The 55,731-nt window shown below is 73.2% G+C and carries 51 protein-coding genes (1 of these 51 cut by a window edge); 26 read left to right on the top strand and 25 right to left on the bottom strand.

Annotated elements, in window-relative coordinates; translation table 11 throughout:
- From ACZ514_RS18385 to ACZ514_RS18365, 5 genes are all read right to left on the bottom strand, one after another.
- Positions 1-176 carry the 5' portion of a PhzF family phenazine biosynthesis protein gene (locus ACZ514_RS18385; protein WP_468171168.1) on the bottom strand. 664 nt of this gene lie to the left of the window's left edge, so only the first 176 of its 840 coding nucleotides appear in the window; the start codon lies at positions 174-176; the stop codon falls past the left edge of the window.
- A 73-nt stretch (positions 177-249) separates the two neighbouring features.
- Positions 250-1,014, bottom strand: coding sequence for a 2OG-Fe(II)-dependent halogenase WelO5 family protein (locus ACZ514_RS18380; protein WP_469125150.1), 765 nt, complete (start codon positions 1,012-1,014; stop codon positions 250-252).
- 111 nt (positions 1,015-1,125) lie between these two features.
- Positions 1,126-1,317, bottom strand: a complete 192-nt coding sequence (locus tag ACZ514_RS18375; protein WP_388943047.1) for a hypothetical protein — start codon at positions 1,315-1,317, stop codon at positions 1,126-1,128.
- Positions 1,318-1,438: 121 nt separating this feature from the next.
- Positions 1,439-4,378: an alpha/beta hydrolase gene (locus tag ACZ514_RS18370; protein ID WP_468171174.1), complete on the bottom strand. Its 2,940-nt coding sequence runs from the start codon at positions 4,376-4,378 to the stop codon at positions 1,439-1,441.
- Positions 4,379-5,964: 1,586 nt separating this feature from the next.
- Positions 5,965-7,164: a thiolase C-terminal domain-containing protein gene (locus ACZ514_RS18365; RefSeq protein WP_468171177.1), complete on the bottom strand. Its 1,200-nt coding sequence runs from the start codon at positions 7,162-7,164 to the stop codon at positions 5,965-5,967.
- Between the two features lie 227 nt (positions 7,165-7,391).
- Here ACZ514_RS18365 and ACZ514_RS18360 point away from each other — a divergent pair, with 227 nt between their 5' ends.
- Both ACZ514_RS18360 and ACZ514_RS18355 read left to right on the top strand, forming a co-directional pair.
- The gene (locus ACZ514_RS18360; RefSeq protein ID WP_468699835.1) at positions 7,392-8,582 is read left to right on the top strand and encodes an acyl-CoA dehydrogenase family protein; all 1,191 of its coding nucleotides are present in this window, start codon (positions 7,392-7,394) and stop codon (positions 8,580-8,582) included.
- Positions 8,582-9,055: a nitroreductase family deazaflavin-dependent oxidoreductase gene (locus tag ACZ514_RS18355; RefSeq protein ID WP_469125149.1), complete on the top strand. Its 474-nt coding sequence runs from the start codon at positions 8,582-8,584 to the stop codon at positions 9,053-9,055. Before ACZ514_RS18360 ends, ACZ514_RS18355 begins: the two co-directional genes overlap by 1 nt.
- Before the next feature lie 84 nt (positions 9,056-9,139).
- On the opposite strand, the gene ACZ514_RS18350 is transcribed toward ACZ514_RS18355, so the two are convergent.
- On the bottom strand, positions 9,140-9,787 hold the full coding sequence (locus tag ACZ514_RS18350) for a TetR family transcriptional regulator (protein WP_468171185.1): 648 nt from the start codon (positions 9,785-9,787) through the stop codon (positions 9,140-9,142).
- Between the two features lie 428 nt (positions 9,788-10,215).
- On the opposite strand from ACZ514_RS18350, the gene ACZ514_RS18345 reads away from it, so the two are divergent.
- The 3 genes from ACZ514_RS18345 to ACZ514_RS18335 all read left to right on the top strand — a co-directional run bounded on the left by ACZ514_RS18345 (position 10,216) and on the right by ACZ514_RS18335 (position 14,221).
- Positions 10,216-11,049 carry a VOC family protein gene (locus ACZ514_RS18345; RefSeq protein WP_468171188.1) on the top strand — a complete coding sequence of 278 codons (834 nt, stop codon included), beginning with the start codon at positions 10,216-10,218 and terminating at the stop codon, positions 11,047-11,049.
- Positions 11,050-11,144: 95 nt separating this feature from the next.
- Complete coding sequence (afsK, locus tag ACZ514_RS18340) at positions 11,145-13,589, top strand: protein serine/threonine kinase AfsK (RefSeq protein WP_468171191.1); 2,445 nt, start codon at positions 11,145-11,147, stop codon at positions 13,587-13,589.
- 134 nt (positions 13,590-13,723) lie between these two features.
- Positions 13,724-14,221: a peptidylprolyl isomerase gene (locus ACZ514_RS18335; RefSeq protein ID WP_469125148.1), complete on the top strand. Its 498-nt coding sequence runs from the start codon at positions 13,724-13,726 to the stop codon at positions 14,219-14,221.
- A 58-nt stretch (positions 14,222-14,279) separates the two neighbouring features.
- On the opposite strand, the gene ACZ514_RS18330 is transcribed toward ACZ514_RS18335, so the two are convergent.
- From ACZ514_RS18330 to ACZ514_RS18310, 5 genes are all read right to left on the bottom strand, one after another.
- Entirely contained in the window at positions 14,280-14,756 is a 477-nt protein-coding gene (locus ACZ514_RS18330; RefSeq protein WP_469125147.1) for a hypothetical protein, read from the bottom strand.
- A 72-nt stretch (positions 14,757-14,828) separates the two neighbouring features.
- A complete protein-coding gene (locus ACZ514_RS18325; RefSeq protein WP_468171200.1) occupies positions 14,829-15,272 on the bottom strand; it encodes an SRPBCC family protein in 444 nt (147 codons plus the stop codon).
- Positions 15,273-15,528: 256 nt separating this feature from the next.
- Positions 15,529-16,305: an enoyl-CoA hydratase/isomerase family protein gene (locus tag ACZ514_RS18320; protein WP_469125146.1), complete on the bottom strand. Its 777-nt coding sequence runs from the start codon at positions 16,303-16,305 to the stop codon at positions 15,529-15,531.
- Entirely contained in the window at positions 16,302-16,778 is a 477-nt protein-coding gene (locus ACZ514_RS18315; RefSeq protein WP_468171205.1) for a Zn-ribbon domain-containing OB-fold protein, read from the bottom strand. The genes ACZ514_RS18320 and ACZ514_RS18315 overlap by 4 nt, the downstream gene beginning before the upstream one ends.
- A 10-nt stretch (positions 16,779-16,788) precedes the next feature.
- Positions 16,789-17,940 (bottom strand): lipid-transfer protein, encoded by a 1,152-nt coding sequence (locus ACZ514_RS18310; protein WP_468699839.1) that lies wholly within the window; start codon positions 17,938-17,940, stop codon positions 16,789-16,791.
- Between the two features lie 92 nt (positions 17,941-18,032).
- On the opposite strand from ACZ514_RS18310, the gene ACZ514_RS18305 reads away from it, so the two are divergent.
- Both ACZ514_RS18305 and ACZ514_RS18300 read left to right on the top strand, forming a co-directional pair.
- The gene (locus tag ACZ514_RS18305) at positions 18,033-19,745 is read left to right on the top strand and encodes a FadD3 family acyl-CoA ligase (protein WP_469125145.1); all 1,713 of its coding nucleotides are present in this window, start codon (positions 18,033-18,035) and stop codon (positions 19,743-19,745) included.
- A 44-nt stretch (positions 19,746-19,789) separates the two neighbouring features.
- Positions 19,790-21,727: a LamG-like jellyroll fold domain-containing protein gene (locus ACZ514_RS18300; protein WP_468171214.1), complete on the top strand. Its 1,938-nt coding sequence runs from the start codon at positions 19,790-19,792 to the stop codon at positions 21,725-21,727.
- Here ACZ514_RS18300 and ACZ514_RS18295 read toward each other — a convergent pair.
- The 4 genes from ACZ514_RS18295 to afsR form a co-directional block, all read right to left on the bottom strand.
- On the bottom strand, positions 21,681-22,181 hold the full coding sequence (locus ACZ514_RS18295; RefSeq protein ID WP_468171217.1) for a MarR family winged helix-turn-helix transcriptional regulator: 501 nt from the start codon (positions 22,179-22,181) through the stop codon (positions 21,681-21,683). The two genes, ACZ514_RS18300 and ACZ514_RS18295, sit on opposite strands and share 47 nt — an antisense overlap.
- Positions 22,182-22,277: 96 nt before the next feature.
- The gene (locus ACZ514_RS18290; RefSeq protein WP_469125144.1) at positions 22,278-23,009 is read right to left on the bottom strand and encodes a class I SAM-dependent DNA methyltransferase; all 732 of its coding nucleotides are present in this window, start codon (positions 23,007-23,009) and stop codon (positions 22,278-22,280) included.
- A gap of 286 nt (positions 23,010-23,295) precedes the next feature.
- Positions 23,296-23,496: a hypothetical protein gene (locus tag ACZ514_RS18285; protein WP_468172457.1), complete on the bottom strand. Its 201-nt coding sequence runs from the start codon at positions 23,494-23,496 to the stop codon at positions 23,296-23,298.
- 181 nt (positions 23,497-23,677) lie between these two features.
- Positions 23,678-26,710, bottom strand: coding sequence for an SARP-family global regulator AfsR (afsR, locus tag ACZ514_RS18280; RefSeq protein ID WP_468699844.1), 3,033 nt, complete (start codon positions 26,708-26,710; stop codon positions 23,678-23,680).
- Between the two features lie 154 nt (positions 26,711-26,864).
- Here afsR and ACZ514_RS18275 point away from each other — a divergent pair, with 154 nt between their 5' ends.
- Entirely contained in the window at positions 26,865-28,094 is a 1,230-nt protein-coding gene (locus ACZ514_RS18275) for an amidohydrolase family protein (protein WP_469125143.1), read from the top strand.
- Positions 28,095-28,155: 61 nt separating this feature from the next.
- On the opposite strand, the gene ACZ514_RS18270 is transcribed toward ACZ514_RS18275, so the two are convergent.
- A complete protein-coding gene (locus ACZ514_RS18270; protein WP_469125142.1) occupies positions 28,156-29,235 on the bottom strand; it encodes an alpha/beta fold hydrolase in 1,080 nt (359 codons plus the stop codon).
- Positions 29,236-29,444: 209 nt separating this feature from the next.
- Here ACZ514_RS18270 and ACZ514_RS18265 point away from each other — a divergent pair, with 209 nt between their 5' ends.
- From ACZ514_RS18265 to ACZ514_RS18255, 3 genes are all read left to right on the top strand, one after another.
- Complete coding sequence (locus tag ACZ514_RS18265) at positions 29,445-30,293, top strand: helix-turn-helix domain-containing protein (protein ID WP_468172469.1); 849 nt, start codon at positions 29,445-29,447, stop codon at positions 30,291-30,293.
- Positions 30,290-30,532 carry a DUF397 domain-containing protein gene (locus ACZ514_RS18260; RefSeq protein ID WP_469125141.1) on the top strand — a complete coding sequence of 81 codons (243 nt, stop codon included), beginning with the start codon at positions 30,290-30,292 and terminating at the stop codon, positions 30,530-30,532. The genes ACZ514_RS18265 and ACZ514_RS18260 overlap by 4 nt, the downstream gene beginning before the upstream one ends.
- A gap of 1,385 nt (positions 30,533-31,917) precedes the next feature.
- Positions 31,918-32,802, top strand: a complete 885-nt coding sequence (locus tag ACZ514_RS18255) for a trypsin-like serine peptidase (RefSeq protein WP_469125140.1) — start codon at positions 31,918-31,920, stop codon at positions 32,800-32,802.
- Between the two features lie 52 nt (positions 32,803-32,854).
- Here ACZ514_RS18255 and ACZ514_RS18250 read toward each other — a convergent pair whose 3' ends face one another.
- Positions 32,855-33,295 (bottom strand): NUDIX hydrolase, encoded by a 441-nt coding sequence (locus ACZ514_RS18250; protein WP_468699849.1) that lies wholly within the window; start codon positions 33,293-33,295, stop codon positions 32,855-32,857.
- Positions 33,296-33,666: 371 nt separating this feature from the next.
- Between ACZ514_RS18250 and ACZ514_RS18245 the strand changes: the two genes are divergently transcribed.
- From ACZ514_RS18245 to ACZ514_RS18220, 6 genes are all read left to right on the top strand, one after another.
- On the top strand, positions 33,667-34,551 hold the full coding sequence (locus ACZ514_RS18245) for a L,D-transpeptidase family protein (protein WP_469125139.1): 885 nt from the start codon (positions 33,667-33,669) through the stop codon (positions 34,549-34,551).
- Positions 34,552-34,663: 112 nt separating this feature from the next.
- Positions 34,664-35,611: an LLM class F420-dependent oxidoreductase gene (locus ACZ514_RS18240; protein ID WP_468172498.1), complete on the top strand. Its 948-nt coding sequence runs from the start codon at positions 34,664-34,666 to the stop codon at positions 35,609-35,611.
- A 15-nt stretch (positions 35,612-35,626) separates the two neighbouring features.
- Positions 35,627-36,424, top strand: a complete 798-nt coding sequence (locus tag ACZ514_RS18235) for an SDR family NAD(P)-dependent oxidoreductase (protein WP_468172496.1) — start codon at positions 35,627-35,629, stop codon at positions 36,422-36,424.
- Between the two features lie 118 nt (positions 36,425-36,542).
- Positions 36,543-37,676 (top strand): LLM class flavin-dependent oxidoreductase, encoded by a 1,134-nt coding sequence (locus ACZ514_RS18230; RefSeq protein WP_468172785.1) that lies wholly within the window; start codon positions 36,543-36,545, stop codon positions 37,674-37,676.
- A 98-nt stretch (positions 37,677-37,774) separates the two neighbouring features.
- Positions 37,775-39,511, top strand: coding sequence for an N-acyl-D-amino-acid deacylase family protein (locus tag ACZ514_RS18225; RefSeq protein WP_469125138.1), 1,737 nt, complete (start codon positions 37,775-37,777; stop codon positions 39,509-39,511).
- Positions 39,508-40,965: an aldehyde dehydrogenase family protein gene (locus ACZ514_RS18220; RefSeq protein ID WP_469125137.1), complete on the top strand. Its 1,458-nt coding sequence runs from the start codon at positions 39,508-39,510 to the stop codon at positions 40,963-40,965. The genes ACZ514_RS18225 and ACZ514_RS18220 overlap by 4 nt, the downstream gene beginning before the upstream one ends.
- 61 nt (positions 40,966-41,026) lie before the next feature.
- Here the strand turns inward: ACZ514_RS18220 and ACZ514_RS18215 are convergent, their stop codons facing one another.
- On the bottom strand, positions 41,027-42,886 hold the full coding sequence (locus tag ACZ514_RS18215; protein WP_469125136.1) for a hypothetical protein: 1,860 nt from the start codon (positions 42,884-42,886) through the stop codon (positions 41,027-41,029).
- 354 nt (positions 42,887-43,240) lie between these two features.
- Between ACZ514_RS18215 and ACZ514_RS18210 the strand changes: the two genes are divergently transcribed.
- Positions 43,241-44,806, top strand: a complete 1,566-nt coding sequence (locus ACZ514_RS18210; RefSeq protein ID WP_468172486.1) for an APC family permease — start codon at positions 43,241-43,243, stop codon at positions 44,804-44,806.
- Between the two features lie 162 nt (positions 44,807-44,968).
- Complete coding sequence (locus ACZ514_RS18205) at positions 44,969-45,265, top strand: hypothetical protein (protein WP_468172484.1); 297 nt, start codon at positions 44,969-44,971, stop codon at positions 45,263-45,265.
- 13 nt (positions 45,266-45,278) lie between these two features.
- On the opposite strand, the gene ACZ514_RS18200 is transcribed toward ACZ514_RS18205, so the two are convergent.
- Both ACZ514_RS18200 and ACZ514_RS18195 read right to left on the bottom strand, forming a co-directional pair.
- The gene (locus ACZ514_RS18200; protein WP_468172481.1) at positions 45,279-45,857 is read right to left on the bottom strand and encodes a nitroreductase/quinone reductase family protein; all 579 of its coding nucleotides are present in this window, start codon (positions 45,855-45,857) and stop codon (positions 45,279-45,281) included.
- Complete coding sequence (locus tag ACZ514_RS18195) at positions 45,854-46,546, bottom strand: NAD(P)-dependent oxidoreductase (protein ID WP_469125135.1); 693 nt, start codon at positions 46,544-46,546, stop codon at positions 45,854-45,856. The genes ACZ514_RS18200 and ACZ514_RS18195 overlap by 4 nt, the downstream gene beginning before the upstream one ends.
- A gap of 59 nt (positions 46,547-46,605) precedes the next feature.
- Between ACZ514_RS18195 and ACZ514_RS18190 the strand changes: the two genes are divergently transcribed.
- Together ACZ514_RS18190 and ACZ514_RS18185 are read left to right on the top strand one after the other, a co-directional pair.
- On the top strand, positions 46,606-46,971 hold the full coding sequence (locus ACZ514_RS18190; RefSeq protein WP_469125134.1) for a winged helix-turn-helix transcriptional regulator: 366 nt from the start codon (positions 46,606-46,608) through the stop codon (positions 46,969-46,971).
- Positions 46,972-47,550: 579 nt separating this feature from the next.
- Positions 47,551-48,045, top strand: a complete 495-nt coding sequence (locus ACZ514_RS18185) for a DUF5959 family protein (protein WP_469125133.1) — start codon at positions 47,551-47,553, stop codon at positions 48,043-48,045.
- A gap of 79 nt (positions 48,046-48,124) precedes the next feature.
- Here ACZ514_RS18185 and ACZ514_RS18180 read toward each other — a convergent pair whose 3' ends face one another.
- Positions 48,125-48,850, bottom strand: coding sequence for a DUF2625 family protein (locus ACZ514_RS18180; protein WP_468172508.1), 726 nt, complete (start codon positions 48,848-48,850; stop codon positions 48,125-48,127).
- A gap of 654 nt (positions 48,851-49,504) precedes the next feature.
- Between ACZ514_RS18180 and ACZ514_RS18175 the strand changes: the two genes are divergently transcribed.
- On the top strand, positions 49,505-50,014 hold the full coding sequence (locus ACZ514_RS18175) for a GNAT family N-acetyltransferase (protein WP_469125132.1): 510 nt from the start codon (positions 49,505-49,507) through the stop codon (positions 50,012-50,014).
- 26 nt (positions 50,015-50,040) lie between these two features.
- On the opposite strand, the gene ACZ514_RS18170 is transcribed toward ACZ514_RS18175, so the two are convergent.
- The 4 genes from ACZ514_RS18170 to ACZ514_RS18155 form a co-directional block, all read right to left on the bottom strand.
- The gene (locus ACZ514_RS18170; protein ID WP_468172514.1) at positions 50,041-50,694 is read right to left on the bottom strand and encodes a hypothetical protein; all 654 of its coding nucleotides are present in this window, start codon (positions 50,692-50,694) and stop codon (positions 50,041-50,043) included.
- Positions 50,695-50,886: 192 nt separating this feature from the next.
- A complete protein-coding gene (locus ACZ514_RS18165) occupies positions 50,887-51,258 on the bottom strand; it encodes a VOC family protein (RefSeq protein ID WP_469125131.1) in 372 nt (123 codons plus the stop codon).
- A 54-nt stretch (positions 51,259-51,312) separates the two neighbouring features.
- Positions 51,313-51,957, bottom strand: a complete 645-nt coding sequence (locus ACZ514_RS18160) for a dihydrofolate reductase family protein (protein WP_468172520.1) — start codon at positions 51,955-51,957, stop codon at positions 51,313-51,315.
- Positions 51,958-52,085: 128 nt separating this feature from the next.
- Positions 52,086-52,811 carry a GbsR/MarR family transcriptional regulator gene (locus tag ACZ514_RS18155; RefSeq protein ID WP_468172523.1) on the bottom strand — a complete coding sequence of 242 codons (726 nt, stop codon included), beginning with the start codon at positions 52,809-52,811 and terminating at the stop codon, positions 52,086-52,088.
- 230 nt (positions 52,812-53,041) lie between these two features.
- Between ACZ514_RS18155 and ACZ514_RS18150 the strand changes: the two genes are divergently transcribed.
- The 4 genes from ACZ514_RS18150 to ACZ514_RS18135 all read left to right on the top strand — a co-directional run.
- Positions 53,042-53,713: a DUF4097 family beta strand repeat-containing protein gene (locus tag ACZ514_RS18150; RefSeq protein WP_469125130.1), complete on the top strand. Its 672-nt coding sequence runs from the start codon at positions 53,042-53,044 to the stop codon at positions 53,711-53,713.
- Positions 53,714-53,767: 54 nt separating this feature from the next.
- The gene (locus ACZ514_RS18145; protein WP_468699861.1) at positions 53,768-54,103 is read left to right on the top strand and encodes a hypothetical protein; all 336 of its coding nucleotides are present in this window, start codon (positions 53,768-53,770) and stop codon (positions 54,101-54,103) included.
- 71 nt (positions 54,104-54,174) lie between these two features.
- On the top strand, positions 54,175-54,681 hold the full coding sequence (locus tag ACZ514_RS18140) for a DinB family protein (RefSeq protein ID WP_468172533.1): 507 nt from the start codon (positions 54,175-54,177) through the stop codon (positions 54,679-54,681).
- Between the two features lie 164 nt (positions 54,682-54,845).
- Positions 54,846-55,731: PLL family lectin (locus tag ACZ514_RS18135; RefSeq protein WP_469125129.1), on the top strand; the 886-nt coding region annotated here is incomplete at its 3' end.

The raw sequence follows: 55,731 nt of genomic DNA, 5'->3' as shown, positions 1-55,731 counted from the left end.
CGGATGTCCAGTGCCCCGTCCTGGCGGGGCACGGCGAAGGCGGTCTCCGAGTAGCCGACGTCCGCCGCGACGGCGGCCATCGTCTCCTCGTCCATGCCGGTGGCGTCCAGCACCACACCCGCCGGGTTCCCGCCCAGCGGGTCGGTGCTGAAGGCCACGTAACGCAAGAGGTCCATCGCCCGAACCTAGCGGGGCCCGCCGTCGGCCGTCAAAAGCCTTGACGTGTACCGGAGTTGACGCCCGCCGGGGTCAGGCCCAGGTCAGCAGCTGCCCGGACGTGCCGATCCCCACCGCGAACCCCAGTGCGATCCTGCGGTCCCCGCGGCTGGGCCGGACCGCGTGGAAGAACCGCGGATCGATCAGCAGCGCCTCACCGACCTCCGGAGCCAGCTCGAGGGACTCGGCACCCGCCACCACCGCCTCGTCGAACCCGTACCGGGCCGACAGCCGGTGCGCCTCGTCCTCGGGCTGCCAGCGGTGCCTCCACAGCACCGTCTCACCGCCCTCGGGCGGCACGCTGAGGTACAGGTTGAACGCGAACTGCCCGATCAGCGGCACGTCGAGCAGGTCGCCGTCGTACTCGCGCAGCGCGTCGTCGAAGTGGACCTGGAAGCCCTGGTTCGGTTCCCGGGCCACCCCGTCGCCCATCTCCACGCCGCCCCGGCGGCCCACCGCCACCCCGCCCGGCCAGGCCGCGGCGAGCGCCTCCCGGCAGGTGCGGAACGGATCGAACGACAGGCCCAGGCCCTGCCAGGCCTCGTGGTGCTCCTGAAGCGCCTTCCAGTACGAGTCGGCGACGCCTCCGTCCGCCATGTGATCGCTGACGCCCACCCCGAACCGCATCACCGGCGGATCGACGCGGGCCTTCCCGTACGAGTCGAAGACCTGCTGCCGCAGCGCGCCGAGCACCTCGTCGCACCGCTCGCGCGGCAGGAAGGCGGGAACCCGGACCGCCGCGTACCGCCCGGCGGCCAGCCCGGCGAGCAGCTCGTGGGTGAACGCCGGCGCGGTCACGGCGCGGAAGAACGGATCGTGCGTGGGATTCGGTAACGCGCTCTGAGTGGATTGCCCTGACGTCATTCGATCGCCCCCCGGCGTCGGAAAGACAACAGAAAACAACGGCACCTATCCGGGATGCGCCCCGCTGGTCGCGCGGAACGCGGTCTTCGCGTCGAGCTCCAGTGCCTGCCGTCCGGCCTCCAGCGCTTCCATCGCGATCCGCCGGCCGACCTCCGCCTGCATCTGCTCCAGGTCACTCCCCGGAGCACCCCATCTGAGGGACTGGTCGTCGTTCGTATCGGTGGGGACAGCAGTCATCGGCGGACCTCCGCGCTTTTCGGTGTGGGACGCGTCACACAGGGTGAGGCAACGTCAGGTTACGCGCAAGCCCGCACCGGCCGATGGAGTTCCGCCCAACTGGGGGGAACAGCAGGAGGTTTCAGCCGGGCATCTCCCGCAGCAGCTTCTCCAGCAGAGCCCTGGCCTGCACCAACAACGGGTGCTCCGGACCCACCACCCGGGTGAGGTCGCGCACCAGGGCCTTCAACTCGTTCACCGCTTCGGGCGTACGCCCCACCACCCCCAGGAGCACCAGCACGAAGGTGAACCGGAACCGCATCACCAGGTTCGAATCCGGCGGCTGGGCCGCGTCCCGCAGCGCCTCCCGGATCACCTGCTCCGCCTCCGGCGCCCGGCCCTGGCGCAGCAGCGCGTGCGTCAGCGTCTCCCGCACCCGCAGGATCTCCGGCGTCGACGGCGGCCAGTGGTTGCGCCGGCTGATGTCCAGGATCTGCCAGGCCTCCGCCTCCGCCTCGGCGTGCCGGTCCAGCGCCAGCATCGTCCGCGCCAGCGTGTGGCGCACCACGAGCGTGTCGTAGTGCTCCCGGCCGCGCACCTCGTTCTCCGCCTCCACGATCGAACGGAGCATCTCCTCGGCCTCCGCCTCCCGTCCCTCCTGCTCGTTGATCGCACGGGCCAGCTTGTGCCGGCTGGCCAGGGTGTCGGCGTGGTCCCTGCCCAGGATCCGGGTGCGCGCCCGCACCACCAGCGACAGCACCTCCTCGGCCTCCCGCAGCTGCTCCCGGTCCAGGTGGATGCGGCCCTGCTCGTGCCGCAGCCCCAGGATCTCCCGGTCGTCGATGTCGAAGCCGAAGGAGGAACAGCGCTCCACCATCGGCAGCACCAGGTCGTACGCGGGCCCCAGCAGCCCCGTCGCGATCAGGTAGCGGGCGGTCAGCCGGGCCAGCTCCAGCGCCTCCGTGCGCACCGTGCGGTCCGACAGCTTCAGGTCCCCCAGCAGGCAGGCCCGGGACACCTCCAACGCGTGCGGCGCGAGCGCCGCCCACAGCGGCCAGTTCGCCGGATGGTCGGGATTGCGCAGGTGGGCGGCCTGGAGCACCGTCCGCACCGCCAGCCCGTAGAAGTCCGCCGGCCGGTCCCGCACCTCCCGGTCCTCGCGCAGCACCCCGTGCACGACGGGGTGCAGGGTCAGTACGTGCGCCAGGTCGCGCTCGGCGACGCCCTCCCGCTCGTAGAAGTCCACCAGCCCGAACTCCTCCAGGCCCGCGAGGGCCGCGTAGGTGCGCGCCGGGGTGATCCCGGGGAACAGCGGGGACTGGGAGAGCACCGGATCGACGAGCAGGCAGCGGTACGGGATCGGGGCGATGCTCAGGCAGGCGAACACCTTCAGCAGGGTCGCCGCCTGCGCCCGCTCCTGCCGGCTCAGCAGGTCCATGGCGATCCCGCAGACCTTCTCCACGATCTCCCGGCCCAGCAGCTCGCTCAGGTCCGGACCCGCCTGGCCCGGGGCGGTCTCCACCCGAGCGGCGACCGTCCGGCCGAAGGTCTCGAAGTCCCGGACGTCACTGTCCAGGGAGATCTGGCTCTCGCTGACCGCCCTGATCACGTCGGCGGCGTGCCGCAGCGCCAGCGGCAGCCCGCCCAGCTGCCGCGACAGCTGCCGCGCCTGCTCGTTCGTCCCGCCCAGACCACCGGTGCGTTCCAGCAGCATCGACGCCCCGTCGTCCTCACCGAGCGGCACCACCTGGTGGATGACACTGTTCTCCCCCCAGGTCTGCTGGCGGCGCACCCGGCTGGTGACCAGCACCGTGCCGTTCGCGTTCTGCGGGCGGCGCAGCCAGCCGCCGCCGTCCGCGACCTGGCCGTCGCGCGGGCCGAGCCGCTCGGGGTCGTCGGCGTTGTCGAAGATCAGCAGCCAGGGGTCCGGGCACGCGTTGAGCAGCGTCCACACCAGGTCCATGGCGGTCCCCAGCAGCCAGGCCCGCTCCACCGTGATCGACGGCGCCCCCAGGTCGCGGGCGATCATCCGCATCCGCAGGCTCAGCTCCGGCATCGACACCCACCAGACCCGGTGCCCGGCGCGCTGCGCCCGGTCGGCGACCTCCAGCGCCAGCCGGCTCTTGCCCGACCCGCCCAGGCCCGACAGCACGTGCACCTGCTGGCGGGCCTCCTCCTTCAGCAGCGAGCCGACCAGGCTCAGCCGCTCCTGCCCCTTCAGCTTGCCCTCCTCCAACGGCCCGTACGGCGGCGGCGGGAAGGGCGCCAGGTCCAGCTCCCCGGCGGCGGGCGGCGGCAGCGAGGGCCGCCCGGCCGCCTCGGCGGGGGAGCGGGGCACGACCGGCCCGGCCGCCTCCGCCGGCCCCGGATCGTGGGCCGCCTCCAGCAGGGCGGCACGGACCGCCATGTACGGGGCGGCGGTGCGGTCGGCGGGCTGCACGATCGAGAAGTGGTCGGCGGTGACCACCCCGCCCTTGGGGAACACCCCGCGCGCGACGACGGGCGGCACGATCTCGTCCGCCGAACCCCCGTAGGCGCGCACCGGTATGGGGCACTCCTGGTCCGTGTGCGTCCGGCCGTGGACGACGGCACTGAGGACGGTGCGCTGCGCCTCCGTCACCGCCCGGTCGAAGGGGCGCAGCTGCTGCTCCTGCGGGTTGTTCCAGAGCTTGAGCCACTTGCGGACGGTGAGGAAGAAGCCGGACCCGGTGTTGGGGCAGGCGAACATCGTGAAGTGCTTGATGCGGGACAGCTCCCTGCCCTCGCCGTTCCACAGCTTCCGCGCGAGGAACCGCTGGACGATCAGCCCGCCCTGGCTGTGGGTGACGAGCACGATCCGCTCGGCCTCGGCGAGTTCGGTCTCGAGGAAGGTGCCGAGCTGGTCGGCGACGTCGTCGGTCTCCGCCACCCGGCGGTCGGGCCGCAGACGGACCAGCGGGGAGTCGTACGCGAAGCGGTGGACGCTGACCCAGTCGGCCAGCTCGGGATCGGTGACGAGGAGTGCGTGGAAGGCCGTCCACACCTTGGCGGAGGAGAACAGGCCGTGCACCAGCACGAGGTGGACGCGCGTCCGTACCGCCATCGCGAACCTCCGCAGCCAGAATGTGGGTTGAAGCAGAAGGGTTTCGGTCGCAGATGAAAACGTGGGGAAGAGCTACCCGCGTCAATGATGCACGAGGGGCGACCGCAGGAGCCATAACAAGACACCCTCCGACCCGGCGCGCAAAAGGCGCGCAGGCCGCGCGCGGGGGCGCACCGAGGACGCCCCGGGGGGCACGAGCGCCCGGGGGGCGGGGGGCGGGGTGAGGTGGGGCGGGGTCGGGCGGTGGCGGCGGGGTTGCGGGGGCGGGGTCCCAGCGGGGCGGTATCAGGGCTGGTTTGGGGGTTTCCCGTCAGTCCCATCGTCCTTCCGTGTCGGGCCGGCCTGTCAAGGGCGCTCCTTCGTCGCGTCACTGCGTGATCGCCTCCGGCGACCCTTGACAGGCCGTCCCGCCCCGGAAAGACAAGGACTGCCGGGAAGCCCCCAAAGGAACGGGACGGTCCATGGGGAGGGGAGCCCCGTATCACTGATGAGGCGAGGGGTCGGGCGTCGGCCTGCCGGGCATCCGGGCCCCCAGAGACCCCCGACGGGCCACCCTCACGCGTCAGATCGCTACGCGCTCCCCATGGCTTAGCGTCCGCCGACCGTCCTGGGCCGGTACCTGCACGCGATGTCGATCAGGGCCCCTTTCGGGGGCGGTGGGCGCGTCAGATCGCTACGCGCTCCCCATGGCATGGCGTCCGGCCCGCGTCCTGGGCTGATACCTGCACGCGATGTTGATCCCAGTCCCATCGGGCAGCGGGGGGCGCGTGAGATCGCTACGTGCTCCTCATTTCTCGGCGGCTGGTGGTCGTCTGGGGCTGAGGGGTGCCGGGACGGCAGCCGGGGGGTGCTTTGAGGGGGAAATGCGGCTGTCCGGGGGCCTTTCGCGGGTCTTTCGACCGTCTGTCGGAGTGTGGCGTTGTCTTCTTCAACGGCAGACTCCGGCAGAGACCCTTCAGGTCTCATCCATGGTCGCCAAATGAGGGCAAAAGGGGTGATTCCCCTCCCTGGTGGGCCGCATGAAGACAGGCGGCGCCGCAGACGCCTCCCAGACGGAAGCGTGTAGCGATCTGACGCGCCCCCGCTCCCCGATGGGGCTGGGATCAACATTCCGTGCGGGTATCAGCCCAGGACGGCGGCCGGACGCTAAGCCAGGAGGAGCGCGTAGCGATCAGACGCGCCCACCGCCCCCGAAAGGGGCTCTGATCGACATGTGGTGCAGGTATCAGCCCCGGACGGTCGTCGGACGCTATGCCATGGGGAGCGCGTAGCGATCTGACGCGTCCGGGTGGATGGCCGGGGGTCTTTGGGGGCCCGCATGCAGGTCACGGTCAGGGCCCGGCCTACCCCGTCTCATCGCTGATACGGGAGTCCTTCTCCTCTGGACCGTCCCGTTTCTTTGGGGGGTTCTCGGCAGTCCTTGTCTTTCCGGGGCGGGACGGTCGGTCAAGGGTGGCCGAAGGCCATCGCGTAGCGACGCGACGAAGGAGCGCCCTTGAGGGACCGGCCCGACACGGAAGGACGATGGGACTGACGGGAAACCCCCAAACCAGCTGTGACGCCGGTCCAGGGGGTGCGGGCGGCCGCTACCCCCGGCCCAGGAGCACCGTTCCCGATGAGCAGAACCAGCCTCCCGTGCCCGACGCCAGGGCCACCTCCGGCAGGCGGCCCCCGCGCTTGGTGACCTGGCCCGGGCCCGCTTCGCCCCGGAGCTGGCGGACGGCTTCGACCAGGAGGAAGAGGCCGCGCATGCCGGGGTGGCAGGCGGAGAGGCCGCCACCGTCGGTGTTGACCGGGAGTTCTCCGTCGCGGAGGAGGCGGCCCTTGTCGACGAAGGCTCCGCCTTCGCCCTTGGCGCAGAAGCCGAGGTCCTCCAGCGTCACCAGGGTCATGTACGTGAAGGCGTCGTAGACCTCGGCGAGGTCCACGTCCGCCGGGGTGAGGCCCGCGTCGGCGAAGGCCCGGCGGCCCGAGACGGCCGCCGGGGAGACGGTGAAGTCCTCCCACTGCGACATGGTGGTGTGGGAGACGGACGTGCCCGTGCCCAGGATCCAGACGGGGGCCTTGGCGGTGTCGGGGACGTGGTCCTCCGCCGCCAGCAGCACCGCGCAGCCGCCGTCGGAGCGGATGCAGCAGTGGAGCTTCGTGAAGGGGTCCGCGATCGGTTCGGACGTCAGGACGTCCTCCACCGTGATGGGGTCCCGGTACATCGCGTCGGGGTTCGTCGCCGCGTTCGCGCGGGCCTGGACGGCCACCGACGCCAGCTGCTCCAGCGTCGTCCCGTACTCGTGCATGTGCCGCCGCGCGGCCATGGCGTACTTGGCGACGAGCGTGTGTCCGTACGGCACCTCGAACTGCAGCGGCCCCCGCGCCCCGAACGACAGGTTCGAGGTGCGGCGGCGGGCCTTGATGTCGGCGCGGGCCGTGGAGCCGTAGACCAGCAGGACGGCGTTGGCGTGGCCGGCGGCGATGGCGTCGGCGGCGTGGGCCGCCATGACCTCCCACGTGGAGCCGCCGACGGAGGTCGAGTCGACCCAGGCGGGCCGCAGCCCGAGGTACTCGGCCACCTCGACCGGGGCGAGGACGCCGAGCCCCGCCGAGGCGAAGCCGTCGATGACGGAACGGTCGAGGCCGGAGTCGGCGAGGGCGCGGCGGGCGGCCTGCGCGTGCAGGGCGTAGGGGGTCGGGCCGTCCACCCGGCCGCAGTCGGAGAGGGCGACGCCGACCACGGCGACCCGGCGGCGGGAGGGAGAGGGGGGTACGGGTGCAGACAGGGGTCCAGGCATGGGGGGACGGTACATCTGACGGGCCGTCAGCTGCTAGACCGGGAGCTCCCGGGTCGAGGTGCCCGAGGTGCCCGAGGTGCGGACCGCCCCCACGCCCCATTCCCCACCCCCCGGCCGCCCCACCCGCCCCCGCCCCGCCACCCCCCAAACGCCCCCCTCCGTCCCCTGGGCTTCTCGCCCCCGCCGTCCTAACATGACGCCCCGTCAGATACGGGAGGAGCCCGACGATGGATGCCGCCTTCACCGCGGAGCAGGACGAGATGCGCCGCACCCTGCGCGAGGTCCTGGGCAAGCGCTGCGGGCCGGACGAGGTCAAAGCCGCCGTCCGGACCGCCGCGGGGCACGACCGCGAGCTGTGGCAGGAGCTCTCCCGCCGGATCGGACTGCCCGGCCTCGCCGTCGCCGAGGAGTACGGCGGCGTCGGGTGTCCCCCGGGCGACCTCGTGCTGGCCTGCGAGGAGACCGGGCGGGCGCTGCTGCCCTCGCCGCTGCTGGCCACCGCCGTCCTCGCCGCCCCGCTGGTCGCCGTACTCGGCACCCCCGCGCAGCGTTCCGCCCTGCTGCCGCCGCTGGCCGGCGGGGAGCTGACGGCCGCCCTCGCCGTGCCCGGCCCCGCCCTGGCCGCGGCCCTCGCCCTGACCGGTGACAACACCCCGGGCGACTGGGCGGGCGGGGGCCGCGCCGGCGGGGTGCAGGCGCGCCGCGCCGAGGACGGCTGGCGGCTGTACGGGGAGGTGCCGCAGGTGCTCGACGGGCACAGCGCCGGCCTGCTGCTCGTCGCCGCGCACACCGGCGGCTTCGCCCGGAGCCGGATCCTGCTGTTCCTCGTACGGGAGGACGCGCCCGGCCTCGTACGGGACCGGCAGACCGCCCTCGACGAGACCCGTCCGCAGGGCCGCGTCCAACTGCGGGACGTACCGGCCGAGCCGCTGGGTGCCGAGACCGGGGCCGGCGTGCTGCCCGCCCTCGCCGCCGCCGGCCGGGGGGCGGCCGCCGTCCTCGCCGCCGAGGCGGTCGGGGCGGCCGACCGGGCGCTGTCGCGCACCGTGGAGTACGTCTGCCGGCGCGAGCAGTTCGGCCGGGCCGTCGGCTCCTTCCAGGCGGTCAAGCACCGCCTCGCCGACCTCTACGTACAGCTCCAGGCGGCACGCTCGGCCGCCTACTACGCCGCCTGGGACCCGGACCAGGGCGGCCTCGCCCTCGCGCAGGCGCTGGAGGCGCTGCGCACCACCGCAGGCGAGGCGATCCAGCTGCACGGGGGCATCGGCTTCACCTGGGAGCACGACGCCCACCTCTACTTCAAGCGGGCGGCCGCCGACGAGCTGCTCTTCGGTCCCGTCCACCGCCTCCGCGCGCACGCCGCGCACCACGCGGGCCTCTTCGAACCGTCCGTGACCCCGGAGAGGGCGGCCGTCTGATGGCTCTCGGCGTCAAGCTGATGCAGAAGGTCTCCTCGACCCTCCTCTTCGCCAGGATCGCGCCCCGCTTCATCCCCGCCCTGGACAAGGCCGTGCACCGGCTGACCCGGGGAAAGGTGCTGCTCAGCGCCCGGATGCTGCCGGGGCTGGTGCTCACCGCCAAGGGTGCGAGGACGGGTGAGCCGCGCACCACGCCGCTCGCGTGCATGCCGGAGGACGGAGGCGCGAGCTGGCTGCTGATCGGCTCCAACTTCGGCCGCCCCGGCCACCCGGCCTGGACCGGGAACCTGCTCAGGCACCCGGACGCGGAGGTGAGCTGGCAGGGGCAGGACATCGCCGTACGGGCCCGGCTGCTGGAGGGGGCCGAGCGGGCGGCGGCGTGGCGGGCGGTGCTGACGTTCTGGCCGCCGTACGCGACGTACCAGGCGCGCATCGAGCGCGAGATCAGGCTGTTCCGCCTGGAGCGGCGCTGATCGAGGGCCGCCCGGCGGGGCGCTCCGACGTGGCCGCGCGGTGGCGGGGGGATGCGGGCGGCGGACCCTCCAGGGGGTCCGCCGTCACCTGGTCGGCTTCTTGCCGGTGATGCCCAGGTGGACGAGCAGGGCGAGGTTCGGCTTGAGTTCGGCCTGCTTGACGCCCCAGGTCTGGAAGCCCTTCTGGTGCGAGGCGACCGCGGCCAGCATCGCGACGAGCGAGCCCGCCATCGCCGCCGGGCTGAGGTCCTTGTCGACCTTGCCCTTGGCCTGGAGTTCCTTCATCGACTCCGTGAGGGAGTTGGTGACGGAGTTCAGGATCTTCATGCGGATCTTGTAGAACCGCTTGTCGCCCTCGGCGGCGCCGAGGTCGACGACCCGCAGGATCGCGTCGTTGCGCCGCCAGAACTCGAGGAACCCGTCGACGAGTTCCTCGGCGGCGGCCCAGCCGGCCTTGCCGACCCAGTTGCGGCCCTCGACGAGCGCCGTCAACTGGGCGCCCTCCGTGGCCATGTGCTCGGCGATCTCCAGGACGGCACCCTCGACGTCCGGGAAGTACTGGTAGAAGGTCGCGGGGGAGGTGCCGGCCTTGCGCGCGACGTCGATCACCTTGACGTCGCGGTACGGCGAGGAGCTGAGCATCTCGCTGAGGCAGTCGAGCAGCTTCTGCCGCGTCGCCTGGCCGCGCCGGCCGGCGACACGCCCGTCGACGGTGCGTACTTGTCCTGTCATGCCGTCAGCTTACCGAGGGGGGATCGGCGCGCTATTCGGCCGCCTGCAAATGGGGTGAGGAGGCCGCCGACCAGGCCGGGAGCGTCCGTGCGCGGCATCGGGGGGCGGATTCCGGCCGCTCCGCCGGCGGCGCCCCGCGGGACCGCGGCACCCGGGGGAGCCCCCTCCGTGCCCGGGAGGTATCCCCCGAATAGTCTTATCAACAGGCTGTGGACAAGTTTTCGGGACGACCATGGCTCACAGGGAGGAAACGTACGGTCCCTGGGCAATCCTTCTCCAAGTGGTACGACCCGCCCGAACCGCACGCCGCCCGAACCGCACGCCGCCCGAACCGCACGCCGACCGACCGTCCGCCCGCGCCCCGACCCGACCCCGCCCCACCGGCCCGCCCGACCCGCACGCCCCGTACGACGGAAGGAACCCGCCCCATGGCCGCAGCCGCATTCGCGGAAGGCTCGCCCTGCTGGGTCGACGCCTCGCTCCCGGACGTCGAGGCGGGCAAGCGCTTCTACGGCGAGCTCTTCGGGTGGACCTTCGCCGGCAGCGCCGGCGCCGAGTACGGCCACTACACCCAGGCCTACAGCCGCGGCCGCAACGTCGCCGCCCTCGCCCCCAAGCCGGACGGCCGCATGCCCACCGTCTGGGGCGTCTACCTCTACACCTCCGACGCCTATGCCTGCGCGGCCCGCATCCGCGCCGCGGGCGGCCAGATGGTGATGGACCCGCAGCCCGTCGGCCCCTACGGCACCGCCGCGATGGCCGCCGACCCCGGCGGGGCCGTCTTCGGCCTCTGGCAGCCCGGCACCCACCACGGCTTCGACGCCCAGGACGAGCCGAACACGTACTGCTGGGCGGAGGTCTACACGCGCGCCCGCGACGCCGTCGACGTCTTCTACGCCACCGTCTTCGGCTACGTCCCGCAGGACCAGGACGACTCCGGGACCGGCGTCGAGTACCGCCTCTGGTCCCCGCCCGGCAGCGCGCCCGGCCCCGACACCGCCGTCCTCGGGCGCAGCCTGATCACCGACGCCTTCCCGGAGATCATGCCGGCGCACTTCCTCGTCTACTTCGCCGTCCCCGACTGCGACCGCGCCGTCGCCACCGTGCAGCGGCTCGGCGGGCGCGTCACCGCCGATCCGTTCGACACGCCGTACGGGCGCATCGCGGTCGTCGCGGACAATCAGGGGGCCGTCTTCGCGCTCCTGTCGGAGCCGCGCGCGAACGCGCACCCGGAGCCGGGGCCGGACCAGGCGCGGGCCTGACAGAATCGGGTCGTACCCGTGCGCGGGCCGCTGGCAGGCGCGCACGGGTGGAAGCGGGTCCGGCAGGGGCCCGTACGGGGAGGTAGTGGAGGCGAGTGGTGGAGCAGCTGACGCAGCACGACCCGAGACGGATCGGCCCCTTCGAGGTGCTGGGACGGCTCGGCGCCGGCGGCATGGGGCTGGTCTATCTCGCACGGTCGGCGTCCGGACGCCGGGTGGCGATCAAGACGGTGCGGACGGAGCTCGCCGAGGACCAGCTGTTCCGGGTGCGGTTCACCAGGGAGGTGGAGGCGGCGCGCGCCGTCTCCGGCTTCTACACGGCGGCCGTCGTCGACGCCGACCCGCGGGCGGCCGTGCCGTGGCTGGCGACCGCGTACGTCCCGGCGCCCTCGCTGGAGGAGATCGTCAACGAGTGCGGGCCCATGCCCGCCCGGGCCGTGCGCTGGCTCGCGGCCGGCATCGCCGAGGCCCTGCAGTCCATCCACGGCGCGGGGCTCGTCCACCGCGACCTGAAGCCGTCCAACGTGCTCGTCGTCGAGGACGGCCCCCGCGTGATCGACTTCGGCATCGCGAGCGGGGTGTCCAACACCCGGCTGACGATGACGAACGTCGCCGTCGGCACCCCGGCCTACATGTCGCCCGAGCAGGCGAAGGACTCGCGCGGCGTCAAGGGCGCCAGCGACGTCTTCTCGCTCGGTTCGACCCTCGTCTTCGCCGCGACCGGACACCCGCCATACCACGGGGCGAACCCGGTCGAGACGGTGTTCATGCTGCTGCGCGAGGGCCCCAACCTGGAGGGGCTGCCGGACGAACTGCGGCCGCTGATCGACTCGTGCATGCAGATGGACGCCACCCAGCGCCCGACCCCCGCCGACCTCCAGGCGCAGCTCGCCCCGCACCTGTTCGACGGCGGCGACGACAGCGGCACGGCCTCCGCGTGGCTGCCCGAGCGGGCCGTCGCGATGATCGAGGCCCGCCGCGCGGGCAACCGTACGGGAACCACCCCGCCCCCCGTGCCCTCCCCGGCGCCGCCCGCCGGCCCCACGCACCGCAGGCCCCCGCGCGGCGCCGCCGAACCGTGGGCGGACCCGCGTACCGGGCAGGCCGCGCCGCCGCGTCCGGACCGGCCGCCGCTGACGCCGCCCCCGGACCGGCCGCCGCTGACCGCGCCCCCGGTGCCCGGGCCCGCCCCGGTGCCGGTGTCCTCGATGCCCGGCATGCCGGTGCTGCTCGGCGGTTCGCCGGTGCCGATCGGGCCCGGGCCGCGCGCGACGGCCTCCGCCCCGGCGGGGCACGCCGCCGCGGACTCGGCGACGGCCTGGGTGCGCCCGCCGGCCGGTGTCTCCGCGTCCGCCGCGGCCCCGCCGGCCACGCCGTCCGTGCCGGCTCCCGGGCCGTCCCCGGACAGCGGCCGCTGGCGGCCGTGGCGCTTCCGCATGTCCAACGAGGTCTGGGGCACCCCGACCGTCGCGGGCGACCTGCTGTACGTGACCTCCTTCGAGGTGCACGCCCTGGACGTCGGCAGCGGCCGGCGCCAGTTCAAGACCCGGGACGTCGCCTGGTCCATGGCCGTCGCCGACGGCCGCATCCACGCCTCCGACGGCCCCTCCCTGTTCGCCCTCGACGCCGGGGACGGCTCCGAGCGGTGGCGGCTGAACGCCGACGCCTGGGTGTACGCGCTGCGCGCCGAGCGGGGCACCGTCATCACCGCCACGCGCGGCGGCGGCGTCCAGGGCTGGGAGGCGTCCAACGGCCACAAGCTGTGGGAGCTGAGCGGCGCCCAGTCCGACTTCGAGACCCCGGAGGCCGCCCCCGTCCTCCACGAGGGCACCGTCTACGTGTGGCAGGACGCCCGGCTGCGCGCGCTGGACGCCCGCTCCGGCCAGGAGGCCTGGTCGTACCCGGTCGGCGACGCGGCCTCCTGCGGCAACGTCCCGGTCCGCGTCACCCCCGCCCCCGACGGCAACGTCTACGTCGCGGCCGGCACCCGCGTGCTGTCCGTCGACCGCGCCTCGGGCCGGGTCCGCTGGCACTTCGAGGCCCCCGCCGTCTTCCTGGCCCCGCCCGCGTTCGCGCCGGGGCCGGCGGTCACCGGCGGCGGCGTCTACCTCGCCGACTACCTGGGCACCGTGTACGCCCTGGACGCGGCCACCGGCAAGGACCGCTGGCGCATCGCCACCGAGCCGCGCCCGGCCGCGGACCCGGTCCTGGTGGCGAACGGCAGCGTCCACCTGGGCGCGGGCAGCGCCCTGTACACGCTGGACGCGGTCACCGGCACCCCGAAGTGGCGGTTCGCGGCGGGCGGCGAGATCACCGGCCCCCCGGTGGTCGCCGACGGCCGGGTCCACTTCGGCTCCGCCGACCACTGCCTCTACACCCTGGACGCGGCGGGCGGCCAGCTCCGCTGGAAGCTGGCCACCGGCGGCGAGATCACCGGCGCCCCGGTGGCGGAGGCGGGCGTGGTCTACGCCTGCAGCAAGGACCGCTGCGTCTACGCCCTGGACGCCGCCAAGGGCACGGGCACCCGTACGGGCGCCTGACGCGGCCCCGGGTCCCGCCGTCACCGTCCCGCCCGCCCGCCCGCCCGGCCGGCGAGCGGGACGGCGACGCGCCACGAGGTCCGTCGGCGGACCCTCGGGTCGCGTTCCGCACCGGGAGTGACAGGATGGGACCCATGAGCAACGTTTACTTCGACATCAACATCGACGGCGCCCCCGCCGGCCGCATCGTCTTCAGCCTCTTCGACAAGGTCGTCCCGAAGACCGCCCAGAACTTCCGCGAGCTCGCCACCGGCCAGCACGGCTTCGGCTACGCGGGCTCGCCGTTCCACCGCGTCATCCCGCAGTTCATGCTCCAGGGCGGTGACTTCACCAACCAGAACGGCACCGGTGGCAAGAGCATCTACGGCGCGAAGTTCGAGGACGAGAACTTCGACCTGAAGCACGACCGCCCGTACCTGCTGTCGATGGCGAACGCCGGCCGCAACACCAACGGCTCGCAGTTCTTCATCACCACCGTCGTCACCCCGTGGCTCGACGGCAAGCACGTCGTCTTCGGCGAGGTCGTCGAGGGCAAGGACGTGGTCGACGCCATCGAGAAGCTGGGCACCCCCTCGGGCGCCACCCGCGGCAAGATCGAGATCGCCGCCTCCGGCGTCGTCGACGCCGCCTGATCGACCCCCGTGCCGGTCGGCCCCGCTCCCCCCTCGGGGGTGCGGGGCCGCCGCCGTCTCAGAACTCCCTCGGCTCCCGGACCGTCGTGTCGCGCGGCAGTTCGCGGCGGACGCGGCGGGGACGGCCGCGCATCACCGCCGCCGCGAGCAGGAGCAGGGCGCCCGCGCCGAAGGCGTTGGCCACCCCGTCGCCCAGGCCCGTCCCCTCGACGCCGACCGACAGGCCCCCGGACGCCTGGCCCTGCCGGACCATCCAGAGCACCGCGAAACCGAGGACGACGACCCCGGCGAGCGCCATCAGCAGCCGCGAGCGCCGAACGACCGCCGGCAGCGCGAGCACCGCCGCGCACAGGAAGGGCAGCAGCAGCGAGCCGTACAGCGCGGCCCCGTCGTCGGTGATGCCGGAGCCGGAGAAGAGCTCCTCGACGCGGTAGTCCCGTCCTCGGCGGCCGTCGTACCAGGCGCGGAAAGGGCTCCAGACGGCGGCGACCGCCCCGATCACGCCCATGAGCGCGCCGGCTGCGTTGCGGATCATGCCCGTCCCTCCGGGGTAGCGGTCATGATCCCGACGCTACGTCCGAGGTTCCCGGGCCGCACGCCGGGCGGGTCAGGACGGGGTGCGGGCCGATTCCACGCGGGCGCGCAGGGCGTCGTTCATCGCGGCGAGGTCGCGGGCCGCGCCCTCCAGCAGCGTCCCGAGCAGGGGGACCAGCAGCCCCCGGTAGCGCTCCCCGTGCTCCAGCCGGGTGGTGCGGCCCGGGCCCTCGGCCAGGCGCAGGAAGTGCTCGCCGTCGCAGAGGCCGCGCAGGAGGACGTGCCCGCCCCAGCGCAGCTCCCGGCCGGGGACGGCCACCAGCACGGTCGGCCGGGAGGCCGTCGGCCTCCGCGACCCGGGGCACGTCCTCAGGGTCAGCCGTTCCCCGGGCACCGCCTCCCCGGCGGCCTCCCGGATGAACGGGTTCCAGGCGCGGTAGCGGGGGAAGTCGGCGAGGACCGCCCAGACCTCCCGGGGGGTCGCGCCGATGGTGATCTCGGTGGAGATGGTGCGCACTGGTGCCGTGCTCCTCGAAGGTGGTTCGCTGGCACCGAAGGGACGCGGAGGGGGTGCGGTCGGCCGCCGGGTTCGGTGCTCGGGATGCAACCACGGATTCCGTGGCCGCAGCGCGGGCAGGGGGGCGGCTTCGCTGGCGGCGCAGAGAATGGAGGAGGGCGTTCCGGGTGTCGGGCGGTGAATGCCGACACGTCGGACGGCCCCGGACCCGCCCGTCGGCGCGGCCGGCCCCGCCCCCCGGCCCCGCGCCCGCCCGTCAGCGCAGCCGGAACCCCGCCCCCCGGCCCCGCCGCGCGAACAGCTCCGCCTGCCGCTCCGGCGGCAGGTTCCCGAGCGCGATCAGCGCCGGCGCCTGGTCCAGGGCCTGCTGGAGCGCGGCCCGCTTCGCCGACCACAGGGCCCGCACGGTGCCCTGTACGCCCTCCGCCGGGAACCCGGCGAGGGTCCGCGCCGAGCGCAGCGCCGCCTCCAGCAGCTCCCCGGGCTCCGCCAGCTCCGAGACCAGCCCGATCTCGTGCGCCCGCCGCGCGGAGAGGCGTTCCGCCGTGCCCATCAGGGACATCCGGGCCGCCTCGCCGAAGGGCATCCGCTGCGCCATGTACACGGCCTCGTAGGCGCTGACCATCCCGTACGAGGTGTGCGGGTCGAAGTAGGTGGCGCTCGTGGAGGAGACGATGAACTCCGCCTCGCCCAGCAGGTAGAACGCCCCGCCGCAGGCCATGCCGTTGACGGCGGCGATCACCGGCTTCCACAGGTCGTTGGCCTTGGGCCCGATCGCGATCAGCGGGTCGTCGGAGGAGTACGGGGACCGCGGCTGCGGTACCTCCACGGACCGGTCGATCCCGGTGCAGAAGGCGGCGGTGCCCGCGCCGGTCAGCACCACCGCCCGCACGTTCCCGTCGAAGCGCAGCTCCCGCCACACCCGGGCCAGTGCGGCGGCCGTCTCCAGGTCGATCGCGTTGTGCCGGTGCTCGCGGTCCAGGGTGACGACCGCGACGCCGGCGGCCCGGTCCCGCTCCACGCGCGGGGTCACGCCTTCTCCAGGATCCAGCGCGGCACGCTCATGCCGCCGGTCTCGGTGAAGACCACCTGCACCCGGGCGCCGATGCGCAGCCGGGCCGGGTCCACGGAGTTCAGCGGGGCGCCGGCCGAGGCGACCAGGTTCCCGGCCAGCCGGATCCCCGGCGCGTCCGCCAGCTCCACGAGGATGACGTTGTACGGGGCCTGCGCGGCGTACGCGGGCAGCAGCGGCGGGTGGGGCCGTACGTAGGACCAGATCCGGCCGCGGCCGCTCATCGGACGCCACGCGCCGTCGAAGGACTGGCAGTGCGGGCAGCAGGGCCGGGGCGGGAAACGCAGCCGGCCGCAGGCGGCGCAGGCCTGGACGCGGAGTTCGCCGCGGGCGGCGTACTCCCAGAAGGGGGCGCCGTCCTCGTCGGGGACGGGCAGCAGCAGGGACTCTCCGGCGGTGGACTCTCCGGCGGGGGACTCTTCGGCAGTGGTCATCGTCGGTTCCTCACGCGCGCAGCAGGATGGCGGACGTCGGGACGCCCTCGCCCGCCGTCACCAGGCAGGTGGCGGCGTCCGGCACCTGCGCGGTGGAGGTGCCGCGCAGCTGCTTGACGCCCTCGGTGATCAGGTTGAAGCCGTGGACGTAGGCCTCGCTCAGCCCGCCGCCACCGGTGTTGACCGGCAGCCGGCCGCCGGTCTCCAGGGCCCCGCCCTCGGTGAAGGCGGCGCCCTCGCCGCGCCCGCAGAAGCCGTAGCCCTCGAGGGAGAGCGGGATCAGGGGGGTGAAGGCGTCGTAGATCTGGGCGACGTCCACGTCCGCCGGGCCGAAGTCGGCCTGCTTCCACAGGTGGCGTGCGGCGGTCCAGGCGGGTCCGGACAGCGGGTCGTCGTTCCAGTAGTTGACCATCCCGTGGTGCTGGGCGGGCAGGCCCTGGGCGGCGGAGTGCACGTAGACGGGCTTCCGCCGGCAGTCCCGGGCGCGCTCGGCGGAGACGATCACGCAGGCGAGCGCCCCGTCCGTCTCCAGGCAGTTGTCGAAGAGGCAGAGCGGCTCGCTGATCATGCGGGAGGTCATGTACATCTCGCGGGTCAGCGGGCGCTCGTACATCATCGCGGCGGGGTTCTCGTTGGCCCGGTTGCGGCAGGCCATGGCGACGTTGAAGAAGTGGTCGCGGGTGGCCCCGTACTCGTGCATGTAGCGGCGCGCCAGCATGCCGATCTCGTCGGCGGGGCGCAGCAGGCCGAAGGGGCGGGTCCACTGGCCGGGCGTGGGCAGCTGGACGGCGGTGTTCTTCCAGGGCCGGGGGCCGCTGCCGCGTTTGCGGGAACGCCAGGCGACACCGACGGTGGCCTGGCCGGTGGCTATGGCGGCGGCGAGGTGGCCGACGGTGGCGCAGGAGCCGCCGCCGCCGTAGCCGACCTTGGAGAAGAAGGTGACGTCGCCGGCGCCGATGGCCTTGGCGACCTCGACCTCGTCGGTCTCCTCCATCGTGTAGGAGGCGAAGGCGTCGACCTCGGCGGGCGCGATGCCCGCGTCGGCGAGGGCCGCGAGGACGGCCCGGCAGGCCAGTTCCTTCTCGGACTGCGGCAGCCGTCTGGCGAAGGCGGTCTGGCCGATTCCGACGATTGCCGTAGCGTCCTTGAGCGTTGCCGCCATCGCCACCTCCGGGTGCGCCAGTACTGACAGCCGCGAAGGCTACAGCTAATCTGACGGATAGTCAGCTGCTGGGATCCAGGGAGGGCGGGCGGATGTACGAGGGCGCGGGCGCGAACGGCATCGAACACGGCTCCGGACCGGCCACCGGCCCCACGGCCCCGGGCCACGGCCCCACCGCCCCGGCCGCCGGGACCGCAGACCCCGACCCCCGGGGGGACCTGCGCTGGGGAACCGTCGCCGCCCTCGTGCGGGACGCCGCCGAGCGGTACGCGGCCCGCGAGGCCGTCGTCGACGGACGGACCCGCATCACCTACGCCGAGCTCGGCGCCCGCGTCGAACGGGCCGCCGCCGCCTGCCTCGCCGCCGGCACCGAGCCGGGGGACCGGGTCGCCGTCTGGGCGCCCAACACCCTCGAGTGGATCGTCTCCGCCCTCGGCGCCGTCTCCGCGGGCGCGGTCCTCGTCCCCCTCAACACCCGCTTCAAGGGCGCCGAGGCCGCCTACGTCCTGCGCCGCAGCCGCGCCCGCCTGCTGTTCGTCACCGGCACCTTCCTCGGCACCTCCTACGTCGCCTCCCTGCGGCGCGCCACCGCCGAAGGCCCCGGCACCGGCCCCCTCCCCGGCCTGCCCCACCTCGAGCACGCGGTGGTCCTCGCCGACGACGCCCCCGAGTCCTTCCGCACCTGGAAGGACTTCCTCGCCGGCGGCGACGCGGTACCCGCCCGCGCCGTCCGCGAACGCGCCGACGCCATACGCCCCGACGCCCCCTCCGACATCATCTTCACCTCCGGCACCACCGGCAGCCCCAAGGGCGCCGTCATCACCCACGCCCAGACCCTGCGCTGCTACGCCGTGTGGAGCGAGCTCGCCGGACTGCGCGAGGGCGATCGCTACCTGATCGTGAACCCCTTCTTCCACACCTTCGGCTACAAGGCCGGGATCATCGCCTGCCTGATGCGCGGCGCCACGATGGTCCCCCAGCCCGTCTTCGGCGTCGACACCGTCCTCGCCAACATCGCCGCCGAACGGATCTCCGTCCTCCCCGGCCCGCCCACCCTCCACCAGTCCCTCCTCGACCACCCCCAGCGCGGCCACCACGACCTGTCCGCCCTGCGCCTGGTCGTCACCGGCGCCGCCGTGGTCCCCCTCCGGCTCGTCGAACGGCTCCGCGCCGAACTGCGCATCGCCACCGTCCTCACCGCGTACGGGCTCTCCGAGGCCGGCGGCATCGTCACCATGTGCCGCCGCGACGACCCGGCCGAGACCGTCGCCGCCACCTCCGGACGCCCCATCCCCGGCACCGAGGTACGCGTCACCGGACCCGACGGCACCGCCCTCCCCGCCGGCACGCCCGGCGAGGTCCTGGTCCGCGGCCACCACGTCATGCGCGGCTACTTCGAGGACCCCGAGGGCACGGCCGCCGCCCTCACCCCCGACGGCTGGCTGCGCACCGGCGACGTCGGCGTCCTCGACACGGCGGGCAACCTGCGCATCACCGACCGGATCAAGGACATGTTCATCGTCGGCGGCTTCAACGCCTACCCCGCCGAGATCGAGCAACTCCTCGGCCTGCACCCCGACATCGCCGACGTCGCGGTCGTCGGCATCCCCGACCCGCGGCTCGGCGAGGTCGGCAAGGCCTACGCGGTCCGCCGCCCCGGCTCCACCCTCACCGCCGACGACCTGATCGCCTGGTCCCGCCGGGAGATGGCCAACTACAAGGTCCCCCGGGAGGTGGAGTTCCTCGCCGCGCTCCCGCGCAACGCGAGCGGCAAGGTCCTCAAGACCGAGCTCAGGAAACGCTGACCGCCTTCCACGGCCCTCCCCGCCACCCGCGTTAGCCTGCACGGGTGAGCTCGCAACAAGCAGGTGTTCGATTCCGGTGGGACGTCCGGATATGGGCCGGGGCCGCCGTCGTCGTCGCGCTGGTCCTCGCCGCCGTCGTCCTGCTGCCCGGCGCGCCCGCCGGAGGCGGCAGGCCGGCCGGCGGGTCCGGCGGGAAGAAGGCACCGGGACTGACCGCCGCCGTCTCCGCCCCCTTCAGCGCCTTCACCGAGGGCTACGACTGCTACCGCATCCCCACCCTCGTCACCACCAAGGACGGCACCCTGCTGGCCATCGCCGAGGCCCGCACCGCGAGCTGCAACGACATCGGCGACATCGACATCGTCCTCAAGCGCTCCACCGACGAGGGCCGCACCTGGGGCCCCATGCAGGTCGTCCGCGGCGCCGGCGACCCCGGCGCCTACGGCAACCCCGTCCCCGTCGTCGACTCCGCCTCCGGACGCATCACCCTGCTCCACGCCTACAGCACCTGGACCCCCGACGCCGACGGCAACCGTGTCCGCGGCCCCCGCGAACTGCGCCTGGCCCACAGCACCGACGACGGCGCCGGCTGGAGCACCGACCCCGCCCCGCAGCCCCAGCTCAAGGGCGCCGACTGGGCCTGGGTCTCCGTCGGCCCCGGCCACGGCATCCAGCTCACCCCCACCCGGCCCGACCGTCCCGGCCGGCTCGTCGTCAGCGCCGACTACCGCACCGAGTCCCACGAATCCGGCGCCCAGCTCCTTTACAGCGACGACGGCGGCCTCACCTGGCTGCCCGGAGCCCGCTGGGGCGCCCCCGAAGGCACCCCCGCCCCCAACGAGCCCGCCCTGACCCAGCTGCCCGACGGCCGGATCTACGTCAACGCCCGCTCCACCGCCACCTGCGGCACCGACGACCACCGCGTCTCCGCGATCATCGAGGACGCCGCCGCCCCCGCCGTCCCCGGCCCCGGCTTCCTCCCCGTCACCGGCCTCACGGCACCGCCCGCCGCCGGCTCCGTGCTCCAGCTCCCCGGCGGACCCCTGCTGCTGTCCGCGCCCAGCCGCCCCGGCGCCGAGTTCTCCGACCGCTGGACCCTGGCCGTGCGCACCTCGCAGGACGAGGGCCGCACCTGGTCCAAGGACGGCGCCGTCGTCCTGCGCGAACGCGCCGGCTACTCCGACATGACGGTCCTGCCCGGCGGCCGCGTCGGCATGCTCTACGAGACCGCCAACGGCACCCCGCACGGCTACATCAAGTTCACCGCGTTCGCCCCCCACGAACTCCGGACCGCCGCCGAGGACCTCACCCCCCGCCACACCACCGACGCCACCCCCTTCCGCCACCACGCCGTCGTGCACGGCGCCCCCAGGCTCGGCAACCGCCCCGACGGCGGGAAGACCATGCGCTTCGACGGCAAGGACGACTTCCTCCGCCTGATCAACTGCCCCGACGAACTGCGCCTCGGTGACGCCGACTTCGCCGTCACCACCTGGGTCAAGTACAAGACCCGGGGCCAGGACGAGGAGAGCGGCCTGCGCCGGCCCCTCCTCTGGGCCTACGGCCAGGGCCCGGCCGCCCGGCAGTTCCGCATCGAGGCCGACCCCGCCACCGGCCGCCTCGAAGCCACCGTGAACGCCGGCACCGGCCCCGCCTCGGTCGCCACCCGCACCCGCGTGGACGACGACACCTGGCACCACGTCGTCTTCCAGCGCCAGGGCACCCGCCTCGAACTCTCCGTGGACGGCGCCCCGCCCGCGACCACCGCCCTGGCCCCCGACCAGATGGACCTGCGCCCCACCGGGGCCTTCACCATCCACCTCGGCACGCAGCCCGACCACAAGTCCTTCTACGCGGGCGCCCTGGACGACGTACGCGTCTACGGCCGCGCCCTTTCCGCGAACGACACGGCCCGCCTCCGCGCCGGCCATGACGTCACCGACCAGGAGCGGGTCCGTCTTCCCTTCGACCGCGTCTGGTGACGCCGCCGGTCAGGTTGTCGGTGACGCGCTGGAGCACGGAGACCGCGGTCGCGTACTCCTCCTCCGTGATGTCGCCGACGAGCTCGGCGCGCACCCGGTCCATGTGTTCCTTCGCCGTCGCCAGGCCCTCGCGGCCCCGCTCCGTGAGGGTCAGCCGGCCGTCCGTGCCGGTGCCGAGCCAGCCCCGGTGGACGAGGGCGTCGCAGGCGTCGGCCATCACCAGGGCGCCCATGCCGTAGGGCACGGGCACGGCGCGGACCTCCTCCCTGGTGAGGCCCTGCCCGGCCCGAGCGATGTTGTTGAGGGCCCACCACTGGGGCTGGGTCACGTCGATGCGCGCCAGGGCGGCCTGCGAGTGGCGCAGGATCGCCTCGGTGGCGCCCCAGGCGACCAGGGCGATGGGCGGCCGGCCGAGCGCGGCGGTGCCGTTCTTCGGGGTGCTCGAGGTCGTCATGACCGCCACGCTAGGACCTCGAGCGCGGTCGAGGTCAAGGCCGGTTCGGAGCCCCACGGCCGCGACGGTGCGGCGCCCGCACGGTCGCGAGGGCTTTCAGGCGTCGGCCGTCCTGCGGGCCAGGAGGAGGCGCCAGCGCGGGGTGCCGTCCTCGCGGCGGCCGAAGTGTTCCAGCGGGACCGTCTCCACCGTGAAGCCGGCCGCCGTCAGGTCCGCGCGGACCGGGCCGAAGGGGAAGGTGCGGTAGTACATGACGAACGGCGGGCGCCACACCGCGTTGCGCACCCGCATCACCGCGTCGAAGCCCGCCACCGCCCACCACAGCGGCGAGGTGAGCGGCACCGGGGCGGAGACGGGGAAGGCGAAGACGCCGCCCGGCCGCAGCGCGCGGTGCACCCCCGCGAAGAGGGCGGGCCGCTCGGCCGGCAGGAAGTGCCCGAAGGCCCCGAAGCTCACCGCGAGGTCGTACCCGCCTCCGAGGGAGTCCGGCAGTGCCAGCGCGTCGGCCCGTACGAGGTCCACGCCCTCGGGGTGCGCCCGCGCGGCCTGCGCCAGCATGCCCGCGCTGAGGTCGACCCCGGTGACCCGGTCCCGGCACAGCCGGCGCAGCATCCCCAGGCCGGCGCCGGTGCCGCAGCAGACGTCCAGGCCCGAGCCGAAGGAGCCCTCCCGCGCGGCGAGGGTCTCCTCGACGGCGTCGAGCATCCGGTCGGGCGTGCGGAACGGGGTCAGGTCGAACTTGGGCGCGAGCAGGTCGTAACCGTGCTCGACGGACGACAGGGCCTGGACGGCCAGTTCGCGCAGGCTGGGTCCCTGGGAAGTGAACACGGTCACATCCTACGGCCGTGCCCTGCCGGCCCCTGGCGTGCACCGGGCCCGCCCGGGCGCGGACACACGGATGCGCGGCGGCCGCGGTGGTCCCCCTCCGGCCACCGCGGCCGCCGCGCGTCGTTCCCCCGTGCGGACGGCCCGGATCCCCCCGAATCCCCCGTGGACCGTCCGTCCCGGCGTTCTCCCCCCGTACGCCCCCCGAGCGGTTCCCCCGTACGTCCCCCGTACGACCGCTCAAGGGCCCCCCGTACGTTCCCCCGTACGTCTCGCCGTGCTCCCGGTGTTACGGGAGCGGGCCGGACGCGTGGTTGTCCAGCGAGACGATCTCCTCGCCGGAGGTCTGGACCCCGTCCGGTGTCCCTCCGGGCTGCGCCACCGGCGGCTCCGCGGGAAGCTCCCGCGGATCGGCCTCGGCGCCCGAGGCGTGGTTGTCGAACGGTCTGATGTCTCCGTCGAGCGGCAGGCTGTTCTCGTTCGTCGTCATCGGATCTCCAGATCGTGTGTCGGGCCCGTTCGGCGGTTCCCCCGTGGACCGCCGAACGGGTAGTCCTCCAACCGGCCCGGATGCCCCCCGAAGCGCCGGGTCGATGTATCCATGGTGGCGTGCGGCGATAAACGAACGATGAACGTCCACGTCCATCGCGGAGCCGCCCCGGCCGGGCGGGTCAGGCGGCCAGTTCCGACGCCAGCAGGGCCCGTACCTCGGCCAGTTCGGCGGACCCCAGCTGGGCGAACACGGTCTCCGCGTCCCGCCAGCAGGCCCGCGCCCGGTCCGGCTGGCCCAGGCGCCGCAGCGCCTTCCCGAGGACGGTCAGCACCGTCGCCCGGCGCCACTCCCCGCCGATGCCGCGCAGCGCGATGGCCTGCTCGGCGTGCTTGGCCGCCAGGGTGGGCCGCAGCGCCGCCAGGTGCGCCTCGGCGAGCCGGAAGTGCGTGACGCCCTCCCACAGCGGCTGGCGGTTGTCGTGGAACAGCGACAGCGCCTCGCCGAGCTGGGCGAGGGCCTCGCCGAGCCGGCCGGCCTGGGTGAGGGCGATGCCCAGCGCGTAGCGGCCGTTGGCCAGGCGCAGCGTCAGCCCCATCCGGTCGTAGACGGCGATGCCCTGCTCGGCGAGGTCGATGGCGCTGCCGAGGCGGCCCAGGCCGACGTGGATGCGGGAGAGGTTGCACAGGGCGCTGGCCTCGCCGATGCGGTTGTCGTCGGCGCGGAAGTTCTCTATGGCCTCCAGCAGGTAGCGCTCGCCGTCCTCGTAGCGGTTCTGGTAGAGGGCGATGATCCCCCGGTCGTTGGGGGCCCAGCAGCTGGGCAGCGGGTCGCCGGCCTCGCGCGCCAGGTCCATGGCCTGGCGGGCCTCGTCGTCGGCCTCGCAGAAGCGCCCGGCGAAGAGGTGGACCATGGTCAGGGTGGTGCGCGCCCGGCCCTCCGCGCGCGGGTCCCGTGCGGCGCGGGCGGCCTCGCACAGGGTCAGCGCGGCGGACTCGTACTGCTTGGAGTTGGCACCGGACTCGGCGAGGTCCTTGGCCGCCCACAGCAGGTCCACGGCCCGTCGCAGCGCTCCGGGGCGGCCGGCGGACTGCCGTACGCAGGCCAGCAGCGGGTCGGCCTCGGCGAAGAGCCAGTCGAGGGCGGCGCGCGGGTCGGTGAGGACCAGGCCGGGGTGGCGGGTGGCGCTGAGGTGGGCGGGGAGCCGGTCCCCGGGGCGCTCGACGGCGTACACGCGGGCGGCGGTGGCGAGATAGAAGTCGAGGAGCCGGTCCAGGGCGTCCTCGCGGCCCGGGGGGCGCTCGTCGCGTTCGGCGCACGCACGCGCGTAGAGGCGTACGAGGTCGTGGAAGCGGTAGCGGCCGGGCGCGGCGGATTCCAGCAGGGAGCAGTCGACTAAAGCCTCCAGGAGGTCCTCGGTGTCGTGCTCGGGCAGGTCGAGGACGGCGGCCGCGGCGGCCAGCGAGACGTCGGGGCCGTCGGCGAGCCCGAGCAGGCGGAAGGCGCGCTGCTGGGCGGGCTCGAGCTGGCCGTAGCCCAGCTCGAAGGTGGCCTTGACGGCGAGGTCGCCGGCCTGGAGCTCGTCGAGGCGGCGGCGCTCGTCGGCGAGTTTGGCGGCGAGGACGGAGACGGTCCAGGTGCGGCGGGCGGCGAGCCGGGACGCGGCGATGCGGATGGCGAGCGGCAGGAACCCGCAGGCGCCGACGACGTCGAGGGCGGCCTGTCGTTCGGCACCGACCCGTTCGGCGCCCACTATGCGGGTGAACAGCTGCAGGGCCTCCTCGGGGCTCATCACGTCGAGGTCGACGAGATGGGCCCCGGCGAGGCCCGACATCCGGACCCGGCTGGTGACGAGGGCGGCGCAGCCGGCGGTGCCGGGCAGCAGCGGCCGGACCTGGGCGGCGTCCCGGGCGTTGTCGAGCAGGACCAGGACGCGGCGGCCGTCGAGGGCCGAGCGGTAGAGCGCGGCCCGGTCGGCGGGGGAGTCGGGGATGGAGCTGTCGGGGGTGCCGAGGGCGCGCAGGAAGGAGCCGAGGACGGCTTCGGGGAGGGCGGGGCGGGGGTCGGTGCCCTGGAGGTCGACGTAGAGCTGGCCGTCGGGGAAGTGCGGCCGGGCGGCGTGCGCGACGTGCACGGCGAGGGTGGTCTTGCCGACGCCGCCGATGCCGGCCAGCGCGGAGACGGCCATGACCTGCCCGTCGGCACCGGCGAGGATCTCCCCGAGCTCGGTGACGAAGGCGGTGCGGCCGGTGAAGTCAGGCACGGTGGCGGGCAACTGGGCGGGCCTCACGGGGACGGGTGCGGCGGCGGGAGCGGGGTCCTCGGCGCGGGCGAGTTCGGCGTCGGCGTTCAGGATCCGCTGCTGGAGCGCGGACAGCTCGGGGCGCGGGTCGACGCCGAGTTCCTCGGCGAGGAGCCGGCGGGTGTCCGCGTACACGGCGAGGGCCTCGGCCTGCCGGCCGCTGCGGTAGAGGGCGAGCATCAGCAGCTCGCGCAGCCGCTCCTGGAGGGGGTGGGCGGCGGTGAGGGCGGTGAGTTCGGAGACGGCCTCGGCGTGGTGGCCGACCTCCAGGTCGAGGTCGAGGCGGGTCTCGAGCAGCTGGAGGCGCCATTCGGACAGACGGGTGCGCTCGGTCTCGGCGTGCGGGCCGGGGACCCCGGCGAGGGGTTCGCCGTCCCACATCTCCAGGGCGCGGGCCAGCAGCGTACGGGCGAGGGTGCGGTCCCCGGCGGCGCGCGCCTTCTCGGCGTCGGCGGCCAGGCCGCGGGCGATGCCGAGGTCCAGGGCCTCCTGGTGGCGCAGCCGGATGGCGTAGCCGCCGGCGTCGCTGACGAGCAGCCCGGGTTCGAGGACCTTGCGCAGCCGGGAGGCGTAGGTGCGGATGGTGGCGAGGGCCTGCTGCGGGGGGTCGTCGCCCCAGATGGCGTCGATCAGTTCGGGCGCGGTGGCGGTGCGGCCGTCGCGCAGGAGCAGTACGGCGAGCAGCGCGCGCTGCTGGGGGCTGCCGGAGGGCAGGGCCTCGCCGCCGCGCCAGGCGCGGACGGGGCCGAGGACGGCGAAGCGGTTGTCGGCGGGGGCCGGGGCGGGGGCCGCGTGCGCGCCGGGGGACGCGGGGGTGTCCGGGGGCGCGCTGGTGCGGGTGCTGCTGCTGGTGCGGGACCGGGCCGCTTCGGGGTGGTTCCGCTGGTGCGGGATGGCCGGTACGCCGTCCATCTGTCGTCCCCCCTGCCTTCCGTCGGTTTAAGGGTCAGTCTGCCCTGTGTCGTGCGTACGCGTCAGCCCGCGGCGGAGCCATCCGCTCCTGGCCGGGGCGCGATCCCGGCCGCAGTGGCTGACGGTTCGTCAGATCAGCGCTACGGTGGAAGGCATGGAGACCTTCCCGAAGATCATCTCGGTGGACGACCACACGGTTGAGCCCCCCCACGTCTGGCGGGACCGGCTCCCGTCCAAGTACCGCGACACCGGCCCCCGGATCGTCCGCGCCCCCCTGAAGGAAATGACCTTCCTCGGCGGCAGGTTCGCGCCCGTCATGGGCGCCAGGGACGACGAGGGCCCGGTCGGCGACTGGTGGGTGTACGAGGATCTGCACCGGCCGCTCACCCGCCTCGACACCGCGGTGGGGTACGACCGTGACGAGATCAAGCTGGAAGTCATCACCTACGAGCAGATGCGCCCGGGCTCCTTCTCGGTTCCCGAGCGGCTCGCCGACATGGACGTCAACCACGTCCAGTCCGCCCTCTGCTTCCCCACCTTCCCGCGCTTCTGCGGCCAGACCTTCACCGAGGCCAAGGACCGCGAGCTCGGGCTGCTCGGCGTACGCGCCTACAACGACTGGATGGTGGAGGAGTGGTGCGGCCCCGAGGCGCACGGCCGCCTCATCCCGCTGACCCTGGTCCCGCTGTGGGACGCGGACCTCGCCGCCGCCGAGGTCCGCCGCAACGCCGCCCGGGGCGTGCGCGCGGTCGCCTTCTCCGAGATACCCCCCCACCTCGGGCTGCCGTCCATCCACACCGACGCGTGGGACCCCTTCCTCCGGGCCTGCGACGAGACCGGCACGGTCATCGCCATGCACATCGGCTCTTCCTCGAGGATGCCGTCCACCTCCGCGGACGCCCCGCCGGCCGTCGGCTCCACCATCACCTTCGCCAACTGCTGCTTCTCGATGGTCGACTGGCTGATGAGCGGCAAGTTCGAGCGCTTCCCGAACCTGAGGATCATGTACGCGGAGGGCCAGATCGGCTGGATCCCCTACGTCCTCGAGCGCGCCGACGTGGTGTGGGAGGAGAACCGGGGCTGGGGCGGAGTCGCCGACAAGGTGCACCGCCCGCCGTCCGAGCTCTTCGCGGAGCACGTCTTCGGCTGCTTCTTCGACGACGCCTTCGGGCTGCGGAACCTGGGCGCCATCGGGGTGGGCAACGTCCTCTACGAGACGGACTACCCCCACTCGGACTCCACCTGGCCGAAGTCCCGCGAGGTCGGCGAGGCGCAGATGGGCCACCTGGACGCGGACGTGGTGGACCGCATCGTGCGGGGCAACGCGATCGACCTGCTGGGGCTGACGGCGGAGGGGCTCTGGGCGGGGGCGCAGGGGGCGTAGGGGGCGCAGGGGGGTGGGGGGCTGCCCGTCTCCGACGGTGAAACCATGACCCCGGGGGGCGTCAGGCGGTGGTGGGGGCGGCCGTCACGGCCGGGCGGACGTGCGTCAGGAGCAGCTCGAGGAAGCGCTCCGGGTGGCGCAGCGCCGCGAAGTGGCTCGCGTCCTCGATCAGCTCGAACGCCTTCACCGGAGCCTCGACCGCGTCGAAGTACGCCTTCGCCCGCGCCGCCGGGGTGATCACGTCGCGGGCACCCTGGAAGACGAAGAACGGCATCCGGAAGACGGTCCCCTCCGCCCAGACGTCGATGCCGTGGGACCCCGGCGTGACGGACTCCGAGAACCCCTGCGCCCTGAAGTACGCCGCGATCCGCCCGAGGGAGTACAGCGGCGACAGCCACAGCGAACCCAGGACCACCTTCTTCACGGTGTCCAGCGTCAGCGGGTCGCTGCCCGCGCACAGCTTGTCGTACGCGGACCGCTGCCCCGGGGTCCACCGGCGAGGATCCGGCCCCATGGCCTCCACCTCCGCCACCGCCTTGGCCTTGCCCGCGGCCCGGAGCCGCTCCAGGGTGGCGTCGTACGCGGAGGTGTCGCGGCCCGCCTCGAGGACGTTCTGGTCGGTGCCGACGTACGCGGAGTAGAGCTCGGGGTGCTCACGGGCCAGGCGGAGCCCGAAGACGGTGCCGAAAGAGCCGGCCAGAAGGACGACGCGTTCGACGCCGAGGCGCTCGCGGACGTGGTGGGTGACTTCGAGGGCGTCCGCGTAGAGCTGTTCGAAGGTGACGGGCCCCTGGGCGGGCGCGCCGCCGTTGGCGAAGGTGAGGCCGGCGCCGCGCATGTCCCACCGGACGAGGGTGAAGTGCCGCTCCCAGCACCGCGTGCGCGCCCCGTAGGGGGAGTTCGCCGCCCCGGGCCCGCCGTGGATCTCCAGCAGCACCGGGTTCGCCCGGTCCTCGCCCCGCACCGAGATCCACTGGGGGATGCCGCCGATGCGGACGAACCCCTGCTCGTCGATGCCGCCCGGCGCCTCGATCCGCATCACGCGTGCGTGGGCGGCCCGGCGGAGCGCGCGGTGGGTGAGGAGGGCGGCGAGGGGGGCGGTGAGGACGGGAGCGGCGGTGAGGGCGAGGGCGGTCAGCATTACTGTTTCCTTCGGACACTGTTTATCGGTTGAGCGGGAGCTTACGCGAAGACAGCGGCGTGTAAAGGCCGTTGGTGATCGCGGATGGCCGGATTCGACCGAGGCACTGCTACTGGGGCGCTGTACGAGTCGGGGTGCTGGGAGGTGGGGAAGAGGGCCACGAGCATGGCGCGGAGGTGCGTGAGTTGGGGGTGTCAGAGGTGGAGCGCGTGAACGACGCCGACTGTGAGACCGAAGAGGAAGAAGAGGGCTTCGAGGACCCGAACGGGGCCCTCCGCAGCTTCGCGGCCGTCCTGAAGGCCTTCCGAAAGCGCGCCCGCCTGACCCAGGAGGGCCTGGGCGAGCTGATCGGCTACTCCCCGCAGTACATCGCCTCGGTGGAGCAGGCCCGTCGCTACCCGAGTGAACGGCTGGTGGAACTGGTCGAGGAACAGCTCGACTGCTTCGGGGCGGTGAAGGGTGCGGCCCAGTACCTGACGCGGCCGAGGCGGGTGGCGTCGTGGTTCCGCAAGTGGGCCCTGCTGGAGCCGACGGCGCTGAGCCTGTACACGTACGAGTGCCGGATGGTGCCGGGGCTGTTGCAGACGGAGGGGTATGCGAGGGGGCTGTTCGCGGAGCGGGTTCCGCCTCTGGAGGACGAGAAGGTAGAGAGCCAGCTCACGGAGCGGCTGGAACGCCAGCGCATACTGTCTGCGCTGCCCAAATCTTCCTTCAGCTTCATTCTCGAGCAGTCGATCTTCGACCGATGCTTCGGAGGGGCTGACTCCATGAGCGACCAGATCTCTCACATCGTGGACCTGATCCGACTGCGCAATGTGACCGTCCAGGTCATGCCCAGGGATCAGACTGATCACGCAGGTATCTCCGGCCCGCTCAGGCTGCTGGAGACACCTGACCATCAATGGTTTGGGTACGGCGAAGGTCAGCGCACGGGAGTGCTCATCTCGGACCCGGCAGAGGTCAGCATCCTCCAGCAGCGGTATGCCAAACTGCGTTCGCAGGCTCTCAATCCGGCTGATTCGCTGGGCCTGTTGGAGAGAACGCGAGGGACGCTATGAGCAACTCCGATCTGCGCTGGTTCAAGAGCAGCTACAGCGGCAGCGACGGCGACAACTGCGTCGAAGTAGCCCTCTCCTGGCACAAGTCGACGTACAGCAGTGCCGACGGTGACGACTGCGTCGAGGTGGCCGCCTGCGCGCAGGCCGTCCACGTCCGGGACTCCAAGGTGACGGCCGGGCCCGAGCTGGCCCTGGCCCCTGCGGCCTGGGTCGCCTTCCTCGGCGGCGTCACGGCCTGACGGGGTTCCGGCCGGGCGGTATCGGAGAAGGTTGGGGGCTTCCCGTCAGTCCCATCGTCCTTCCGCGTCGGGCCGGCCTGTCAAGGGCGCTCCTTCGTCGCGTCGCTACGCGATGGCCTTCGGCCACCCTTGACAGACCGTCCCGCCACGGAAAAACGAAGACTGCCGGGAAACCCCCAAAAGAACGGCACGGTCAAAGGGAGAGGGACGGGCGTCTCAGTGATGAGACGAGGGGTCGGGCCCTGGCCGTGTCCGCATGCGGGCTCCCCAGAGCCCCTCGGTGGTCCACCCCCACGCGTCAGATCGCTACGCGCTCCCCATGGCATAGCGTCCGGCCCGCGTCATGGGCTGATACCTGCACCACATGACGATCAGAGCCCCGTCCGGGAGCGGTCAGCGCGTCAGATCGCTACGCGCTTCCGCCCAGCAGGCGCCTGCGGCCCCGCCTGTGGTCATGCGGCCCACCAGGGGCCAGGCTTATCCCTTTTGCCCTCATTTGGCGACCATGGGCGAGACCTGAAGGGTCTCTGTCGGAGTCTGCCGTTGAAGAAGACAACGCCACACTCCGACAGACGGTCGAAAGACCCGCGAAAGGCCCCCGGAGCGTCGCATTCACCCCTCAAAGCACCCCTGGCACCCCTCGGGCTTCCGTCTCGAGGCCTCTCAGCCCCAGACGGCCATCAGCCGCCGAGAAATGGGAAGCGTGTAGCGATCTCACGCGCTTACCGCTCCCCCATGGGGCTCTGATCGACATGTGGTGCAGGTATCGGCCCAGGGCGGCGGCCGGACGCTAAGCCAGGAGGAGCGCGTAGCGATCTGACGCGCCCACCGCTCCCCGATGGGGCTCTGATCGTCATTTCGTGCAGGTGTCAGCCCCGGACGGTCGTCGGACGCTATGCCACGGGGAGCGCGTAGCGATCTGACGCGTCCGGGTGGATGGCCGGGGGTCTTTGGGGGCCCGCATGCAGGTCACGGTCAGGGCCCGGCCTACCCCGTCTCATCGCTGATACGGGAGTCCTTCTCCTCTGGACCGTCCCGTTTCTTTGGGGGGTTCTCGGCAGTCCTTGTCTTTCCGGGGCGGGACGGTCGGTCAAGGGTGGCCGAAGGCCATCGCGTAGCGACGCGACGAAGGAGCGCCCTTGAGGGACCGGCCCGACACGGAAGGACGATGGGACTGACGGGAAACCCCCAAACCGACTGTGACACCGCCCCGCCAAGACTCCGCCCCCGGATCCCGCCCCGCCCACCTCGTAGGCCCGCGCCGCGACGGTTGCCGGGCGCTCCGGCGGGCGCCGGCCGCCTCCGGCGGTATCCGGCCAGGTTGGTTCCCGCCAACCCCGGCCCGCCCGGGCCTCCGGCCTTGCCCTTCGGTGCACCCCCAAGGCATGCTCGCACGGGCGAAGCGGGAGGGGATCATGGCGGTGGACAAGCGGTCCGTGGTGACGGCGGTGCTGTGTGCGTTGGCGGCGCTGGGCGCCTCTGCGGCGGTGGCCGAGTTGGCTCCGCCGCCCGAGGGGACCGCTCCCGTGCGGGCCAAGTCGGCCCTGCCCTCGGCGTCACCGACCGGGCCGTCACGGCCGCAGGGGTCCAAGCCGCAGCTCGCCACGCCGCCGCCGGCCGCCACGTCGCCGGCCGCCGCCAACCCCCGGCCCGGCGGGACCGCCGCGTTCACCGGCGCCCTCTTCACCGGGGGCCTCGACGGTGAGCACTTCTGCACCGCGACCGTGGTGCGCAGCCCCGGCAAGAACCTGATCGTCACCGCCGGCCACTGCCTGATGGAGGGCAAGCAGACCGGGGGCGCCGGCGCCGTCTTCGTTCCCGGGTACGTGAACGGATCGGCCCCCTACGGAGTGTGGAAGCTCGAGGAGGTCTACGAGGACGAGCGCTGGGCCGAGGGCACCGACGACGACTACGACCTCGCCTTCGCCCGTCTCGCCCCCGACGACAAGGGCCGTGCCATCGAGGACGTCACCGGCGGCGCGCCGCTGGACACATCCGGCCGCGCGGGCGAGGAGGTCACGGTGACGGGCTACCCCGCCGACCGCAAGGTTCCGCGTACCTGCACGGCGGTCGCCGTGCGCACCGGCGAGCGGGAGCAGCGCTTCGACTGCGCCGACTTCCCCGGCGGCACCAGCGGCAGTGCCTGGATCGGCCGTGACGGGAAGATCATCGGCATCCTGACCGGCGGGGACACGGACGACGTCTCCACGAGCACCGTCCTCGGCGACTACGCGGCCAGGCTCTACGCGCGGGCCACCGCCCGGCGCTGAGCCGGCCGGCGGCCGGCCCGGTCGGCCCGGCCGGCCGGGTCTGGGGTGCGGTTCAGGCGACGAGCCCCAGGTGCACCGGCTCGGCGGGGGTGCGGGCGAGGAGCTCGGGCAGGCGCGGCGGCCAGAGCGGTTCACCGAGACCGGCCAGGCGTTCCGGGGAGAGCCACTGCCAGTGGATGCCGGGGGCTTCGAGCACCGGCTCGCGGCGGGGGCCGGTGGTGACGTAGATGTGCTCGTGCTGGCGGACCGGGATGCCCTGGTGGGTGAAGTCGTGCTCCCAGGTGCACAGCAGCCGCTGCGGCTCGAGGTCGGTCCAGCCGGTCTCCTCGCGCAGCTCGCGCCGCACGCATTCCTCCGGGGTCTCTCCCGGGTCCATGCCGCCGCCCGGGGGCAGCCAGTGGATGCCGACTTCGACGTTGTTCTCGCGGAACAGGAACACCGATCCGCTGGGGGAGAGGACGACAATGCGGGCTGCCTGGCGCGGAGTTCTCATCAGATCAGGGTAAGTCGGGCGGTACCGGGGCGGGAGGGGTCGGAGGAGCCCCGCATCCCCGGAGTGCCAGACCCCCGCCCCCGCCCCCGCCCCCGACCCCCGCCCCCGCCCCCGCCCCCCCCCGCCCCCGACCCCGGCCCGGTGCTCCGTCCGTCGGCGCGGCGGTTCCGCTTCGGCTTCCGGAGCCGGCCGTGAGCCCGGGCCCCGCCGCCCCCGCGCCGGGGGCGTCCGGCACCGGCCCGCCGGCACCGGCCCGCCGGCACCGGCCCGCCGGCGGAGCCCGGCGGCGGCGTCCGCCGTGCCGCGCCGCACGGCGGGCGGGGCCCCGCCGTTCGCGGGGAATGATGATCACCTGATGTACCTTCGGGTGGATGAGCAAGCACGCCCGAGCCGGCTCCCGCTTCCGGACCGGTGGCCGTACGCCGTCCCGTACGGGCCCCCGCGCGGCCGAACGCCGACGTTCCGCTTCGGCCGGCCGTCCGCCGAAGGCCCTGATCGCCGTGGCCGTCCTCGGCCTGCTGGCCTTCGCCGCCGGCTGGGTGCACGCCCTGCACGAGCAGCCCGGCGCGCCCGTCCCGGCGGCCCGTTCGGACGCCCGGCCCCAGGCCGCCCCCGCGCAGGCCGCCCCCGCCCACGCCACCCGCGGCACCCCCCGCGCGGACGCGCTCCACGGCCTCCCGGCGTCCCTCAGCGCGGCGACCCGTGCCCGGATCCCGGCGAACGCCCGCCAGCTGGTGCTGGTCACCGGCCGGGCGAAGGACTCCTCGGACTCCACCGTCACCTTCTTCCGGCGGACCGCCCCGGGCGCCGACTGGACCGCCGCCGGGCACTGGCCGGCCCGCAACGGCGCCAAGGGCTGGTCCACCGAGCGGGAGTACGGGGACCTGACCTCCCCGCAGGGCGTGTTCTCCCTGACCGACGCGGGAGGGCTGCTGCCGGCCCCGCCCGGCACGAAACTGCCGTACGACCAGGACCAGGGCTTCGTCCCGTCGGGCCGGGGCGTGAACGGCGAGTCCCTGGACGGTTCCTTCGACTACGTCGTGGCCATCGACTACAACCGCCGCAAGGGGGTCTCCCCGCTCGACCCGGAAATGCCGGAGGGCGAGGACAAGGGCGGCAACATCTGGCTCCACGTGGACCACGACGGCCCCTCCCAGGGCTGCGTCGGCCTCCCCAGGGAGGCGATGAAGCAGCTGCTGCGGACCCTGGACCCGGCGGCGAAGCCGGTCATCGCCATGGGCCCGGCCGGGTTCTGAGCCCGCCCGCGCCCGGAGCCGCACGCACCCTTGCCTGACGGACCGTCAGCTACCACGATGGTCCGGCACCGCACGACGAACCGGCGGCATACGAAGGCGAGGCGGGCCCGGTATGGCACGCGTGTTTCCGGAAGGCCGGCTGGCGTACGGGATGCAGCTCCCGGTCCAGTCGCAGAGCACCCTCTACGCCGAGCCCTGGGAGGCCTCGGCCGGCGCGGCCGACCTCGCCGAGGTGGCCCGCGCCGCCGACCGGGCGGGCTTCGGGTACGTGGCCACCTGTGACCACGTGGCCGTCCCGCGCCGCCTCGCCGGCCCCATGGGCACCGTCTGGTACGACCCGGTGGCCACCCTCGCCTTCCTGGCGGGGATCACCCGGCGGGTGCGGCTGCTGAGCCACGTCGCGATCGTCGGCCTGCGCCACCCCCTGGTCACCGCCAAGCAGTACGCCACCCTCGACCACCTCTCCGGGGGCCGGCTGGTCCTCGGGGTGGGGGCCGGGCACGTCCAGGAGGAGTTCGAGGTGCTCGGCGTCGGCTTCGAGCGCCGGGGCGCGCTCCTCGACGAGAGCCTGGACGCCCTGCGCGCCGCACTGGGCCCCGAGGAGTACCCGGAGTTCGAGGGGGAGCGGTTCTCCTTCCGCGACCTGGGGCAGCTGCCCCGGCCCGCGCAGGCGCGGATCCCCGTCTGGGTCGGCGGTTCCTCGCCGGCCGCCGTCCGCCGGGCCGCCGTGCGCGGCGACGGCTGGCTGCCGCAGGGGGACCCGCGCGAGCGGATCCCGGGGCAGGTCGCCCGGATCCGCGAGCTGCGGGAGGCGGCCGGGGCCCGGGGGCCCTTCGAGGTCGGGGCGATCACCGAGCCGCTGTACGTGGGCGAGCCGGGCTGGGACACCGGCCGCCGGACCCTGACCGGCAAGGCGGAGGCGCTCGCCGCGTCCCTGCGGGAGTACCGGGCGCTGGGCGTGGACCAGATACAGGTCCGCTTCCGCAGCCGCGACCGCGCCGAACTCGTGGACCAGATGACCGCCTTCGGGGCCGAGGTGGCCCCGCTCCTCAACGACTAGCGAGCAGGGGGAACCATGGGCAAGCTGGACGGTCGCGTGGTCGTCATCACCGGGGCGGCGCGCGGCCAGGGGGAGCAGGAGGCCCGCCTCTTCGCCGCCGAGGGCGCGCGGGTGCTGCTGGGCGACGTGCTGGACGAGCGGGGCGCCGCCGTCGCCGGGGAGATCGCCGCGGAGGCGGGCGGCGACCGGGTGCGGTACGTACGGCTGGACGTGAGCCGGGAGGAGGACTGGGCGGCCGCCGCGGCGGTGGCGAAGGACGTCTTCGGCCGGGTGGACGGGCTGGTGAACAATGCGGGCATCCTGCGGTTCAACGAGCTGGCCTCGACCCCGCTGGAGGAGTTCCGCCAGCTGATCGAGGTCAACCAGATCGGGGCCTTCCTGGGCATCAGGACGTTCGCCCCGGAGATCGCGGCGGCCGGCGGCGGGACCATCGTCAACACCTCCTCCTGCACCGGCCTGACGGGCATGGCGTACGTGGGCGCGTACGCGGCGACCAAGGCCGCGGTCCTGGGCCTGACGCGGGTGGCCGCGCTGGAGCTGGCCGCGGAGAACATCCGGGTGAACGCCATGTGCCCGGGCGCGGTGGACACCCCGATGGCGAACCCGGGGCTGCTGGACCCGGCCGGGGCGGGCGGCGGGGCCGGGGAGGCGATGGCCGGGCTGTACGAGCGGGTGGTCCCGCTGGGCCGGGTGGGACGGCCGGAGGAGATCGCGAAGCTGGCGCTCTTCCTGACCGGCGAGGACTCCTCCTACATCACGGGCCAGCCGTTCGTGGTGGACGGCGGCTGGACGGCCGGGGTGAGCGTCCTCTGACGGATCTGACGGTACGTCAGATCGGGTGTGCGGCTCTCTTGACGGTCCCGCCCCGGCGGTGGAACAGTCGGACCATCGAATCTGACGTAACGTCAGAAACCTAAGGACGGTGACCCCCTTGGAATTCGGGCTCTTCGTGCAGGGATACGTGCCCGAGGCGCGGTCCAAGGTCGACCCCGAGGCGGAGCACAAGGCGCTGCTCGAGGAGACCCGGTACGTCATCCAGGCCGACACGTCCGGCTTCAAGTACGCCTGGGCCTCGGAGCACCACTTCCTGGAGGAGTACTCCCACCTCTCCGCCAACGAGGTCTTCCTCGGCTACCTCGCCGCCGCCACCGAACGCATCCACCTCGGCTCCGGCATCTTCAACCCGCTCGCCCCGGTCAACCACCCGGTCAAGGTGGCCGAGAAGGTCACCATGCTCGACCACCTCTCCGAGGGCCGCTTCGAGTTCGGCACCGGACGCGGCGCGGGCAGCCACGAGATCCTCGGCTTCCTGCCCGGCATCACGGACATGAACCACACCAAGGAGATCTGGGAGGAGACCATCGCGGAGTTCCCCAAGATGTTCCTCCAGGAGGAGTACGAGGGCTTCCAGGGCAAGCACTGGTCACTGCCGCCGCGCAAGATATTCCCCAAGCCGTACGGCAAGGCCCACCCGGCCATGTGGTACGCCGCCGGCTCCCCCTCCTCGTACGCGATGGCGGCGAAGAAGGGCCTCGGCGTGCTGGGTTTCAGCGTCCAGAAGGTCTCCGACATGGAATGGGTCCTGGAGCAGTACAAGACGGCGATCCAGGAGGCGAAGGCGATCGGGGCCTTCGTGAACGACAACGTGATGGTCACCTCGACCGCGATCTGCGCCGAGACGCACGACAAGGCGGTGGAGATCGCGGTCAACGCGAACATGAACCGCTTCCAGTCGCTGGTCTTCCGCTACCACGACACCTTCCCGCGGCCGGAAGCGATCCCGCAGTGGCCCGAGACCCTGCCGGAGTACAACGCGGAGATCATCGAGCTGCTCATCGCGGAGGAGCTGCTGATCTGCGGCGACCCGTCGGAGGTCCGGGCCCAGTGCGAGCGCTGGGAGCGGGCGGGCGCGGACCAGCTGTCCTTCGGACTGCCGACGGGCGTCTCGTACGAGGACACGATGACGACGATCAAGCTGATCGGCGAACACGTCATCCCCCACATCGACACCGATCCCGTCCACCGCACGACCCGCTTCCGCGAGTCCGCTGCCCCGACGTCCTGACGCGCCGTACGGAGGAAGGGCGGGCAGGGGACGGCCCCGCGGGGCCGGCGACCCGGCCGCCGGGACAGGGAGCACGCCACACCAGGAGGGGAACCGTCATGCTCGACCACCTCATCCGCGGCGCGACCGTCGTCGACGGCACCGGCGCCCCCGCGTACACCGCGGACGTCGGCATCGAGGGCGGCCGGATCGCCCTCGTCGCGGCACCCGGCACCGAGGCGGAGGCCCGCACCACCGAGGACGCCACCGGCCTCGTCCTCACACCCGGCTTCATCGACCCGCACACCCACTACGACGCCCAGCTGTTCTGGGACCCCTACGCCACCCCCTCCATGAACCACGGCGTCACCACCGTCGCCGGCGGCAACTGCGGTTTCACCCTCGCCCCCCTCAACCCCGCCCGCCCCGAGGACGCCGACTACACCCGCCGCATGATGAGCAAGGTCGAGGGCATGGCGCTGGCGGCCCTCGAGGAAGGCGTCGACTGGACCTGGTCCGGCTTCGGCGAATACCTCGACGCCCTCGAAGGCCGCATCGCCGTCAACGCCGGCTTCATGGTCGGCCACTGCGCCCTGCGCCGCCACGTCATGGGCGAGGACGCCGTCGGCGGACAGCCCACCCCCGAGCAGCTGCGGCAGATGACCGGCCTCCTCCACGAGGCCATGGCCGCCGGCGCCTGGGGTCTGTCCACCACCCAGTCCTCCACCCACTCCGACGGCGCCGGCGCCCCCGTGGCCTCCCGGCACGCGGAACCCGCGGAGCTCCTCGCCCTCTCCCGCGCCGTCGGCGAACACGAGGGCACCCAGCTCGAAGCCATCGTCGCCGGCTGCCTCGACCAGTTCTCCGACGACGAGATCGACCTCCTCGTCGCCATGAGCGCCGCCGCCGGCCGGCCCCTCAACTGGAACGTCCTCACCATCGACGCCGCCGTCCCCGAACGCGTCCCGCGCCAGCTGGTCCCCAGCGAACGCGCCCGCAGGGCCGGCGGCCGGATCGTCGCGCTGACCATGCCGATCCTCACCCCCATGAACATGTCCCTCGGCACGTTCTGCGCCCTCAACCTCATCCCCGGCTGGGGCGAGGTCCTCGCCCTGCCCGTCCCCGAGCGGATCACGCGGCTGCGCGACCCCGGCGTCCGCGCCGCGATGCTGCGCCGCGCCGACAGCAGGGAGGCGGGCGTCTTCCGGCGCCTGGCCGACTTCGGCCGCTACGTCATCGGTGACACGTACAGCAAGGAGAACGCGAACCTCTCCGGACGGGTCGTCGGCGACATCGCAGCCGAGCGCGGACAGGACCCCTTCCAGTGCCTCGTCGAGATCTGCGCCAACGACGAGCTGCGCACCGTCCTGTGGCCCATGCCCACCGACAACGACCCCGCCAGCTGGGCCCTGCGCGCCGACACCTGGCAGCACGAGGACGTCATGCTCGGCGGCTCGGACGCCGGCGCGCACCTGGACCGCATGTGCGGGGCCCCGTACACGACCCGCTTCCTCGGCGACTGCCTGCGCGGCCGCAGGCTGGTGCCGCTGGAGCGGGCGGTACGGATGCTCACCGACGACCCGGCCCGGCTGTTCGGGCTGCGCGAACGCGGCCGGATCGCCGAGGGCTTCCACGCGGACCTGGTCCTCTTCGACCCCGGGCGGATCGACGCGGGCCCCGCGACCCTCGTCCACGACCTGCCCGGGGGCAGCCCGCGGCTGGACGCGCGGGCGGTCGGCGTGGTCTCCGTACGCGTCAACGGCGTGGAGACCCTCCGCGACGACCGGGTGACGGGCGCGGTCCCCGGGACCGTGCTCCGGTCCGGCCGCGACACGAGGACGGTGAGCACCCGGTGACGCGCCTCTACATCGGCGGCGAGTGGGTCGAGCCCGACGGCGGCCACTACGAGGTGATCGACCCGGCCGACGAGTCCGTGGTGGGCCTGGCCCCCGAGGCCTCGCGCGCCCAGGTCGAGGAGGCGGCCCGCGCCGCGGCCGGGGCCTTCGGCGCGTGGTCGCGTACGCCCCCCGAGGAGCGCGCGGCGGTCCTCGACCGCGCGGCGGACGTCATGCGGCGCGAGTTCGAACCGTGGGCGGCCCTCGCCCGGGCGGAGACGGGCGCCCCCACGGGCATCGCGCGCGGGATGCAGGTCGGCGTCGGGGTGTCCCGCTTCCGGCGCTACGCCAGGGGCGCCCTGGAACCGGTGGAGAGGGGACTCCCGCCCCAGGTCACCGAGGCGGGGCCGATGGGCGCGGCGAGCGTGCTCGGCGCGCTGGAGGTGCGCCAGCCGGTCGGCGTGGTCGCCTGCATCACCTCGTACAACAACCCGTGGGCGAACGCGGCGGGCAAGGTCGCCCCGGCCCTGGCCATGGGCAACACGGTGGTGGTCAAGCCGGCGCCGCAGGACCCGCTGTCGGTGTTCAGGATGGCCGGGGCGCTGCACGAGGCGGGGGTCCCGGCCGGAGTGGTGAACGTGGTCTCGGGGACCTCGGTGGAGGTCGGCGAGGCGGCGGTGGACTCCCCGTACGTGGACATGGTGTCCTTCACCGGCTCCACCGGCGTCGGGCAGCGCATCGCCGAGGTCTGCGGGCGGTCCATGAAGCGGCAGCTGATGGAGCTCGGCGGCAAGGGCGCGGCGATCGTCCTCCAGGACGCCGACCTCGACGCGGCGGTGCGGGGGATCGGCACCACCTTCTCCTTCTACAGCGGCCAGATCTGTACCGCGCCCACCCGGGTGATCGTCCACCGCTCGGTGTACGAGCCGCTGGTGGAGAAGCTGCGCGGCTACCTGGCGTTCATGAGGGTCGGCGACCCGAGGGAGCGGGACACGGTCGTCGGCCCGGTGATCTCGGCGGCGCACCGCGACCGCGTGGAGTCGTACGTGGAGCTGGGCCGCAAGGAGGGCGCGCGGCTCGCGTACGGCGGGCAGCGCCCGGTGGTCGGCGACGGCCGCGGCTTCTACGTGGCGCCGACGCTGCTGGTGGACTGCACCAGCGACATGCGGGTGGTGCGGGAGGAGATCTTCGGGCCGGTCGTGGTGGTGGTCCCGTTCGACGGGGACGAGGAGGAGGCGGTCCGGCTGGCGAACGACAGCGACTTCGGGCTGCTGAGCTACGTGTGGTCCGCGGACGTCGCCCGCGCCTTCCGGGTGGCGCGGGCGCTGCGCTCGGGCGGGGTCGGGATCAACACGGTCGGCCGCAACATGGAGGCCCCGTTCGGCGGGTTCAAACGGTCGGGGGTCGGACGGGACGTGGGCTCGTACGCGCTGCACGCGTACAGCGAGGTGCAGTCGCTGGTCTGGACGGCCTGAGCCGGCCCCCGGGGGCCCGGGCCCGCCGTCCCCGGGGCCGCGGCCCCGGGGACGGCTCGGCCTACTCGTGCTGTTGCCAGGTGTAGCCGAGGGACTCGGCCAGCTCCCGGTCCCCGCCCACCACCGTCGCGTACGTCCTGGGGTCCGTGTTCTCCAGCCGGTGCACCGCCGCTTCGGCCTGCGCCCGGGCGGGGCGGCCGTCGTCGGGCAGCCGCCACTCGAAGACCAGGCCCGGGCGGTTCCCCCCTTCCGGTCCGGGTGTGGCCGGTGCGGGTGTGTGGAGGAAGATCACCCGCACGGTGTCCGGATCGCGCCAGCCGGTGGCGGCCCGCATCCGCCGGATGTCCCAGCGGGCCGCCAGCCCGGGCCGTTCCCGCAGGGCCGCCGTGATCCGCCGGGCGGTGCAGCGGGCCGGCCAGGACCAGGAGTGGTCCGCCCGGGCCCGCCGGACCTCCGCTTCGTAGGCGGCGGCGTCGAAGCGCAGGTCGGGCGGGGGCGGTCCGGCCGCCCCGCGCCAGCCGTCCCAGACGACCTCGTCGCCCTCGCGGCGGACCGTCACGTACAGGGCGCCGCAGCACCCCTCGGTGCAGTCCGCCTCGGAGAGCTGCACCTCGCGCGGCTCGGGCCCGGCGCACAGGGCGCCGCCGTCCAGCAGGTACTCGGGCGGGTGGGCCGGGCCCTTGCCGAAGAGGGCCGGTACGAGGGGCCGGCCGTCGACGAGGATCCGCGTCTCGACGGCGGCGGATCCGGCGGGGTCCTCGGCCACCACCTCGATGCGGAGGGGCGAGGGGGAGGCGGGGGTGCGGAAGGGGCGCAGCCGGTTGCGGCGGAGCCAGTCGGCGCGGCGGGGGTCGTCCGCCCCGCAGGGCGGGGCGGCCGCCCGCAGCCGCCGTTCGAGGAGGGCGAGCTGTGCTTCCCGTTCCCCGGCCGGCCAGTCGAGCAGTGCGCCGGGGCCGCTGTGCAGGTCGAGGGCGAGGGAGAGCAGGAGGGCCTGGTGGCCGAGGTCCGGGGCCGGCCGGTCCGCCCGGGCGATCACCGTGCGGTACGCCTCCACCGCCGGGCCGTAGTCGAGGAGCTCGGCCCGGGCCTCGCGCTGCCCGGCCATGGCGTGCAGCAGCCGCCCGGCGGCCGTGACCAGCCCGGTGTCGTCGGGGCGGGCGCGCAGCAGTGCGTCGAGGCGGGCGGCCTCCGCGATCCGCCGGGCCTGCCAGCGGACCACCGCCTGCCGCTCCGGGGAGGTGGTGAGGGCGACGAGCGCGTCCCGTACGGACGTGCCGCCGGGCCCGGCCGGTCCGGCCGGCGCGCTCCCGCCGTGGCGGGCTTCGTGGGCCGCGACCGCCTGGATGAACGGGGTGAGCCCCTCGTCGCGGCTGCGGCCGGCCAGCGACAGCAGGGCGGCCGCCTGCCGGTCGAGGGGGTCGAGCGCGGCCGCGGCCGGAGACCGCAGCCCGGACAGCAGTCCGAGGGCCTTGAGGCAGGGCACGTCCTCGGGTTCCCCGAGGCGGATCAGCAGGGCCAGGCCGACGCCGACGGCGGCGGGGCTGGTTCCGGTGTGGGTCAGCCTCCGGGCGGTGCGCCGGGCGGCCGGCCCGTCGGCCAGCGGCAGCAGGGTGACGGCCGCGCGGACGGTGCGGTCCGGGAGCCGGAGCCGGGCGACCGCGAGGTGGACGGCTTCGGCGGCCCGCACCGGGTCAGGGTCGGCGAGCGGCGCGGCGAGGACGGCGGCGACTTCCTCCCGGGCCTGGTTCCAGCGGAGTCCGGGGCGGGAGGGGGGTGGCGGCGGGCCGTCGGGGCCAGGGGGCGGGAAGGCGTAGCCGCGGCGGGGGAAGCCGCCGTCGGGGTCGACGCCCTGACGGAACAGGGCGTAGTCGTACAGGGAGGGTCCGGGAGTGAGCGGCTTCCGCTCGTCGCGGGCGCTCAACGGGCGGGGTGGGACTCGATTCCGTAGGTCATGCCGGCAGCCTGCCAGCCGTGGTCACGGGCCGTCCAGCGGTTTTCACCCCACGCAGTCGTTTGGGGGCCTGCGGGCGGTTCCGGAGTGGCCGAAAATTGCCACGGGAAAGTTTTGAAACGGACATAACGGGTACTCCTGCGGTTTCCGCATTCTGGAACTCTCGTCTCGTCGCCTCTTGAATCGCGGATGGGTGCGCGAGGGAACCTTGTATTGCGAGTTCATGAACCGAATCGATCTTGCCAATCGAAGGAGTTAAGGCCTGTGCATTACCGGACTTAAGTCTTCCGGATGAGGAAACCGCAGCATCTAACGTCCTGACCCATGACACAGCTGGACACGCGGCCTCAGGTCGGAGACACGGTAAGCGGCGTCGCCGAGGGCGGCGCCGGAGTTCGCGGCAAGGGCCTCGGAAAGGGCTCGGTCGGACTGGTGGGCAGCGCCGTCATCGGCATCTCCACCGTCGCCCCCGTCTACTGCCTGACCTCCACCCTCGGCTCCACCGCCGGCGAGGTCGGCGTCCAGATGCCGGCGGTCTTCCTGGCCGGCTTCCTCCCGATGCTCCTCGTGGCCTTCGCCTACCGGGAGCTCAACAAGGCCGTGCCGGACTGCGGCACCTCGTTCACCTGGACCGTCAAGGCCTTCGGCCCCCGGATCGGCTGGATGTGCGGATGGGGCCTGGTGATCGCCACGATCATCGTGCTCTCCAACCTCGCCGGCGTCGCCACCTCCTACTTCTGGCTGCTGGCCGGCGAGATCACCGGCAACCCGTCGGTCGCCGCCCTGGACGGCAACAAGCTCGTCCACATCACCACCTGCCTGACGCTGATCGCCGTCGCGACCGCCATCAGCTACCGCGGCATGACCGCCACCAAGGGCGTCCAGTACGCCCTGGTCGGCCTCCAGCTCGCCGTACTGGTGATCTTCGTCGCGATGGCCCTCCAGAAGGCCTCCGCCGGCACCTTCGACACCGGCCTGGACTTCTCCTGGCAGTGGATGAACCCCTTCGCGGTCGAGTCCATGGCGGCCTTCACCGCCGGACTCTCCCTCTCGATCTTCATGTACTGGGGCTGGGACGCCTGCCTGGCCACCAACGAGGAGACCACCGGCTCCGCCAAGACCCCCGGCCGCGCCTCCCTCATCGCGATGGTCGTCCTGGTCGGCTCCTACCTGGCCACCGGCATCGCCGCCCAGATGGCCGTCGGCTCCGGCGCCGAGGGACTCGGCCTCGGCAACGAGGAGACCTCCGGCAACGTCTTCGCCGCCCTCGCCGGCCCCGTCATGGGCCCCGCGCTCGGCATCCTGCTCTTCGTCGCGGTGCTCGCCTCCGCCGCCGCCTCGCTCCAGACCACCTTCATCCCGGTGGCGCGCACCGTCCTGGCCATGGCCGCGTACGAGGCGCTGCCGCCCTCGTACGCCGAGGTCCACCCGAAGTTCAAGACCCCGGGCCGCGCCACCGTCATGGCGGGCATCGCGACCGGCGCCTTCTACACGGTGATGACCCTGGTCAGCGAGAACGTCCTCACCGACACGATCTTCGCGCTCGGCCTGATGATCTGCTTCTACTACTCCCTGACCGCCTTCGCCTGCGCCTGGTACTTCCGCGGCGACCTGCGCCGCTCCGCGCGGGACCTGTTCTTCAAGGGCGTCTTCCCGGTCCTGGGCGGCCTCCTCCTCGCCGCGGTCTTCTGCAAGACCCTGGTGGACGCGTGGGACCCCGCGTACGGCTCCGGATCCGACGTGCTCGGCGTCGGCAGCGTCTTCGTCATCGGCGTCGGCCTGCTGGCCCTGGGCCTGGTCATCATGTTCGTCACCGAGCGCCGCAGCCCGGCCTTCTTCCGCGGCGAGGTCCTGACGAAGTCCACGCCGGCCCTGGTGGTGCAGGACTGACCACCGGCCCCGCATCTCCGCTGTGTCATCGCCGTCGGCCCCGGATCGATCCCCCGATCCGGGGCCGACGGCGTACCCGGGGCCGGGTCATCCGATGCGCGGAACGGGCGGGGCCGGGGGTGACCCGGGATGCCGGGTGTCGTTGGGCGGGGCATGAAGGCAATGAAGCGCACCCTTTCCCTCCTGGCCCTCACCGGCGGGGCCGCACTCGCACTCACCCCCCTCACCGCGCACGCCGCCGACGGCGCCGACGGGGCCACCCTCGGAGGACAGCCGCCCCTCAAGCGCGTCGTCGACATCGTCGACCACCCCGGCCAGGCCGTGACGGACGCCAAGACCGCCATCGCCGTGACCGGCGCCGCCGCCGACAGCGCGACGAAGTCCACCCACACCTCCCTCGCGGGAGCCGGCGACGCCCTGGACACGGGCGTACCGGACGCGCCGAAGGTGAAGGGCTAGCCGGGCGGCTCCCTCAGCCGGCGGGCGTCACCAGGACCAGCGGGATCTTCCGCGTCGTGGCGTCGCGGTAGGCCGCGTACGAGGGCATCGCGGCCACCACCGCCGGCCACAGCCGCTCCTCCTCCGCCGGGCTCGCGCGACGGGCGAGCGCCGGGAAGGCGTCGCCGCCGACCTGGAGGGTGACGGCCGGGTCGGCCGACAGGTTCAGATACCAGGCGGGGTGGCGGTCACCGCCCGCGTTCGACGCCGTCAGGACGTACGCATCCCCGTCGCGCACGTACACCAGCGCCGTCCGCCGCAGCAGGCCCGAGCGGCGCCCCCGTGTGGTCAGCAGCAGGTCAGGGATCCCGGGGCGGGGACGGCCGGCGGTCTCCTCGAAGCGCCGGATGTGCTCGGCCACCCAGGGGTCGGGGCTGTCGGTCACCCCGGCGGGCGGGGCGCCGGGCGGGGCGGCGGCGCCGCTTTCCGTCTGCGGGTCGGCGGGCGGGGCGGGGACGCCGCTTTCCGTCTGCGGGTCGGCGGGCGGGGCGGGGACGCCGCTTTCCGTCTGCGGGTCGGCGGCGCCGCTTTCCGTCTGCGGGTCCGGGTTCATGCCGCCGCCCGCGCGACACCCGCGTGGACCGCCCGCAGGGTCGGGGCCGTGGCCTCGTCCAGGACCGCCGCGGCGAAGTCCGCCGGCGTGATCCGGCTGTCCGCCTCGGCGGGGGCGTACGCGTAGCCGCCCCACGGGGTGCCGTCGTGGTCGAAGTCCCCGGCCGGGGACAGCACGGCCCAGTCCAGGGCCGCCGGCGCGGCGGCCCGCAGCGCCTCGGTGCCGGCGCCGTGGGCGACGTAGAACTCCCGCCACTCCTGGGGGTACCCGGGGGTGTCCATCAGCGGGGTCCCGTCCGCCGTCGGCAGTACGGAGGCCAGCCCGACGGAGACCAGCCGCCGCACCCCCGCCCGCCCGAGGCCCTCCGCCATCGCCCGCGCCACGGCCGGGAAGAACTCCCTGGGCGCCGCCTGGGCGTCGTACACCGACACCACCGCCGCGTCGTGCCCCGAGGCGAGCCGCGCCACGTCCGCCGCCGAGGTCACCTCCCCGTCGGCCCGCCCCACGGCCGTCACCTCGACCCCGCGCGCCCGCGCCACGGCGACCACGGCCCGGCCGACGCGCCCCGTGGCGCCGAACACGATGAGGCGGGTGGGGGTGGGGGTGGGCGCCGATGCGGGTGCGGGGTCGTGGGTGGGTGCGGAGGCGGGGGTGGAGGGCTCGTTGCCGTGCCGGTGCTCGTTCGTCATGCCGGTGAGCGTACGGACGGGGGTGGTTACCGATCGGATACCGGCCTACGGTGGTGATCATGACGCAGCCGCCCCTGAACCCCGAGATGTTCGACCCCGTCTGCCCCTCGACGCTGGTGCCGATCCGCGTCGGCGACAAGTGGGCCGCGCTGATCCTGCGCTGCCTGGAGGGCGGTCCGCGCCGCTTCTCGGAGCTCAAGGTGCCCCTGCGGGGGATCACCGCCAAGTCCCTGACGCAGTCCCTGCGCGGGCTGGAGCGCGATGGCTTCGTCGTACGGCAGGAGCCCGGCGGCTACACCCTCACCCCGCTCGGCCATGGCCTGCTGGGGCCGCTGGACGCGGCGTGCGAGTGGACGCGGGAGCACTGGGACGAACTCATCGACGCCCGGGAGGCGGGACTGTCGGCCCAGGCGGCGCGGAGCTAGGGCGGCACGGCGTGGGGGAGTGGCGGGGTGCTGCTGGGCCGCCTCACAGCTGGTTTGGGGGTTTCCCGTCAGTCCCATCGTCCTTCCGTGTCGGGCCGGTCCCTCAAGGGCGCTCCTTCGTCGCGTCGCTGCGCGATGGCCTTCGGCCACCCTTGACCGACCGTCCCGCCCCGGAAAGACAAGGACTGCCGAGAACCCCCCAAAGAAACGGGACGGTCCAGAGGGGAAGCACTCCCGCATCAGCGATGAGGCGGGGCGGGCGGGCCCTGACCGTGACCTGCATGCGGGCCCCCAGAGACCCTCGGCGGGCCACCGGACGCGTCAGATCGCTACGCGCTCCCCCTGGCTTAGCGTCCGGCGACCGTCCGGGGCTGATACCTGCACGAAATGACGATCAGAGCACCATCCGGGACCGGTGGGCGCGTCAGATCGCTACGCGCCCCTCTCGGCTTAGCGTCCAGCCCGCGTCCGGGGCTGATACCTGCACGAAATGTCGATCAGAGCCCCTTTCGGGAGCGGTGGGGCGCGTCAGATCGCTACGCGCTCCTCTCGGCCTAGAACTCCTGCGGGAATGCCTGCATGATGACGGTGATCGTCTTGGGTGCGGGAGGGCGGATGGTTGCGGGCTCCGGCGCGGACCTGATCCACATGGTCGCTGGGGACAACAGGGTCCAGGTGCGCGTACTGGGCCGTCACAGGCCCGGGGAGACTCCGTACAACGACTACCTCGACGCCGAGATCGTCGTTTCAAGTGGCTTCGTCAACGGGCGCCTTGAACTGTGTCTGTCGCCGGAAGATCTGGACGACTGGTCCGCCGCCCTCGATGAGCTTGCCGTCGGCCGGGGCATTCGGTGGCTCCGGACCAATGAGATCCAGATCGAGATCGACCGGCGGTTCTCGGTACCTGTTCCCATCGTCACCGTGCAGGACGACGAGTCCGTCTCGTCGGCCCGCGTCTGGCTGGATGTGGGACACGGCTGGGTCGAAGAACTGCGCGACCGGTACGACCTGGTCCGGCGGACCTGGCCGAACGAGGTCGTGACGGTGCCTCGGTCACGAAGCTTCTGGCCGTAGACGGGCCAGACGTCGCCGACAGATCAGCGTACGGGCGAGGATGACCGCGCCGACACATCAGGACGGACAGCCAAGCCGGTTATACGTCCCCCAGGAACCCAGGATCGGACGGCCCCATCTGCCGGGCGAAGTCCGCCGCGACCCCCAGCACTTCACGCATCGGAACGGGCCGCCGACTCGTGGCCGCGAGGTCGGCGTGCGCTTCCTCGGACCACAGGAACGGATACACGGAAAGCCCCTGCCCGGAGGGCAGTGCTGCGGCCTCCTCACGCCAGCCGGGCCAGCGCATTCCGTCGTAGAACGTCTCCAGCCCGCCCGAGAGCAGCCAGGCGACCCACCCGGAGTGGCCCATCTCCATCGCCTCCCACTCCAGGGTGTCGGGAGCGAAGTACGTCATCTGCCCAGGTGCCCCGGGGCGGCCGGCGGCGGCGGGATCGCCACCGTTCAACGCGAAGACCCCTCCCACGACGTCATGGCCGACGACAAGACCCGTCGCGGGACGCCAGCTGGGTTCGAGGTCCGTGGGAAAGCGGTTGACCTGCGCCAGACTCGGGAACCGCCCCTCCGCGACCGAACCCCCGCCGAACACGCGCAGCCACCCGTTGTCCACGAGCAGCCCGCCGGTGCTCAGCGCCAGCGCACCCAGCATCGATCGTGCGCTGACCTGCATCTGGAGAAGGCATCGACGGCCTTCGTTGATGTCTCCGGGCAGCACGTGAACCGGCACGGAGGCCGCCCTGAGAATCCCCTGAAGCTCCGGCCACGCCGGGTCATCCACATTGACCAGCTCATCGATCCCTCGCATCCGACGATGGTCGCACCCGGCCGAGCAGCCGGTTGAACAGGTGCCGCAGGGCCCGCCTGTGCCATTCCCCTCCTGCCCGGCGCCCCCGGTACCCCGCCCCCCGCTCACCGCTCCCCGCTCCCGAATGGGGCCCTCATCGACATGTCGTGCAGGTATCAGCCCCCGACGGCGGCCGGACGCTATGCCAGGAGGAGCGCGTAGCGATCTGACGCGCCCACCGTTCCCCGATGGGGCTCTGATCGTCATTTCGTGCAGGGATCGGCCCCGGACGGTCGTCGGACGCTAAGCCGGGAGGAGCGCGTAGCGATCTGGTGCGTGGGGGTGGACCGCCGAGGGTCTTTGGGGGCCCGCATGGGGACACGGGCGACGCCCGGTTGCCCCGTCTCATCGCTGATACGGGAGTCCTTCTCCTCTGGACCGTCCCGTTTCTTTGGGGGGTTCTCGGCAGTCTTTCGGCTTTCCGGGGCGGGACGGTCGGTCAAGGGTGGCCGAAGGCCATCGCGTAGCGACGCGACGAAGGAGCGCCCTTGAGGGACCGGCCCGACACGGAAGGACGATGGGACTGACGGGAAACCCCCAAACCCGCCCTGATACCGCCCCGCCGAAACCCCGCCCCCCGAGCCCCCACCCCCGCCCCCCCCGCATACTCGGTCCGTGATCACTCCCGAGACCCTCCGTACCGCACGGCTGGACCTGTTGCCGCTGCGGGTCGAGCACGCCGACGAGATGGCCCGTGTGCTCTCCGATCCCGCCCTGCACGCCTTCATCGGCGGCGAACCCGAGGACGTCGGGGCGCTGCGGGTGCGTTACGCACGCTGGTGCGCGGGGTCGCCGGATCCGGCCGTCTCCTGGTGCAACTGGGTGGTGCGGCTCCGTGAGGAGGGGTGCCTGGCCGGTACGGTCCAGGCGACGGTCGGGGACGGCACGGCCGAGGTCTCCTGGGTGGTGGGGGTCCCCTGGCAGGGGCGCGGTGTCGCCGCCGAGGCGGCGCGGGGGCTCGTGGCGTGGCTCCGGGAGCGGGGGGCGGGTACGGTCATCGCCCACGTGCACCCCGACCACCGGGCCTCCGCCGCCGTCGCCGCCGCGGCCGGCCTCGCGCCCACCGGCCAGTGGCGGGACGGCGAGGTCCGGTGGCAGCTGCCGCAGGCCCAGGGGCGTTCGTAGGTCCCCTCGTCAGCCGTGGCAGCAGCTCAGGGGTTGATCCCGAAGTCCTGGCGGGTGGTGTTGGCGGCGCCGGGGCTGTGGATGTTGCTGCTGGTGGAGATGTTGTTGAACAGCGGGAGAATGCCGTTGAGGTTGATCGGCAGGATGGACCCGCCGCCCCCGCCACCGCCGCCCCCGTTGCCGCAGCCGCCGCCGGTGATGGTGGTGGGGTCACTCGCACTGCCGGCCGGAGAGCCCCCTACGAAGAGCTGGGCGACGTTGGTCACGGAGCACGGGGCGTCGGCCGCGATGGCGACCCTCACGAAGATCTCGATGCCTTGACCGGGTGCCAGTTGGCTACCGGCGCAGTCGACGACCCTTCCGTCCTCCAAGAGGGAACACGAGACGGGGTTGCCGTCGCCTCCCACCGGTCCCCCCTCCGCCGATACGGCGGTGAGTCCTGCCGGAAGCGTGTCCCTGACGGTCGTTCCGCCGGAAGGCGTCTCGTCGCCGGTGTTCGTGACGGTGATGGTGTAAGTGCCCTGCCCGCCCCGGGTGAAAGGGTCGGAATGCGTCTTTGCGATCTCAAGTCGGGGCTGGGCGTAGGCCGGGGTGCTTCCCCCGCAGATCGGCAGGACGATGCCCAGTCCAAGGGTCGTGAGAAGGGCGGGGATCCTTCGGCTGGACGTGCGCGTGACCATGGGGTCTGCTCCTGTCGTGGTGCGGAATCGTCATGACACGGTTCGGGCTGCGCAGGCCCAGCCCAGGGGAAGCCTGCACGGTGGAACCGCCGGCGGACCGCTTCGTCGTCGCTGCGTCGGCCAATTCACTCGATCGCCACCCGTGCCCCGACCTGACGCCGAGGTCTCCCGCCCTACGGCCTCGGCGTCAGGTCAGCCCCGTTCGGCGGCGCTGCGTTCCACGCAGAACTCGTTGCCCTCCGGGTCCGCCATGGTCACCCAGCCCGTCCCGTCGGGCTTGCGGTGGTCGCCGACGACGGTGGCGCCCAGGCCCGTCAGCCGTTCCACCTCCTCGTCCCGTGAGCGGTCCTGCGGCTGGAGGTCCAGGTGCAGACGGTTCTTGACCGTCTTGCCCTCGGGCACCCGGATGAACAGCAGCCCGGCGCCGTCGGTTTCGACCAGGACCTCCGGGTCGCCGGGGAAGGCGCCGTCGCCCAGCTTGCCGTCGATCGCGGCGATCCAGAACTGGGCGAGGGCGTAGGGGTCGGAACAGTCGATGGTCACGTGTCGTACGAGAGAAGCCATGGCGGCACTATCGATCACCGTCCTGCCGGTGTCCACGGCCCGGACCCGCAGAAGTCACCTGCGCCAGAACAGGTGGTGCGTCACTCCGCTCGGGCTGGGGACGACCTCCAGGTGGAAGCGGTCGAGCAGTTCGTCGGGGGACTTCCACAGCCGTGAACCGGATCCCAGCTCCATCGGGGAGACCGCCACGTGGAGGGTGTCGACGAGGTCGGCGTCGAGGAACTCGCGGATGGTGGTGGCCCCGCCGCCGAGCCGTACGTCCTTGCCCCGCGCGGCTTCCTTCGCCCGTGCGAGGACGGTGGCGGGGTCGGCGTCCACGAAGTGGAACGTCGTGTCGGAGAGCGTGAACGAGGGCCGCGTGTGGTGGGTCATGACGAACACGGGCGTGTGGAAGGGTGGTTCGTCGCCCCACCAGCCCTGCCAGTCGTGGTTCTCCCAGGGGCCCCGCTGCGGGCCGAACTTGTTGCGGCCCATGATCTCGGCGCCGATGTTGTGGGAGAAGTCGCGGGTGAAGTAGTCGTCGAGGCCGCGGCTGCCCCCGGGCTCGGTGCGGTTCGGCCAGCTGGCCGTGGCGCCGGCCCAGGCGAACATGGCCCCGGGGTCGGCGTCGCCGAAGGGCCGTTCGAGGCTCTGGTTGTCACCGGCACCGTATCCGTCCCGCGAGACGTTGAAGTTCTGCACTCTCAGCAGCTGCACCACGGTTCCTCCTCCGTTGTCGGCCGTCGGCCGTCGACTGTCGACGGCGATGAGGGAGACTGCCCCGGCCGGCGGAACTCATCGGCCGTCCGCCCGTCGTTCCCTCCACCGGCCCAGGGGCGGCGCGGCCGTCAGGACGTCGGGCCGGATTTCGTGTGGAGGACCTCGCGGGCCTGGTCCGCCGCGCGGACGATGCTCTCGGAGACGAAGTCGACGAAGCGGCCGATGTTCTCCAGGCGGGTCGCGGCGGGGGTGTCGCGGCCGAGGACGCCGACGCCCTTGCGCGCGGTCTCGGCGAGGAGGGCCGTGGAGCGGGCGCTGGCCATCATCGACTCGTACCAGACGTCGTCGTCGACGACGTAGCGCTCGCGGCGGCGTCCGTCGCGTTCGCGGCGGACGAGGCCCTGGCCCTCCAGCAGCGCGACCGCCTTCGAGACGGACCCCGCGCTGACCTGGAGCCGCTGGACGAGTTCGGACGCGGTGAGGGTGCCGCTGTCGGCGGTGTACAGGGAGACCAGGACGCGGGCCGTCATCTTGGGCAGGCCCGACTGCATCAGGACGGTCGTGAACGTCTCCTCGTACGCGCGGACCGCCTCCGGGTCGCGACCGTGGGGCAGTGCGGGGGCCTGCGGGCCCCTGGACGCGGCTGCCTGCTTGCGGCGGTGGGTGCGGTGTTCGGTGGCGCGCTGGGCGAGGTCGGCGCGGTATCCGGCGGGGCCGCCGTTGCGCATCACCTCGCGGGTGACGGTCGAGGTGGGGCGGTCGAGACGTCTGGCGATCTCGGCGTAGGCGAGGCCGTCGGCCACCCCCAGCGCGATCTGCTGGCGTTCCTGCGGGGTGAGCCTGCCTCCCGGCATCGCGGTCTCCTTCGTCGTCCCCGTTGCTCCTGACGGCCCCAGCGTAGCGTTCAGTTCTGGACTGTTGCAACGGAGTCCTGAGCTGCGTTGCGTTGTATTCAGAAGCGGTGCAACGATATTGCTGCTCTGACCTGCGATGATGAGCATGTTGTGCAACGGGTGTGTTGCCTGGATGGTGAACGATCCGTAGCGTTCAGGTCATCGGAAACGATGAACCCGAAGGAAAAGACATGCAGAAGTTCCAGACCGCCGCCCCGATCACCACCGTCCTCGACGTCCCGGCCGGGCACATCCGCTTCATCGCCGCCGACCGCGGCGACACCACGGTCGAGGTCCGGCCGGCGGACGCCTCCAAGGGCCGTGACGTGAAGGCCGCCGAGCAGACCACCGTCAGGTTCCAGGACGGCGTCCTGCGGATCAGCACCCCCTCCGGGAAGCAGGCGTTCGGGCCCGCCGGCTCCGTCGAGGTCACCGTCCAGCTCCCGGCCGGCTCCCGCGTCGAGGCCAGGACCGCCAGCGCCGAGTTCCGGGGCGTCGGCCGCCTCGGCGAGGTCACCCTCGACAGCGACCACGGCACCGTCAAGCTCGACGAGACCGCCGGTGTCCGCCTCACCCTCGCCGCCGGCGACATCGCCATCGGCCGCCTGGGCGGCTCCGCCGACATCCGCACCCAGAAGGGGGACCTGACCATCGCCGAGGCCACCGGCGGCACCGTCAGCTTGCGCACCGAGCACGGTGACATCTCCGTCGGCGCGGCCCGCGGCGTCTCCGCCTGCCTCGACGCCGGCACCTCCTACGGCCGCATCAGCAACTCCCTCGCCAACTCCGAAGGCGCCGGTGCCGCCCTCACCATCCGGGCCACCACCGCCTACGGCGACATCACGGCCCTCAGCGCCGCCTGACCGCCCGCGAAAAGCAGGTGCGGCGGCCGACGGGAGCCGCCTAGCTTGGGCCGGGTGAGCAGCGACTATCCCTTCGCCGACGGGTACAACCTCGTCTGGGATCTGACCGGATTCGGAACGGACGAAGAGATAGTCGAGTCCGTCTCCCTCTCCCGGGACCAGTTCCTGAAGATCAGGCACCTCTTCGCGCTGGGCGACGATCCCTGGATGGTGGCCGGCGAGTACCGCGTCGCGCCGGGCGTCTGGGGGCACGTACGCGACACCGTGCCGGGTGTCCGGTTCCAGCGCGACTCCGACTACTTCCTCGGCGCCCGTCAGGCCCTGCCTGACGGGCGCTTCTGGCGTCCGGCCCCGGGCGTGGCGGCGCCGGGACCGATCCCGCCGCCCTAGGGTCCGGCGGAGCCGGGGTCCGGCGGTAATCCCCTCGACAGCGGGCGCGGTGATCGGGGACGCTTCGCGCGATGACAAGAATCGATGACACTCCGCCCGCGTGGGACGAGCGCACGCAGCTCATCACGTTCCTCGACTACGCACGGGAAACCGCCCGCGCCAAGTGCGCCGGCGTCTCCCCGGAGAACGCGCGCAAGGCGCTGCTGCCGGGCTCACCGCTGATGACCGTGAGCGGAGTGATCAACCACCTGCGCTGGGTCGAGTACTACTGGTTCCAGGTGGTCTTCCTCGGCGAGGAGGACCTGGCCCCCATGACGGACGAGGACCCCGACCGCGAGATGCGGATCGCAGTCGACTTCCCGCTCCCGCAGTTGCTCGACGAGTACGCGGAGCAGAGTGCCCGTTACCGCGAACTGGTCGCCGCGACCGGCCTGGACCAGCGGGCCCGGGGAACCATCCGCAACGGCCTCCACGTCGACCTGCGCTGGATCCTCCTCCACCTCACCGAGGAGACGGCCCGCCACAACGGCCACCTGGACATCCTGCGCGAGATGCTCGACGGCACGACCGGCCGGTAGGCCGGTGGCGGCGGGGCCGCTCCCGCCCGGCGGGCGAGCCCGCGCCGCATGCGGCATCGTGGTGGGTGGGGGCAGCGGCTTTCCGACGGGCCGCGGACTCGGCGAGGGGAACGGTGGGTGGGCCTTCCCCTGTGATGGATTCGCCAACCTTGAGGAGGGACGACATGTCCCGGAGCCACCCGAGCACGCGCTGGGTCCTCGCGATCACGGCGGTCTGGCTGCTCCTTCTGGCGGGAAGCCCCTTCGCGCGTGCCGTGACGAACATCCAGTCGACCGACGGGGCGACGGGCATCAGCACCGTGTCCCAGCGGGACGGCCACCTGGACGTCTTCTGGGTAGGACCGGACGGCTCCGTCAGGTCGAACTGGTGGGACGGTGACCCGAAGGGGGCCTGGGCCAGACACAAGCCGTTCAGCATCACCCCACCGAACAGTGCCGCCCTGAATTCGGGCGTAGCCGCGGTGTCCCAGCGGGACGGCCACCTCGACGTCTTCTGGATCGGACCCGACGGCTCGGTCCGGTCCCACTGGTGGGACAGCGGTGAGAACGGTGCCTGGTCCACGCACGGCCAGTTCAACATCGCACCGCCGAACAGCGCCGCCCCGAACTCGGCCATCAGCGCGGTGTCCCAGCGGGACGGTCACCTGGACGTCTTCTGGGTGGGCCCCGACGGCTCGGTCCGGTCTCACTGGTGGGACAGCGGTGAGAACGGTGCCTGGTCCACGCACGGTCAGTTCAGCATCACTCCGCCGAACAGTGCGGCCTTGAACGGGGGTATCTCCTCGGTCTCGCAGCGGGACGGCCATCTGGACGTCTTCTGGGTCGGCCCTGACGGGACGGTCCGGTCTCACTGGTGGGACAGCGGTGCGAAGGGTGCTTGGTCGACTCACGGTCAGTTCAGCATCACTCCGCCGAACAGTGCGGCCTTGAACGCGGGTATCTCCTCGGTCTCGCAGCGGGACGGCCATCTGGACGTCTTCTGGGTCGGTCCCGATGGGACGGTCCGGTCTCACTGGTGGGACAGCGGTGCGAAGGGTGCCTGGTCGACTC

The sequence above is a fragment of the Streptomyces sp. NPDC034086 genome (assembly GCF_055575515.1).
This window is presented reverse-complemented; position numbering and strand designations above follow the sequence as displayed.

Excerpts from the sequence above, each read along its gene's own strand:
- ACZ514_RS18335 (WP_469125148.1), top strand. The coding sequence starts at position 13,724 with ATGAGCAACGTTTACTTCGACATCAACATCGACGGCGCCCCCGCCGGC.
- ACZ514_RS18185 (WP_469125133.1), top strand. The coding sequence starts at position 47,551 with ATGATGACGGTGATCGTCTTGGGTGCGGGAGGGCGGATGGTTGCGGGC.
- ACZ514_RS18190 (WP_469125134.1), top strand. The coding sequence starts at position 46,606 with ATGACGCAGCCGCCCCTGAACCCCGAGATGTTCGACCCCGTCTGCCCC.
- ACZ514_RS18165 (WP_469125131.1), bottom strand. The coding sequence starts at position 51,258 with ATGGCTTCTCTCGTACGACACGTGACCATCGACTGTTCCGACCCCTAC.
- ACZ514_RS18255 (WP_469125140.1), top strand. The coding sequence starts at position 31,918 with ATGCTCGCACGGGCGAAGCGGGAGGGGATCATGGCGGTGGACAAGCGG.
- ACZ514_RS18140 (WP_468172533.1), top strand. The coding sequence starts at position 54,175 with ATGACAAGAATCGATGACACTCCGCCCGCGTGGGACGAGCGCACGCAG.
- ACZ514_RS18205 (WP_468172484.1), top strand. The coding sequence starts at position 44,969 with ATGAAGCGCACCCTTTCCCTCCTGGCCCTCACCGGCGGGGCCGCACTC.
- ACZ514_RS18365 (WP_468171177.1), bottom strand. The coding sequence starts at position 7,164 with ATGCCTGGACCCCTGTCTGCACCCGTACCCCCCTCTCCCTCCCGCCGC.
- ACZ514_RS18345 (WP_468171188.1), top strand. The coding sequence starts at position 10,216 with ATGGCCGCAGCCGCATTCGCGGAAGGCTCGCCCTGCTGGGTCGACGCC.
- ACZ514_RS18360 (WP_468699835.1), top strand. The coding sequence starts at position 7,392 with ATGGATGCCGCCTTCACCGCGGAGCAGGACGAGATGCGCCGCACCCTG.
- afsR (WP_468699844.1), bottom strand. The coding sequence starts at position 26,710 with ATGGACGGCGTACCGGCCATCCCGCACCAGCGGAACCACCCCGAAGCG.
- ACZ514_RS18315 (WP_468171205.1), bottom strand. The coding sequence starts at position 16,778 with ATGACCACTGCCGAAGAGTCCCCCGCCGGAGAGTCCACCGCCGGAGAG.
- ACZ514_RS18170 (WP_468172514.1), bottom strand. The coding sequence starts at position 50,694 with ATGGTCACGCGCACGTCCAGCCGAAGGATCCCCGCCCTTCTCACGACC.
- ACZ514_RS18150 (WP_469125130.1), top strand. The coding sequence starts at position 53,042 with ATGCAGAAGTTCCAGACCGCCGCCCCGATCACCACCGTCCTCGACGTC.
- ACZ514_RS18370 (WP_468171174.1), bottom strand. The coding sequence starts at position 4,378 with ATGGCGGTACGGACGCGCGTCCACCTCGTGCTGGTGCACGGCCTGTTC.
- ACZ514_RS18375 (WP_388943047.1), bottom strand. The coding sequence starts at position 1,317 with ATGACTGCTGTCCCCACCGATACGAACGACGACCAGTCCCTCAGATGG.
- ACZ514_RS18350 (WP_468171185.1), bottom strand. The coding sequence starts at position 9,787 with ATGACAGGACAAGTACGCACCGTCGACGGGCGTGTCGCCGGCCGGCGC.
- ACZ514_RS18275 (WP_469125143.1), top strand. The coding sequence starts at position 26,865 with ATGGAGACCTTCCCGAAGATCATCTCGGTGGACGACCACACGGTTGAG.
- ACZ514_RS18225 (WP_469125138.1), top strand. The coding sequence starts at position 37,775 with ATGCTCGACCACCTCATCCGCGGCGCGACCGTCGTCGACGGCACCGGC.
- ACZ514_RS18260 (WP_469125141.1), top strand. The coding sequence starts at position 30,290 with ATGAGCAACTCCGATCTGCGCTGGTTCAAGAGCAGCTACAGCGGCAGC.
- ACZ514_RS18245 (WP_469125139.1), top strand. The coding sequence starts at position 33,667 with ATGAGCAAGCACGCCCGAGCCGGCTCCCGCTTCCGGACCGGTGGCCGT.
- ACZ514_RS18295 (WP_468171217.1), bottom strand. The coding sequence starts at position 22,181 with ATGACGACCTCGAGCACCCCGAAGAACGGCACCGCCGCGCTCGGCCGG.
- ACZ514_RS18305 (WP_469125145.1), top strand. The coding sequence starts at position 18,033 with ATGTACGAGGGCGCGGGCGCGAACGGCATCGAACACGGCTCCGGACCG.
- ACZ514_RS18210 (WP_468172486.1), top strand. The coding sequence starts at position 43,241 with ATGACACAGCTGGACACGCGGCCTCAGGTCGGAGACACGGTAAGCGGC.
- ACZ514_RS18285 (WP_468172457.1), bottom strand. The coding sequence starts at position 23,496 with ATGACGACGAACGAGAACAGCCTGCCGCTCGACGGAGACATCAGACCG.
- ACZ514_RS18355 (WP_469125149.1), top strand. The coding sequence starts at position 8,582 with ATGGCTCTCGGCGTCAAGCTGATGCAGAAGGTCTCCTCGACCCTCCTC.
- ACZ514_RS18310 (WP_468699839.1), bottom strand. The coding sequence starts at position 17,940 with ATGGCGGCAACGCTCAAGGACGCTACGGCAATCGTCGGAATCGGCCAG.
- ACZ514_RS18195 (WP_469125135.1), bottom strand. The coding sequence starts at position 46,546 with ATGACGAACGAGCACCGGCACGGCAACGAGCCCTCCACCCCCGCCTCC.
- ACZ514_RS18330 (WP_469125147.1), bottom strand. The coding sequence starts at position 14,756 with ATGATCCGCAACGCAGCCGGCGCGCTCATGGGCGTGATCGGGGCGGTC.
- ACZ514_RS18235 (WP_468172496.1), top strand. The coding sequence starts at position 35,627 with ATGGGCAAGCTGGACGGTCGCGTGGTCGTCATCACCGGGGCGGCGCGC.
- ACZ514_RS18200 (WP_468172481.1), bottom strand. The coding sequence starts at position 45,857 with ATGAACCCGGACCCGCAGACGGAAAGCGGCGCCGCCGACCCGCAGACG.
- ACZ514_RS18250 (WP_468699849.1), bottom strand. The coding sequence starts at position 33,295 with ATGAGAACTCCGCGCCAGGCAGCCCGCATTGTCGTCCTCTCCCCCAGC.
- ACZ514_RS18240 (WP_468172498.1), top strand. The coding sequence starts at position 34,664 with ATGGCACGCGTGTTTCCGGAAGGCCGGCTGGCGTACGGGATGCAGCTC.
- ACZ514_RS18180 (WP_468172508.1), bottom strand. The coding sequence starts at position 48,850 with ATGCGAGGGATCGATGAGCTGGTCAATGTGGATGACCCGGCGTGGCCG.
- ACZ514_RS18155 (WP_468172523.1), bottom strand. The coding sequence starts at position 52,811 with ATGCCGGGAGGCAGGCTCACCCCGCAGGAACGCCAGCAGATCGCGCTG.
- ACZ514_RS18270 (WP_469125142.1), bottom strand. The coding sequence starts at position 29,235 with ATGCTGACCGCCCTCGCCCTCACCGCCGCTCCCGTCCTCACCGCCCCC.